General features: G+C 63.5%; 56 protein-coding genes (1 of these 56 cut by a window edge). 38 read left to right on the forward strand and 18 right to left on the reverse strand.

All coding sequences use genetic code 11. The features are described 5' to 3' along the window. Window positions 1-415 precede the first annotated feature (415 nt). On the forward strand, window positions 416-742 hold the full coding sequence (locus PQR32_RS21695; RefSeq protein ID WP_408231449.1) for a DUF1840 domain-containing protein: 327 nt from the start codon (window positions 416-418) through the stop codon (window positions 740-742). Window positions 743-884: 142 nt separating this feature from the next. Here the strand turns inward: PQR32_RS21695 and PQR32_RS21700 are convergent, their stop codons facing one another. From PQR32_RS21700 to PQR32_RS21730, 7 genes are all read right to left on the reverse strand, one after another. After that, entirely contained in the window at window positions 885-1,094 is a 210-nt protein-coding gene (locus PQR32_RS21700; protein ID WP_012431543.1) for a hypothetical protein, read from the reverse strand. 159 nt (window positions 1,095-1,253) lie between these two features. After that, on the reverse strand, window positions 1,254-3,971 hold the full coding sequence (metH, locus tag PQR32_RS21705; protein ID WP_408231452.1) for a methionine synthase: 2,718 nt from the start codon (window positions 3,969-3,971) through the stop codon (window positions 1,254-1,256). 84 nt (window positions 3,972-4,055) lie between these two features. After that, window positions 4,056-5,126, reverse strand: coding sequence for a homocysteine S-methyltransferase family protein (locus tag PQR32_RS21710; protein ID WP_408231455.1), 1,071 nt, complete (start codon window positions 5,124-5,126; stop codon window positions 4,056-4,058). Window positions 5,127-5,411: 285 nt separating this feature from the next. Next, window positions 5,412-5,669, reverse strand: coding sequence for a BTH_I0359 family protein (locus PQR32_RS21715; RefSeq protein WP_007179533.1), 258 nt, complete (start codon window positions 5,667-5,669; stop codon window positions 5,412-5,414). A gap of 117 nt (window positions 5,670-5,786) precedes the next feature. Continuing rightward, entirely contained in the window at window positions 5,787-6,575 is a 789-nt protein-coding gene (locus PQR32_RS21720; RefSeq protein ID WP_408231458.1) for an alpha/beta fold hydrolase, read from the reverse strand. A gap of 185 nt (window positions 6,576-6,760) precedes the next feature. Then, complete coding sequence (locus PQR32_RS21725) at window positions 6,761-8,023, reverse strand: DUF3108 domain-containing protein (RefSeq protein WP_408231461.1); 1,263 nt, start codon at window positions 8,021-8,023, stop codon at window positions 6,761-6,763. A 279-nt stretch (window positions 8,024-8,302) separates the two neighbouring features. Then, entirely contained in the window at window positions 8,303-9,196 is an 894-nt protein-coding gene (locus PQR32_RS21730) for an IclR family transcriptional regulator (protein ID WP_408231464.1), read from the reverse strand. Window positions 9,197-9,324: 128 nt separating this feature from the next. Between PQR32_RS21730 and PQR32_RS21735 the strand changes: the two genes are divergently transcribed. The 7 genes from PQR32_RS21735 to rfaE2 all read left to right on the forward strand — a co-directional run bounded on the left by PQR32_RS21735 (window position 9,325) and on the right by rfaE2 (window position 15,707). Then, window positions 9,325-10,308 carry a fumarylacetoacetate hydrolase family protein gene (locus PQR32_RS21735; protein ID WP_408231467.1) on the forward strand — a complete coding sequence of 328 codons (984 nt, stop codon included), beginning with the start codon at window positions 9,325-9,327 and terminating at the stop codon, window positions 10,306-10,308. Between the two features lie 252 nt (window positions 10,309-10,560). Next, window positions 10,561-11,796: an ABC transporter substrate-binding protein gene (locus PQR32_RS21740; protein WP_408231470.1), complete on the forward strand. Its 1,236-nt coding sequence runs from the start codon at window positions 10,561-10,563 to the stop codon at window positions 11,794-11,796. A 49-nt stretch (window positions 11,797-11,845) separates the two neighbouring features. After that, the gene (locus PQR32_RS21745; protein WP_408231473.1) at window positions 11,846-12,733 is read left to right on the forward strand and encodes an enoyl-CoA hydratase/isomerase family protein; all 888 of its coding nucleotides are present in this window, start codon (window positions 11,846-11,848) and stop codon (window positions 12,731-12,733) included. 82 nt (window positions 12,734-12,815) lie between these two features. Beyond that, window positions 12,816-13,631, forward strand: coding sequence for a PhaM family polyhydroxyalkanoate granule multifunctional regulatory protein (locus tag PQR32_RS21750; protein WP_408231475.1), 816 nt, complete (start codon window positions 12,816-12,818; stop codon window positions 13,629-13,631). Beyond that, on the forward strand, window positions 13,597-14,001 hold the full coding sequence (locus PQR32_RS21755; RefSeq protein WP_408231478.1) for a hypothetical protein: 405 nt from the start codon (window positions 13,597-13,599) through the stop codon (window positions 13,999-14,001). The genes PQR32_RS21750 and PQR32_RS21755 overlap by 35 nt, the downstream gene beginning before the upstream one ends. A 196-nt stretch (window positions 14,002-14,197) precedes the next feature. Next, a complete protein-coding gene (locus PQR32_RS21760; RefSeq protein ID WP_007179525.1) occupies window positions 14,198-15,070 on the forward strand; it encodes a ferritin family protein in 873 nt (290 codons plus the stop codon). A gap of 154 nt (window positions 15,071-15,224) precedes the next feature. Beyond that, complete coding sequence (gene rfaE2 / locus PQR32_RS21765; protein WP_012431554.1) at window positions 15,225-15,707, forward strand: D-glycero-beta-D-manno-heptose 1-phosphate adenylyltransferase; 483 nt, start codon at window positions 15,225-15,227, stop codon at window positions 15,705-15,707. 90 nt (window positions 15,708-15,797) lie between these two features. On the opposite strand, the gene PQR32_RS21770 is transcribed toward rfaE2, so the two are convergent. From PQR32_RS21770 to PQR32_RS21780, 3 genes are read right to left on the reverse strand one after another with little or no spacing between them, the layout of a single operon-like run. Next, complete coding sequence (locus PQR32_RS21770) at window positions 15,798-16,037, reverse strand: hypothetical protein (RefSeq protein WP_408231482.1); 240 nt, start codon at window positions 16,035-16,037, stop codon at window positions 15,798-15,800. A gap of 53 nt (window positions 16,038-16,090) precedes the next feature. Beyond that, window positions 16,091-16,903 carry a type III pantothenate kinase gene (locus PQR32_RS21775; protein WP_408231485.1) on the reverse strand — a complete coding sequence of 271 codons (813 nt, stop codon included), beginning with the start codon at window positions 16,901-16,903 and terminating at the stop codon, window positions 16,091-16,093. Then, window positions 16,900-17,793 carry a biotin--[acetyl-CoA-carboxylase] ligase gene (locus PQR32_RS21780; RefSeq protein ID WP_408231488.1) on the reverse strand — a complete coding sequence of 298 codons (894 nt, stop codon included), beginning with the start codon at window positions 17,791-17,793 and terminating at the stop codon, window positions 16,900-16,902. The genes PQR32_RS21775 and PQR32_RS21780 overlap by 4 nt, the downstream gene beginning before the upstream one ends. A 105-nt stretch (window positions 17,794-17,898) precedes the next feature. Between PQR32_RS21780 and PQR32_RS21785 the strand changes: the two genes are divergently transcribed. The 10 genes from PQR32_RS21785 to PQR32_RS21830 all read left to right on the forward strand — a co-directional run bounded on the left by PQR32_RS21785 (window position 17,899) and on the right by PQR32_RS21830 (window position 26,617). Beyond that, window positions 17,899-19,032 (forward strand): MlaE family ABC transporter permease, encoded by a 1,134-nt coding sequence (locus tag PQR32_RS21785; RefSeq protein WP_408231490.1) that lies wholly within the window; start codon window positions 17,899-17,901, stop codon window positions 19,030-19,032. Next, window positions 19,029-19,907 (forward strand): ABC transporter ATP-binding protein, encoded by an 879-nt coding sequence (locus PQR32_RS21790; RefSeq protein WP_106282272.1) that lies wholly within the window; start codon window positions 19,029-19,031, stop codon window positions 19,905-19,907. The genes PQR32_RS21785 and PQR32_RS21790 overlap by 4 nt, the downstream gene beginning before the upstream one ends. Window positions 19,908-19,923: 16 nt before the next feature. Beyond that, window positions 19,924-20,886, forward strand: a complete 963-nt coding sequence (locus PQR32_RS21795; RefSeq protein ID WP_408231493.1) for an MlaD family protein — start codon at window positions 19,924-19,926, stop codon at window positions 20,884-20,886. Between the two features lie 30 nt (window positions 20,887-20,916). Then, window positions 20,917-21,543 carry an ABC-type transport auxiliary lipoprotein family protein gene (locus PQR32_RS21800; protein WP_408231495.1) on the forward strand — a complete coding sequence of 209 codons (627 nt, stop codon included), beginning with the start codon at window positions 20,917-20,919 and terminating at the stop codon, window positions 21,541-21,543. Window positions 21,544-21,574: 31 nt separating this feature from the next. After that, a complete protein-coding gene (locus tag PQR32_RS21805) occupies window positions 21,575-22,732 on the forward strand; it encodes a VanZ family protein (protein WP_408231498.1) in 1,158 nt (385 codons plus the stop codon). 139 nt (window positions 22,733-22,871) lie between these two features. After that, entirely contained in the window at window positions 22,872-23,195 is a 324-nt protein-coding gene (locus PQR32_RS21810; protein WP_168792385.1) for a (2Fe-2S) ferredoxin domain-containing protein, read from the forward strand. An 8-nt stretch (window positions 23,196-23,203) separates the two neighbouring features. Continuing rightward, on the forward strand, window positions 23,204-23,848 hold the full coding sequence (locus PQR32_RS21815) for an alpha/beta hydrolase (RefSeq protein ID WP_408231501.1): 645 nt from the start codon (window positions 23,204-23,206) through the stop codon (window positions 23,846-23,848). A 319-nt stretch (window positions 23,849-24,167) separates the two neighbouring features. Beyond that, a complete protein-coding gene (locus PQR32_RS21820; protein WP_408231504.1) occupies window positions 24,168-25,397 on the forward strand; it encodes a D-alanyl-D-alanine carboxypeptidase family protein in 1,230 nt (409 codons plus the stop codon). 13 nt (window positions 25,398-25,410) lie between these two features. Further along, window positions 25,411-26,376, forward strand: coding sequence for a D-amino acid aminotransferase (locus PQR32_RS21825; protein ID WP_408231507.1), 966 nt, complete (start codon window positions 25,411-25,413; stop codon window positions 26,374-26,376). Beyond that, on the forward strand, window positions 26,348-26,617 hold the full coding sequence (locus tag PQR32_RS21830; RefSeq protein WP_408231510.1) for a DUF493 family protein: 270 nt from the start codon (window positions 26,348-26,350) through the stop codon (window positions 26,615-26,617). The genes PQR32_RS21825 and PQR32_RS21830 overlap by 29 nt, the downstream gene beginning before the upstream one ends. A gap of 13 nt (window positions 26,618-26,630) precedes the next feature. Here the strand turns inward: PQR32_RS21830 and PQR32_RS21835 are convergent, their stop codons facing one another. After that, entirely contained in the window at window positions 26,631-27,599 is a 969-nt protein-coding gene (locus tag PQR32_RS21835) for a transcriptional regulator GcvA (protein WP_408231513.1), read from the reverse strand. Window positions 27,600-27,697: 98 nt separating this feature from the next. Between PQR32_RS21835 and PQR32_RS21840 the strand changes: the two genes are divergently transcribed. The 3 genes from PQR32_RS21840 to lipA all read left to right on the forward strand — a co-directional run bounded on the left by PQR32_RS21840 (window position 27,698) and on the right by lipA (window position 29,905). Then, on the forward strand, window positions 27,698-28,024 hold the full coding sequence (locus PQR32_RS21840) for a DUF2917 domain-containing protein (protein ID WP_132376228.1): 327 nt from the start codon (window positions 27,698-27,700) through the stop codon (window positions 28,022-28,024). 146 nt (window positions 28,025-28,170) lie between these two features. Beyond that, the gene (lipB, locus tag PQR32_RS21845; protein ID WP_408231516.1) at window positions 28,171-28,884 is read left to right on the forward strand and encodes a lipoyl(octanoyl) transferase LipB; all 714 of its coding nucleotides are present in this window, start codon (window positions 28,171-28,173) and stop codon (window positions 28,882-28,884) included. Between the two features lie 13 nt (window positions 28,885-28,897). After that, entirely contained in the window at window positions 28,898-29,905 is a 1,008-nt protein-coding gene (lipA, locus tag PQR32_RS21850; RefSeq protein WP_408231519.1) for a lipoyl synthase, read from the forward strand. Window positions 29,906-30,021: 116 nt separating this feature from the next. Here the strand turns inward: lipA and PQR32_RS21855 are convergent, their stop codons facing one another. Further along, entirely contained in the window at window positions 30,022-30,156 is a 135-nt protein-coding gene (locus tag PQR32_RS21855; protein WP_408231522.1) for a hypothetical protein, read from the reverse strand. Between the two features lie 57 nt (window positions 30,157-30,213). Next, window positions 30,214-30,660, reverse strand: a complete 447-nt coding sequence (locus PQR32_RS21860; RefSeq protein ID WP_408231525.1) for a hypothetical protein — start codon at window positions 30,658-30,660, stop codon at window positions 30,214-30,216. Window positions 30,661-30,935: 275 nt separating this feature from the next. Here PQR32_RS21860 and tauA point away from each other — a divergent pair, with 275 nt between their 5' ends. The 3 genes from tauA to PQR32_RS21875 are packed head-to-tail and all read left to right on the forward strand — an operon-like array spanning window position 30,936 to window position 33,663. Next, window positions 30,936-31,958: a taurine ABC transporter substrate-binding protein gene (tauA, locus tag PQR32_RS21865; protein ID WP_408231528.1), complete on the forward strand. Its 1,023-nt coding sequence runs from the start codon at window positions 30,936-30,938 to the stop codon at window positions 31,956-31,958. A gap of 41 nt (window positions 31,959-31,999) precedes the next feature. Then, complete coding sequence (locus PQR32_RS21870; RefSeq protein ID WP_408231531.1) at window positions 32,000-32,797, forward strand: taurine ABC transporter ATP-binding protein; 798 nt, start codon at window positions 32,000-32,002, stop codon at window positions 32,795-32,797. Between the two features lie 17 nt (window positions 32,798-32,814). Continuing rightward, window positions 32,815-33,663, forward strand: coding sequence for an ABC transporter permease subunit (locus PQR32_RS21875; RefSeq protein ID WP_408231827.1), 849 nt, complete (start codon window positions 32,815-32,817; stop codon window positions 33,661-33,663). Between the two features lie 39 nt (window positions 33,664-33,702). Here PQR32_RS21875 and PQR32_RS21880 read toward each other — a convergent pair whose 3' ends face one another. Next, window positions 33,703-34,386: a histidinol-phosphatase gene (locus PQR32_RS21880; RefSeq protein WP_408231534.1), complete on the reverse strand. Its 684-nt coding sequence runs from the start codon at window positions 34,384-34,386 to the stop codon at window positions 33,703-33,705. A gap of 220 nt (window positions 34,387-34,606) precedes the next feature. Between PQR32_RS21880 and PQR32_RS21885 the strand changes: the two genes are divergently transcribed. After that, complete coding sequence (locus tag PQR32_RS21885; protein WP_408231537.1) at window positions 34,607-36,274, forward strand: Na/Pi cotransporter family protein; 1,668 nt, start codon at window positions 34,607-34,609, stop codon at window positions 36,272-36,274. A gap of 31 nt (window positions 36,275-36,305) precedes the next feature. On the opposite strand, the gene PQR32_RS21890 is transcribed toward PQR32_RS21885, so the two are convergent. Then, entirely contained in the window at window positions 36,306-37,076 is a 771-nt protein-coding gene (locus PQR32_RS21890; RefSeq protein WP_168792400.1) for a DeoR/GlpR family DNA-binding transcription regulator, read from the reverse strand. A 567-nt stretch (window positions 37,077-37,643) separates the two neighbouring features. Here PQR32_RS21890 and ugpQ point away from each other — a divergent pair. The 8 genes from ugpQ to PQR32_RS21930 all read left to right on the forward strand — a co-directional run bounded on the left by ugpQ (window position 37,644) and on the right by PQR32_RS21930 (window position 47,767). Further along, entirely contained in the window at window positions 37,644-38,432 is a 789-nt protein-coding gene (ugpQ, locus tag PQR32_RS21895) for a glycerophosphodiester phosphodiesterase (RefSeq protein ID WP_408231540.1), read from the forward strand. Window positions 38,433-38,535: 103 nt separating this feature from the next. Then, on the forward strand, window positions 38,536-39,651 hold the full coding sequence (locus tag PQR32_RS21900; RefSeq protein ID WP_408231543.1) for an ABC transporter substrate-binding protein: 1,116 nt from the start codon (window positions 38,536-38,538) through the stop codon (window positions 39,649-39,651). A gap of 149 nt (window positions 39,652-39,800) precedes the next feature. Next, window positions 39,801-40,739, forward strand: a complete 939-nt coding sequence (locus PQR32_RS21905; protein WP_408231546.1) for an ABC transporter permease — start codon at window positions 39,801-39,803, stop codon at window positions 40,737-40,739. Beyond that, the gene (locus PQR32_RS21910; RefSeq protein ID WP_091796880.1) at window positions 40,736-41,527 is read left to right on the forward strand and encodes an ABC transporter permease; all 792 of its coding nucleotides are present in this window, start codon (window positions 40,736-40,738) and stop codon (window positions 41,525-41,527) included. Before PQR32_RS21905 ends, PQR32_RS21910 begins: the two co-directional genes overlap by 4 nt. A 58-nt stretch (window positions 41,528-41,585) precedes the next feature. Further along, a complete protein-coding gene (locus tag PQR32_RS21915; RefSeq protein ID WP_408231549.1) occupies window positions 41,586-42,656 on the forward strand; it encodes an ABC transporter ATP-binding protein in 1,071 nt (356 codons plus the stop codon). 404 nt (window positions 42,657-43,060) lie between these two features. Then, the gene (locus PQR32_RS21920) at window positions 43,061-44,341 is read left to right on the forward strand and encodes a dicarboxylate/amino acid:cation symporter (protein ID WP_408231552.1); all 1,281 of its coding nucleotides are present in this window, start codon (window positions 43,061-43,063) and stop codon (window positions 44,339-44,341) included. 55 nt (window positions 44,342-44,396) lie between these two features. Beyond that, window positions 44,397-46,397: a sensor histidine kinase gene (locus PQR32_RS21925; protein ID WP_408231554.1), complete on the forward strand. Its 2,001-nt coding sequence runs from the start codon at window positions 44,397-44,399 to the stop codon at window positions 46,395-46,397. A 20-nt stretch (window positions 46,398-46,417) separates the two neighbouring features. Then, a complete protein-coding gene (locus PQR32_RS21930; RefSeq protein WP_408231830.1) occupies window positions 46,418-47,767 on the forward strand; it encodes a sigma-54-dependent transcriptional regulator in 1,350 nt (449 codons plus the stop codon). Window positions 47,768-47,845: 78 nt separating this feature from the next. Here the strand turns inward: PQR32_RS21930 and PQR32_RS21935 are convergent, their stop codons facing one another. Further along, window positions 47,846-48,376: a TlpA disulfide reductase family protein gene (locus tag PQR32_RS21935; RefSeq protein ID WP_408231557.1), complete on the reverse strand. Its 531-nt coding sequence runs from the start codon at window positions 48,374-48,376 to the stop codon at window positions 47,846-47,848. Window positions 48,377-48,725: 349 nt separating this feature from the next. Here PQR32_RS21935 and PQR32_RS21940 point away from each other — a divergent pair, with 349 nt between their 5' ends. Continuing rightward, window positions 48,726-49,226, forward strand: a complete 501-nt coding sequence (locus tag PQR32_RS21940; protein ID WP_408231560.1) for a hypothetical protein — start codon at window positions 48,726-48,728, stop codon at window positions 49,224-49,226. Window positions 49,227-49,569: 343 nt separating this feature from the next. On the opposite strand, the gene PQR32_RS21945 is transcribed toward PQR32_RS21940, so the two are convergent. Further along, window positions 49,570-51,171, reverse strand: a complete 1,602-nt coding sequence (locus PQR32_RS21945) for a YifB family Mg chelatase-like AAA ATPase (protein ID WP_408231563.1) — start codon at window positions 51,169-51,171, stop codon at window positions 49,570-49,572. 121 nt (window positions 51,172-51,292) lie between these two features. Then, entirely contained in the window at window positions 51,293-51,547 is a 255-nt protein-coding gene (locus PQR32_RS21950; protein ID WP_012431591.1) for an accessory factor UbiK family protein, read from the reverse strand. A 399-nt stretch (window positions 51,548-51,946) separates the two neighbouring features. Here PQR32_RS21950 and PQR32_RS21955 point away from each other — a divergent pair, with 399 nt between their 5' ends. From PQR32_RS21955 to gshB, 4 genes are all read left to right on the forward strand, one after another. Continuing rightward, window positions 51,947-52,285 (forward strand): P-II family nitrogen regulator, encoded by a 339-nt coding sequence (locus PQR32_RS21955; protein ID WP_006048089.1) that lies wholly within the window; start codon window positions 51,947-51,949, stop codon window positions 52,283-52,285. Window positions 52,286-52,329: 44 nt separating this feature from the next. Further along, window positions 52,330-53,838 carry an ammonium transporter gene (locus PQR32_RS21960; RefSeq protein ID WP_408231566.1) on the forward strand — a complete coding sequence of 503 codons (1,509 nt, stop codon included), beginning with the start codon at window positions 52,330-52,332 and terminating at the stop codon, window positions 53,836-53,838. A 236-nt stretch (window positions 53,839-54,074) separates the two neighbouring features. Then, the gene (gene gshA, locus PQR32_RS21965) at window positions 54,075-55,364 is read left to right on the forward strand and encodes a glutamate--cysteine ligase (protein ID WP_408231569.1); all 1,290 of its coding nucleotides are present in this window, start codon (window positions 54,075-54,077) and stop codon (window positions 55,362-55,364) included. A gap of 102 nt (window positions 55,365-55,466) precedes the next feature. After that, window positions 55,467-55,945: the 5' portion of a glutathione synthase gene (gene gshB, locus PQR32_RS21970; RefSeq protein WP_408231571.1), read on the forward strand. 478 nt of this gene lie beyond the right edge of the window; only the first 479 of its 957 coding nucleotides appear in the window; the start codon lies at window positions 55,467-55,469; the stop codon falls past the right edge of the window.

Below are 55,945 nucleotides of genomic sequence, written 5' to 3' on the forward strand. Positions count from 1 at the left end.
CCCGGCGGGGGGGGCGGGCGCGGCGCCGGCCGCGCGGCCGGCGCGTCCGGTTCGTCAGAAGCGTGGAAAGCGGCATGCATTTGCCGAAGCGCAGCGGTCGCAATGGGTGCGGTATCAGGCACGTTGCCTGCAACGCATCAGGTGCGGTGCGCGGCGGCCTGCCGTGGCGTTGGCTGGCGCGGTATGCAGGTTGCGCCCAACCGGCCGAGCCACGCTACCTGGGCTTCGCCGCGCGCGGCGCATGGCGGCACGCTTTTCCGTCCAGACGGATTTTAGCAGGTGCTAATATGTTCAATGAGATGCCCACCAAGGGCCGTGGCCGCCGGGCCTGATCGGCGAGCCAACGTAACGCGCGCTGGCAGCCGCCTTTGAGCCGCTCGCGCGCCAATCCAACATAACGAAAAAGGGAACAGTCATGTTGATTACTTTCAAATGCCGCGCCAGCCCGGACGTGATGATGCTGGAAAATCTTGCCCAGTACCTCGTCGGCATCGTCGGCAAGCGGCTGGGTGAACGTGGCGTCATCACTCACGACGAACTGGGCCCGGCCATCGATAAACTCGAGGCAGCGATTTCCGTCGACAAGCAGGAACGTGCCGAGCACGACGGCCATTTCCACGAAGGCGAAGACGGCCACGAGCATCACGAGATTCCGCCGGGACTCGCGCAGCGCGCGTATCCGTTCCTCGACATGCTGCGCGCGGCGCGGAAGGAAAACGCGGATATCGTCTGGGGTATCTGATCCGGCGCTGAACCGCTGTGCGCCGCGTTCGAAAGAGCCGCGGCGCCCGGCGGCGCGAACCTTGTGCTCCAATGAAAAGAGCCCGCTCGATGCGGGCTCTTTGTCGTTCAGAGATCCAGACCGACCGGCGCTGCCGTGCTGCTTACTGGCTGGCGGCGTCCGCCGGCGCGGCTGCGGGAGCCGACGCACCCTTCTTCGCTTTCTGTTTCTTCGGTTTCTTGACGTGTTTCACCGTGGGCGGCGAATACGAACTGACCGAGCTGGAACCGCCAGGCGCGGCGGGCTGGGCCAGCGCCGCCGTGGCGCCCAAGGCAAGCGAAACAGCGGTCAACAACAGCGTCAGCTTCTTCATACGATTTTCTCCGTTGACGATTGCAATTAGTAAGCCGACGCGTTTTGGCCGCGTCTGGCGGGGTCAAGCCGCCTCAGTCTACAAAGCCGAAAATTACGTTGCCGCAAATATTCAGTCTTTCAAGGCCGATATAGTGGGTTTCCCGCCACGTCCGACGGCTTACAGCAAAGGCGCCAAGGCCCGTTCCGCATCCGTTTTCGACAGCGACATGCGCTTTGCGTAGTCTTCCAACTGGTCCTGGCCGATCTTGCCGACCGAGAAGTAAGTGCTGTCCGGATGCGCCAGATAGAAACCGGAGACGCTCGCCGCCGGCAGCATGGCCAGCGATTCGGTTACGCTCATGCCGATATCGGTGGCTTGCAGCACGTCGAACATATCGCGCTTCACCAGGTGATCCGGGCAGGCCGGATAGCCGGGCGCTGGACGGATGCCGTGATACTTTTCCGCGATCAGGTCCTCGTTGGAGAGCGTTTCGGCGTTCGCGTAGCCCCACAGGTCGCGCCGCACGCGCGCATGCAGCGCTTCGGCGAAGGCTTCGGCGAAGCGGTCGGCGAGTGCCTTGAGCATGATCGCGCTGTAGTCGTCGTGATCCTTTTCGAACTGCTTTTCTTTCACGTCGACGCCCAGACCTGCCGTCACCGCGAACATGCCGATGTAGTCGGCCACGCCCGAGTCCTTCGGCGCGATGAAGTCGGCAAGCGAGCGGTTCGGCCGCATCACGCCGTCCACCACAGGACGCACGCTTTGCTGGCGCAGATTGCGCCACGTGAGCGCGACTTCGGAGCGCGATTCGTCCGTGTAGATTTCGATGTCGTCGTCGTTCACGGTGTTGGCCGGCAGCAGCGCGATCACGCCGTTCGCTTGCAGCCAGCGGCCCTGGATCAGGCGCGCGAGCATCGACTTGCCGTCCGAAAACACGCGCCGCGCGGATTCGCCGACGATCTCATCGTTCAGAATGGCCGGATACGGGCCAGCCAGGTCCCACGTCTGGAAGAACGGACCCCAGTCGATATAGTTCGCCAGGTCGCTCAGATCGAAATTCTTGAACACGCGGCGGCCGATGAACTTCGGCTTGACCGGCTGATAACCCGCCCAGTCGACCTTGGTCTTGTTGGCGCGGGCTTCGGCCAAAGTGACCATGGGCTGCGCCTTCTTGTTGGCGTGCTGATCGCGGATCCGGTCGTAATCGGACTTGAGTTCGTCGAGGTACTTCGCGGCGCCCTCGTCGGACAGCAGGCTCGACGCCACGGAGACCGAGCGCGACGCGTCCGGTACGTAGACCACGGGCCCTTCGTAATGCGGCGCGATCTTCACGGCGGTGTGCACGCGCGAGGTGGTCGCGCCGCCGATCAGCAGCGGAATCTTCTTGATGCGGAAGTAGTCGTCGCGCTGCATTTCCGAGGCGACATACGCCATCTCTTCGAGGCTCGGCGTGATCAGCCCGGAGAGCCCGATGATGTCCGCGCCTTCGACCTTCGCCTTGGCGAGAATGTCGTTGCAGGAGACCATCACGCCCATGTTGACCACTTCGAAGTTATTGCACTGAAGCACCACCGACACGATGTTCTTGCCGATATCGTGCACGTCGCCCTTCACCGTGGCGATGACGATCTTGCCCTTCGCGCGCACGTCGGCGCCGGCTTCGGCCATCAGCTTCTTTTCTTCTTCGATGTACGGAATCAGATGCGCGACGGCCTGCTTCATCACGCGCGCCGACTTCACCACTTGCGGCAGGAACATCTTGCCCTGACCGAACAGGTCACCGACGATATTCATGCCGTCCATCAGCGGGCCTTCGATCACGTTGATCGGGCGGCCGCCATCCGCGGCGATTTTCGCGCGGACTTCCTCGGTGTCTTCGACGATGAAGTTGGTGATGCCATGCACGAGCGCATGCGACAGACGCTTCTCGACCGGCTGGTTGCGCCACTCGAGGTTCTCTTCCTTCTTCGCAGCGCCGGTCTTGAACTTGTCGGCGATTTCGAGCAGCCGGTCGGTGCCGTCTTCACGACGGTTCAACACGACGTCTTCGACACGCTCGCGCAACTCCGGATCGAGGTCGGCATACACGCCGAGCTGGCCCGCGTTGACGATGCCCATGTCCATCCCCGCCTGGATCGCGTGATAGAGGAACACGGTGTGGATCGCTTCGCGCACAGGATCGTTGCCGCGGAACGAGAACGACACGTTCGACACGCCGCCGCTCACCTTCGCGTACGGCAGATTCTCTTTGATCCAGCGCGTAGCGTTGATGAAGTCGACGGCGTAGTTGTTGTGCTCTTCGATGCCAGTTGCGATCGCGAAGATGTTTGGGTCGAAGACGATGTCTTCCGGCGGGAAGCCGACTTCGTTCACGAGGAAATCATACGAGCGCTTGCAGATCTGCGTCTTGCGTTCGAAGGTATCGGCCTGACCTTTTTCGTCGAAGGCCATCACCACCGCGGCCGCGCCGTAGCGGCGAATCAGGTTCGCGTGGTGGCGGAACGCGTCTTCGCCTTCCTTCAGCGAGATCGAGTTGACGATCGCTTTGCCTTGCACGCATTTCAGGCCCGCTTCGATCACTTCCCACTTCGACGAGTCGATCATGATCGGCACGCGCGCGATATCCGGTTCCGACGCGATCAGATTCATGAAGCGCACCATCGCCGCTTTCGAATCGAGCATCGCCTCGTCCATGTTGACGTCGATGACCTGCGCGCCGTTCTCGACCTGCTGGCGCGCGACCGCGACCGCGTCGTCGAACTGGTCGTTCAGGATCATTCGCGCGAACGCCTTCGAGCCGGTCACGTTGGTGCGTTCACCGACGTTGATGAAAAGCGTCCCGGACGTGACGTTGAACGGCTCGAGGCCGGAAAGGCGCATGGTGTGATCGGTCATGGCGTATGTGCTCGATTGCTGCGATTAAGTGCGTCGTGTTCGATAGCGGAAGTGCGGCGACGGCTCAGTGAGGCGCGGCTGGACTCAAGCTGCGTCGCGGTACTGCGTCGGCCATTGGCGCGGCTTCACTTCAGCCAGCGCCTGCGCAATCGCCGCAATATGCTCCGGCGTCGTGCCACAGCAACCGCCGGCGATATTCACAAGCCCGGCCTGCGCGAATTCCTTCAGTAGACCCGACGTATCCGCGGGCAGCTCGTCGAAGCCCGTATCGCTCATCGGATTCGGCAAGCCAGCGTTCGGATAGCACGATACGTAGGTGTCGCAAAGCTTGGCCAATTCGGCGATATACGGGCGCATCAAAGCCGCGCCCAACGCGCAGTTCAAACCAAACGTGAGCGGCTTCGCATGACGCAGCGAGTTCCAGAACGCTTCAACCGTTTGCCCCGACAGAATGCGGCCCGACGCATCGGTGACCGTGCCCGAGATCATGATCGGCAAACGCTCGCCGGTGTCTTCAAACAGTTCGTCGAGCGCAAACAGCGCAGCCTTCGCATTGAGCGTGTCGAAAATGGTCTCGACGAGAAACAGGTCCGCGCCGCCATCGAGTAAGGCCTTGGCCTGCTCGTAATAGGCCGCGCGCAGTTCGTCGAACGTCACGTTGCGCGCGCCCGGATCGTTCACGTCAGGCGAAATGCTCGCGGTCTTCGGCGTCGGTCCGATCGCGCCGGCTACGAAGCGCGGCTTGTCGGGCGTCGAATACTTGTCGCACGCGGCACGAGCCAGTTTCGCCGACTCGAGATTCATCTCGATCGCGAGCGCTTCCATGCCGTAGTCCGCCTGGGCGACCGTGGTCGCACCGAACGTGTTGGTTTCGATGATGTCCGCGCCCGCCGCCAGATACTGCTCGTGGATCTCGCTGATGATCTGCTGCTGCGTGATCGACAACAGCTCGTTGTTGCCCTTGATGTCGCGCCCGTAGTCCTTGAAGCGCTCGCCGCGGTAGCGGGCTTCGTCGAGCTTGTAGCGCTGGATCATCGTGCCCATTGCGCCGTCCAGGATCAGGATGCGCGACTTGAGCAGCGCGGGCAGCGCCGTGCCGCGCGTGTAGGCGGCGTCGGGACGGACTGGCGTGGCGGTTTGAGCAGGCTGGTTCATGGCGGACGAGGGCTTGCGCCGGCTTTTTCGGGAAACCTGTCATTGTAGCCGCTGCCGGACAGATCCGCCCGGCGCGGGCGAGGCAGCTACACGGGCTGTCGAGGCGCGCTGCATAAAACGCAACGTTGAGGTGGCACGGCAAAGAAAACGGCCCAGCGAGGCAAAAGCCTGCTGGGCCGCTTCATATTTGCCGACCGACTTGTAAAAGCCGCCGGTTTGCCCAGTTACGGGGCCGGACGGCGCGGTCGATATCTGTCGCCAAAAACGTTAAATCGAACCTTGCGGTTAGTGAAGAATCACCGGTTGATGCATCAGGCTGTCGAACTGGCCGAGGAATTCGTCTACTTCGTCCAGCGACGGTTCCTCTTCGATCAGCTTCTGCACGTGCTCGCGAAAACGCGCCGCCATTGCTCCGTCGATATAGATCTCACGCTGCATGTTTTTGTCGACGATCTCGTAGCCGCCGGACTTCATGGCCAGCGGGCCTTCCTGTGGCGGAAACTCGACGACACAATAGTTGGGGCTGTTGTAGATCATTTGCATGGCGACACTCCTTATTTCCGTTGGCTCCTGGCCATTCCTGCGCCATAGGTGGAGCGTATGGTTTGGAATTCAAGGGGTGGGTCCGGATTGACGCTTGTAAAGTCCCGAACCTACCGGTTAGACCGGCCTTTCAAGAAACGTTTCAAGCAGTGCAGCAAAACGGTGAGATTGCTCGATGGGCGCGAGATGAGCGGCATCCAGCAGTTCGAAACGTGCGCCTTCGATGGCGTCTGCTATTGCCTGTGTAGAAGCAGGCGGCGTGCCCGTGTCGTGGCGGCCCGCCACGGTCAATGTTGGGCATCGGATTGCTCCCAGCTTACTGCGTACGTCGAAATCGCGCAGGGCTTCGCACGCCATGGCGTAGCCTTCTGACAACGTGTGGGTCAACACGTCGCGGATCTGCTCGACCGCTTCGGGATGCGCGGCCTGAAAATCGGGCGTCAGCCAGCGGCTCAATGTCGCGGGCACGAGCGGCGTCATACCGTCGCGGCGGGCCGCCGCGGCACGCTGATCCCACGTGGCACGGGCTTCCTGCGGCGTGCCGCCGCTGCTGTCGGCGATCGTCAAGGAGTCGACGCGCGCGGGATGATCGAGTGTGAATTGCTGCGCGATCATGCCGCCCATCGACATGCCGACCAGATGCGTACTGGGTGCGTCGAGTGCATCGAGCAGCGTGGCGAGATCGTGTGACAGATCGGCGATGCTGAAGGGCGCGCCGGATGCGGCGGTCTTGCCATGGCCGCGCACGTCGTAGCGCAGCACGGTGTAGTCGTCGCGGAAATAGCCGGCAAGTTGGTCCCAAACCGACAAATCGCCGCCAAGCTGGTGGATGAACGTCAGCCACGGGCCGCCGCCCTCGTTGCTCAGCACATAGCGCGTCTCTATACCGTTGATGTTCACTTGCATGCGGGCTCCTTTGAAGGGGAACGCAGTGGAAGGATCCATTCGCGCGCGCTGAGTCCCATCTGGTCTGGGCTATACGGCTGATCTATATACGCAGCATAGGCGCGAACAGTTGCAGCAGGTGGTGCGAGTCAGCTGCGTTGCGGAAGTTTCGCCGATCTGATGGAGACCTTGTTCGGGTTCGTCGCTCAGGGTTTGATGATGCCGGGTGTGTTGGCGGGATCGGTCGAATCGACCGGTGGCGAGGGCGTGGCCTCGGGCGTCACTGCCGATGCTGCCGGAGCTGAAGGGCTGGTCGAAATGTCAGGGGAAGCCGTGCTCGCGTCGCCATTGCTGTTGGGCGCGCTGTCGGCCGTGTCGGCATTGAGCTTGCCACGCCACACCAGTTCGAATTGCGTGCCGTTCGGTTCCGTCTGGACGATCCGCGCAGGCAGCCAGCCGAGCGATGGCGCAAGCCACACGTCGATGCGGCGCAAATCACCATCACGGCGGGGCAGGCGCTTGAAATGGCGCGTGTCGAGGAAACCTTGGGCCGTGCGGATGGTTTCGTCGCCAATCGTCTCGACCGGCCAGTTTTCGCCGCTGTCGTTGTCTACCACGAAGAACTGCCGCGTCACGCCCGGCTTGTAGGCGCCCGGGTCGCCGCGCACGAGGCTGGCGAGTTGCATCACCATGCTGAAACGGTCCTGCGCGCCCTCGGGCAACGGCAGCGTGGTCGGGGTGCGCGTAAAAGCGATCTTTTTGTCAGTGCGGTTGAAGATTGCGATGTCCTCCGGCCGGCGGCCGCGCTTTTCGACGTACTGGTCCGGTGCGAGGCCGAATGCGTCGATACGGCCATGGCTCGAATACACGAATGTGCCGACGAAAGGCAGCGGCACGGAGACCACCATTTCGTAGCTTTGCGCGCTGCTGCTCCAGTGGATCGTACCGGGCTGGTTGCGCACGCCGTTATAGAACGTGTCGTACTGCAGTTCGCCCGATGGCGGGACGGAGAACTTCACACCGGGCGACGCTTGCGGCGCGCTCGCTGCGCTGGCGGCGGCATTGACCGCGTTGGGGCCTGCTGCGGCCGGGGCGCTTGCCACGGCGTCAGATACCGCGGCAGGTGCCGCCGGCGCGGCTTGCTTTGCCGGCTGCAGGGCAGTTAGAACATGTTCGCGCGGTTTGCTCGCCGCGGCGTGGCGCGCCGCAGCCGGTTCGGGCGCGGGTGACGCAGCGGTGGCCGGTTTGCGTTCGATACGTTCGGGCGTCAGCAACGCGACTTGCACGGGCACATGCTCATTGTCCGAGGGATTGAGCGTCGCGCGATTGCGCTCGACCCATTGCGCGGCGATCCAGTGCAAAACGGCCACGATCAACAGCACCACGATCCAGCGCCACACGCGCAAACCGGTGCGCGGCCCGCTGGGCGGCGTGCGATCGGAACGGCGGGTGGCGGGGGCAGAGGACATCGGTCAGTGAATGAGTGCGGACGGAAAGCTTCGGGATTGACGCGCAGCGCGCGCGAGCGGCGGTTAATGCGAAAAAGGCGCCAGGCCTGATGCCTGATGCGTACGAGGCCGGCAGTGAACCGATTCGACCGCACAGCCGCGAGCGATGTTCCGCGCGGGTGAAAACACGCGCATGTTCAAGACCCGGAACAGCACATGCAGCGCCGTGCCGCCGTGCCCACCGACTGAGTTCGCTTCAAACCCTGCAACGCGCCAAGCGCACTCCGCGCAACGTCACGCCTATTCGTCGCGTGGCGACGCACTATACCCCAGCTCATACGAGAGCTTTTGCGCGCACTCGCGCAATGCCGTATCGATCTCGCCGCCCCAGCGAATATCAAACGCGCCTTCATGACCGAGCGCGACGAGGCCGAGCGCGAGTTCGCCGGTCGAGTCGAACACCGGCATGCAGAACGCGTGAATGGTCGGCAGCAACATGCCTTCCACGCGCGCCGCCTGATGCTCCCGCACTTGCGCGAGAACCTGTTCGACTTCGTCGCGCGTACGGGGCGCGCCCATATGCGACGAACGGCGCGAATCGGCCAGTTCGCGTTCGAGCATCGCGGCGGTCTTGCTCGACGACAGATACGCGGCGAACAGCAGGCCGGTGGCGGAACTGAGCAGCGGCATCACATCGCCGAGTTTCAGCGACGCCTTCGCCGGATAGCTCGATTCCATCCAATGCACCATGGTCGGCCCCTGATTGCCCCATACCGCGATGCCTACGGTGAGATCGAGCCGGTCGCGCAATTCAGACAGCGCGATGCGCGCGAGCTTGACGCCGTCGACCCGAGCCAGCCGCGCGAGTCCCAATTGCAACGCGAAACCGCCTAGCTCGTAACGGCCCGACAGCGGGTCTTGCGACACCACACCGAGGCGCAGAAAACTCACGAGATAGCGATGCGCTTTCGCCGGGCTCATGCCGGCACGCTGGGCGAGATCGCGCAGCATCATGGCGCGCGGCTCATGGGTCAGCACGTCGAGCAATTTGAAGCCGACTTCGATCGACTGAATGCCCGAGCGCAGCTTTTCCTCGCCGCTCTCGACGCTTTCGTCGTCGGGTTCGGTTGGGTCGGGCGGTTCAGCGGAGTCGGCGTCGGTACGGATCGCGCCGGAGCGGGCAATTGGAGGCATGAGCGAGGCGCACGCGGCGCATTCAAAAAGTGACACACGGATGAGGCAGATCGCGGGCACTTGGGCCGCGCCGATTCACCATCGTAGAATAGATTCCCTCTATCGTCACTAACACGGTTCATTCCTCTATGAAACTTGCCACGCTGAAGGACGGCACGCGCGACGGCCAACTGATCGTCGTGTCCCGCGACCTGCACACCGCGGCTGTCGCCGACGCGATCGCGCCCACGTTGCAACGCGTGCTCGACGACTGGGCCTTCTACGCGCCGCAATTGCACGATCTGTACGACGCGCTCAATCAGGGCCGCGCGCGCAACACCTTCCCGTTCGACGCCAAGGAATGCATGGCGCCGCTGCCGCGCGCGTTTCAATGGGCCGACGGCTCGTCGTATGTGAACCATGTCGAACTGGTGCGGCGCGCGCGTGGCGCGGAAATGCCGCCGGAATTCTGGACCGATCCACTGATGTATCAGGGCGGCAGCGACGACTTCATCGGGCCGAAAGACGACGTGCTGTGCGCGTCCGAAGCATTCGGTATCGACTTCGAGGCGGAAGTCGCCGTGATCACCAGCGATGTGCCGATGGGCGCCACGCCCGACCAGGCGCTCAGAAGCGTGCGTCTGATCACGCTCGTCAACGACGTCTCGCTGCGCAATCTGATTCCCGCCGAACTCGCGAAGGGCTTCGGCTTTTTCCAGAGCAAGCCGGCCACGTCGTTCGCGCCGGTCGCGGTGACGCCCGACGAACTCGGTGAACACTGGCGCGAAGGCCGCGTGCATCGGCCGATGATCGTCCACTGGAACAACAAAAAAGTCGGCCAGCCGGACGCCGGCACCGACATGGTGTTTCACTTCGGCCAGTTGATCGCGCACGCGGCGAAGACGCGCAATCTGCGCGCGGGCGCGATCGTCGGCTCGGGCACGGTGTCGAACAAGGATGCCAAGCGCGGCTATTGCTGTATCGCCGAGAAGCGCTGCCTCGAAACCATCGAGCACGGCGCCCCGCGGACCGAGTTCATGAAGTACGGCGATACGGTGAAGATCGAAATGTTCGACGAAGCGGGCAAGTCAATTTTCGGTTCGATCGATCAGGGTATCGCGCCGCTGGATTGAAGCACCGCTTTTGTGCGGAACGCGTCGTTGCGGCCAAGTCAGCAGCGCGCCGCGCCGGATCCGAAAGGGTTTCGCCCGATGCCGCGGCGAGTGCGCGCGGCTACACTGACTGGCGCGACGGCATGGCCGGGGTGGCTGGCTGCGGGTTCATCGCAGGACCGTCGTGAAGCCGCGTATGAACGGTACATGAACAGGGCATGAGCCGGGACATCGGCGGTACATCAAAACGAAAAACCGACGTGAGGAGACAGCATGCCGCGAATCGAATCTCTTGAGCCTGGAATCCGGCGCGCCCGCGCATCTAACACCCCGCACCTGACGCCCTCGCGCAATCGCGTCGCGCGCCGCGCCGTTGCGTTATGCGCGGCGCTTGCCGGCGTGTTGCCCGGCATCGCGCTCGCGCAAGTGAAAATCGGCCTCGTGTTGTCGCTCACCGGGCCGGCCGCCTCGCTCGGCATTCCCGCGCGCGATACGGTCGCGTTGCTGCCCAAACAGATCGGTGGCCAGAGCGTCGAATACATCGTGCTCGACGACGCGTCCGACACAACCCAGGCCGTACAGGACACCAAGAAGCTGATCTCCGAAAATCACGTCGACGCGATCATCGGCTCGTCGATCACGCCGAATTCGCTGGCGATGATCGACGTGGTCGCCGAAGGTCAAACGCCGATGATTTCGCTGGCGTCGTCGGCGAAGATCATCGAGCCCGTGGATGCGAAGCGCCACTGGGTCTTCAAGACGCCGCAAACCGACGCGATGATGGCGTCGGCGATTGCCGAACATGCCAGCCTGCACGGCGTCAAAACCATCGCGTTCATCGGCCAGGCCGACGCGCTCGGCGAGACCTTCTACACCGAGGTCGCGAAGTTCGCGCAACTGCATCACATCGAGATGGTGGCGAGCGAGCGCTTCAATCGCACCGATCCGAGCGTGACCGGCCAGGTCCTCAAGATTCTCGCGACGCATCCCGACGCCGTCGTGGTCGGCGCGGCCGGCACGCCCGCCGCCTTGCCGCCGAAGACGCTCAGGGAACGCGGCTACAAAGGGATGATCTATCACAATCACGGAGTCGGGAATAACGACTTCCTGCGCGTGTGCGGCGCTGATTGCAACGGCACGTTCCTGCCCGCGAGTCCGGTGCTGGTCGCCGCACAACTGCCGGCGGATCATCCAGCGAAACGGCTCGCGCTCGACTACATCGCGCGCTTCGAAGCGGTGCGCGGCGCGGGCAGTGTCTCGGCCTTCGGCTCGTACACGTGGGACGCGGGCATGCTGCTCGGCAATGCCGTACCGATCGCGCTGAAAAGCGGCGCGCCGGGCACGCCGGAATTTCGCCGCGCGCTGCGCGATGCGCTCGAGGCGACGCGCGGTCTCGCGGACACCAACGGCGTCGTCAACATGAGCGCCACGGATCACCTCGGGCTCGATCAGCGGGCGCGTGTGATGGTCGAAATCAAGAATGCGAAGTGGGTTTATCAGCCGCGTTGAATCAACGCGGCACGGTTCAACCGACACACCGACACACGGATTGCTCATCATGTCTCAGGCACCACACCGTAACGACGCGTTTTACGCGCACTACCAGTCGCTCCAGTTGCATCGCCATCCGCATGGCGTGCTCGAAGTCGTGATGAGCGGCGAGGGCGCCAACAAGAGCGCGCTCGCCACCGCCAACGCGCGCATGCACTTCGAACTCGCGGAGATCTGGCGCGACATCGACCGCGATCCCGACACGCGTGTGGCGATCATTCGCGGCGAAGGCAACGGCTTTTCCGCTGGCGGCGACCTGCAACTCGTCGAAGACATGGCCACCGATTTCGATGTGCGCGCCAGGGTATGGCGCGAGGCGCGCGATCTCGTCTACAACGTGATCAATTGCAGCAAGCCCGTCGTGTCGGCCATGCACGGACCGGCGGTGGGTGCCGGGCTCGTGGCGGGGCTGCTCGCCGACATCTCGATCGCGACGAAGACGGCGCGCATCATCGACGGCCATACGCGTCTGGGCGTAGCCGCGGGCGATCACGCGGCGATCGTCTGGCCGCTGCTGTGCGGCATGGCGAAAGCCAAGTATTACCTGATGCTGTGCGAGCCGGTGAGCGGCGAGGAGGCGGAGCGCATTGGCCTCGTCTCGCTCGCCGTCGACGAAAACGATCTGCTGCCCAAAGCATTCGAGGTTGCGCAGAAGCTCGCCAACGGCTCGCAAACGGCGATTCGCTGGACCAAGTACGCGTTGAACAACTGGCTGCGCTCGGCGGGACCGGCGTTCGATACGTCGCTCGCGCTGGAATTCATGGGCTTTGCCGGGCCGGATGTGCGCGAAGGCGTGAACTCGCTGCGTGAGCGGCGCGCGCCGGATTTCGGCGGCGCCGACCCGTGGCGCGCACCGCCCTCGAACGGCGGCGCAACAGGCGGCGAACGCTCCTGAGGCCGCTTCCCGCACGGTATGATCGAATCAGACGCGCGCGGGACGGCGCCCCTTCCTTACTTGACGTAGCGAGGCGACAACCATGACCGATACTTCTCACTCCACGCCGCCCTTTCCCGGCTTTCCCGGTTTTCCGCCCGCTGAAATGCTCGAACGCATGTGGGGAATGATGCGGCTCTCGCCGTTCGGCTCAGCTTTTTCCGGCGCGCAACCAGGCGGCGGCCTCAGCCCCTCGCTCTCGATGATGTCCGACATGATGGCGCCGCTCACCAACGTCGAGGAACTCGACAAGCGCATCACCGACATGCGCGCGGTCGAGCAATGGCTCAAGCTGAATCTGAGCATGCTGCAGTCCGCGATTCAGGCGCTCGAAGTGCAGCGCGCGACGCTCGCGACACTGCGCGCGTTCGGCGCTTTCGCGCAGTCGTCGATGGCGCAACCCGCAGCGGAGTCGGCCGCGCCGAGTCCCGCGCCGGCCACGGGCTGGCCACATCCGGCGGCGCCTGCCCCGGCGCCAGCGCAAGCTGCTTCGGCGAGCGCCGCTTCGTCGGCTGAGGAGTCGGCCGGCGGGGAAGAGGAGGCGCCCGCCACGCCGCCATTCGACGCATCCGCGTGGTGGAATCTGCTGCAATCCCAGTTCAACCAGATTGCCCAGTTCGCGATGACGCAACCGCCGGCCGCCGGTGCGGGTGCCGAGGCCTCTGATTTTGAGCCCGACGAGGCGGCCGCTTCGGCTGCCGGCGGCGAGCCAGAGTCCAACGCGGCGCAGGCGTCGGCGCGAGACGAGGAAACTGCGGAGTCCGCGGCCAAACGACCGGCGGCGAAGCGGGCGCCGGCCGCCACGAAGCGCACGAGCGGCGCAAGTGCCAGCCCGAAAACCACGAAAAAGTCTATTTAAAGGCAGGAATGAAACGCGCTGGCGCGGCGCGGGTATCGAAGCCGCACAGAAACGCGAGTTCGCCGTCTGTCATGGTTTTGACCCCGATCGTCGGCCACACTCCGCGAATCGCGCGATTTTGTTGCGCAAGGTCAGCCGGGCACCGGAATTGCGGCTGTTACGGCGCGGGTTCGGCCAGGTCAGCGTGCTATCATTGTGTAAGCTTAATTTGGCTTTTGGGCGTGCGCTGAAAACTACCAATCCAGCCGCCCTTGCTCCATTCACCGCCGGCAACACCGGCGCAGGGCTGGACGATGCGGTTTTCATCGCAAACTGGCTCGACCTCAGGCACAGGGTATCCCTCACCCACGGTTGGCCGCGCCGCGCGTAACGTAGGGGTAGTCGCGCAGGCGCAAATGCCTGGACTTCTTTGCCGCCAGGTGCATCTGGGCGGCCGATTACCGCGTAAAATTGAATGCTTGGCCGGCAAACGGTGCACATATGGGTGCGATCCGTTCGTCGTGAGCAAAAGTGCTACACGTAGCAGCAACAGACACACACAGTATGCGCAGAACAGGGGTGGGACTATGAACACCATGCTTTATCCGGAACTTTATAAATCGCTCGAATCCGTTCGATGGGACATGGAGAAAGACATTCCCTGGGACAAGTTCGATGCATCGCTATTGACCGACGAGCAGGCAGCGACGATCAAGATGAACGCGATCACCGAATGGTCGGCGTTGCCCGCCACGGAAATGTTTCTGCGTGACAACCATCACGACAGCGATTTCTCCGCGTTCATGAGCGTGTGGTTCTTCGAAGAACAGAAGCATTCGCTGGTGCTGATGGAATATCTGCGCCGCTTCAAGCCGGAAATGTGTCCGACCGAAGAGGAGCTGCACGCCGTGCGCTTCGAATTCGATCCGGCGCCGCCGCTCGAAACGCTGATGCTCCACTTCTGCGGCGAAATCCGCCTGAATCACTGGTATCGCCGTGCAGCCGAATGGCACACCGAGCCGGTCATCAAGCACATCTACGAAACCATCTCGCGCGACGAAGCGCGTCATGGCGGAGCATATCTGCGCTACATGAAGAAGGCGATGGCGCAAACCGGCGATATCGCGCGTGCCGCGTTCGCGAAGATCGGTGTCCTGATGGCATCGGCTCGCCGCACGGAAAAACCGCTGCACCCGACCAACCTGCACGTGAACCAGGCACTGTTCCCGCGCGACACGATTCAATCGCGTCTGCCGGATCCGGAATGGCTCGAACGCTGGCTCGACGAACAGATCCGTTTCGACGACGGCTGGGAAAAGAAGGTGGTCGAGCGTATTCTGCACAACCTGTCCATTCTGTTTGAGCGCACGTTCAACACGGCGCAGGAACTGAACCGCTACCGCAAGGAAGTGGTCGCGCGTCTGCAGGCCGAGCAGAAGTCGGCTGAACAGCCGGCCTGATGATCGTGAGCATGTGACTCGGGTTCGCGGCGCCGCGCGCTGCGAACTGGTTTGAAAAAGAACGGCCTGGCACGCTTATGTGCGCCAGGCCGTTTTGTTTCATGCGACCCATCGTGTATCGTGACGGCACCTTCCTGTCCTTTCCGATTCCTCCATGGCTGCCATTTTTGAACGCAAGATTCTGACGCGCGATGCACTGGTGACGCTGCGTCCTTCGCTGAACGCGCCGGTGGTGTTTACCAACGGCGTGTTCGATATCCTGCATCGCGGGCATGTGACCTATCTCGCCGATGCGAAGGCTTTGGGCGCTTGCCTGATCGTCGGCGTGAATAGCGATGCGTCAGTGCGCATGCTCGGCAAAGGCGACGACCGGCCCATCAATAACGAGGCTGACCGTATGGCCTTGCTGGCGGCGCTGGAGAGTGTCGACTACGTGGTGTGCTTTGGCGAAAAGACGCCCGTCGAGTTGATTTCGGCGGTGCGGCCGGACGTGCTCGTGAAGGGCGGCGACTACGACATGGACGTGTTGCCCGAGTCGGCCATCGTGCGAAGCTGGGGCGGTAAGGCGTTGGCGATTCCCTTCGAGCACGACCGCTCCACTACCGCACTACTGAAGAAAGTTCGTACGCAGGGCTAAAAAGGCTAACCGCCGCGCGAGCGACGTATCAAGTTCGCGTCTCGTGTCGCCTCCCGCGGAACCAGCGCGCTCGCTGCGTGAGCGCCTGCGTTACTGCGATAGCGCGGACGCCGCGATCGGCGCCACCGGCGCCGGGCCGCCTACAACGGCCTGATCGGCGGCTTCGGACGCCGTGACCGGCTGCACCTTCAACCATTCCTGATGAACCTGGCGGTTCAAATGGTTGGGCTCGCGTCCGCCGGCTGTGGGCGTCGGGCCGAAAACGCCGCGCACCGCGACGAATGCCAGCATGTTGGCAAGAAACAATATGGCGATCAGCCAGCGCAGCATTGTTGGTTTTCCCCGTCCAGAAGTTGAGCCGCCGTTATCCCTATGGCCGCGATTCAGTTGCCGCGTTCCATGACGCGCTCGGCAGCAATCAGCGCAAGACCGGACAGCACGAGCGAATCGTGGCGAGTATGCGGCACTTTCAGCGCGCTCGCCACTTCGTCCACGGCGCCGCCGCTGACCACGAGTCGCACCGGCACGTGCCATTCATCCCGCAGATCGCGCCACATCCGCTCGATCAAGCCCGCTTGCGCCAGCGTGCAACCCGCGGATAGCGAGCGCGGCGTATCCGTCGCGAAGAACGGGCCGCGGCGCGCTGTATCGGGCATGCTGCCGTCGAGCAGACCGCGCGCCGCGTGGGCGTCGAGCGTCGGTAGTTGCGCCGTGTGCTCGCCCAGCGAGCGCATCATCAAGCTCCAGCCCGGCGCAATCAGGCCACCGACAAAGGCGCCGTCCGCACGCAATGCTTCGAGCGTCGTCGCCGTGCCGAACGTCGCAATCAGCAGATGTTCGCCGGGAAACGCCGCGTGCGCGCCGATCATGCCGGCCCAGCGGTCGCTGCCGAGCGCATGCGGCGTGGTGTAGCTGTTGGTCACGCCGCATTGCTGCGCGCAGGCGCGAATCGTCGTGAGCGGCAGTTGCGGCCAGCGGGCGTTGAGCAATGCGGCAATCCGCGCCGCGACGTTTTCGCCCGCGACATTCGACAACCATGCGCCACCGGGCATCGGCAAGTCCGACCAGTCCGGCTGATCCGCGCCGCCGTGCGTCAGGCCGCCGGCCGCGATCTGCGAACCATCCGCCTGCACCAGCGCCCACTTGATGCGGCTATTGCCCGCGTCGATCAACAACCAGGGCGCGCCGCTCGTCATGCGGCACCGTCGGCCAGACGCAGCGAGACGTCGCCGGTCGCGATGGTCTCGCGGCCGGTCGCCGTGTCGAGCAGCAACTGGCCGCGCTCGTCGACGCCCGCCGCCACGCCGCGCATCTGTTCTTCGCCCTGTTCCAGCAACACCACTTCGCGGCCTGCGTAGGCGTGCACCGCGTTCCAGCGCGCCTGGAACGGCGCGAAGCCTTCAGCGCCGAAGCGCTGCAAGGCCGGCTCGAGTGCGTTCAGTTCGGCGGCGAGCGTGTCGGTGAGGTTGGCGTTGGGCAGCGCGCGCTGCAGTGCGGTCGGCGCGGTGCCGCGCGCCTGCGGCGGCACGCCGGCATTCAGCGCGCCGACCTTGGCGGCCAGTTCATCCGCGCCCTTCACATTGGTGCCGATGCCGATCACCACCGCGCTGGCGTCGTCGGTGCTCCACGCGGTCTCGATCAGGATGCCGGCCAGCTTGTCGCCTTCGAGCAGGACGTCGTTCGGCCACTTCAGCGCGATCTGACCGGGGCCGGCGATCGGCAGCGAGCGCAGCCCGTCGACCAGCGCGACGCCCACCGCGAGACTCAGGCCCGCGAGCCCTTCGAGCGGACGCGGCAGCACGCAGGCCACCGAAAACAGCAGCGCATTGCCCGGCTCCGCATACCACGGACGGCCACGGCGGCCACGTCCGGCGGTCTGCAGATACGCGACCCGCACGATCGGCCGCGGCAGCGCGCCGGCCTTGCGCGGCAGCGCTTTGACGCGCGCCATCAGGTCGGCGTTGGTCGAGCCGGTTTCCTCGACGATTTCGATCGGCCAGTCGTGCGCGTGAGGGCCGAACAGGGCGACGGCGCGCTCGCGGTCGATGCGCCAGTCGCCTTGGGAGGGAGTCTTGAAGGTGTTCATGGTTCATATTGTAGCGACAGCGAAGCGCGTGAGCCCGCGTGCACGGTTCCCGCGCCGCGCCTTCGTTACAATGGCCGCTAATCCGATAACCAGATTCAACGATCCTTGAACTACGACACTCCGCCCGGCCTCGAAGTCGCGGCAGGCAGCCAAGGCAAGATCGTCCGGCTCTCGGGCCAGTGGACGGCGCTCGCGCTCGCGCGCGACAAGGCCACCGGGCACGTGATTCCTCTGTTGCGATCGCTGGTCGGCGCCGAAGGCATCGGTCAATGGGACCTGTCGCTTATCGACCGGATGGACCACGTCGGCGGCCAGGCGCTGTGGCGCGTGTGGGGTCACAAGATGCCCCCGGACACCACGCTCACCGACACGCAACGCGACATTTTCGAGCGCATCGCCTTGCTCGACACCGTGCGCGAAACTGCCGAGCCGGTGATCAAGTTCGATCCGTTCACGCGGCTGGGGCTCGCGATCTTCTCGTTCTTCGAGCATCTGTATGGCGGCGTGGCCATGCTGGGGCGCGTTGTGCTCGATCTGCTGGCGATCGCACGCAAACCGAAAATCACGCCGTGGACCGAGATCTCCGCGAACATCTATAACGCCGGCACCAAGGCCATGCCGATCACCGCGCTGGTCGCGTTCCTGATCGGCATCGTGCTCAGCTATCTGTCGGCGCAGCAACTGCGGCTGTTTGGCGCAAACCAGTACATCGTCAATATTCTTGGCCTTTCGGTGATCCGCGAACTCGGGCCCGTGCTCGCGGCGATTCTGGTGGCAGGCCGCTCGGGCTCGGCGATCACCGCGCAGATCGGCGTGATGCGCGTGACCGAGGAACTCGACGCCATGCGCGTGATGGGCATCCCGCACGGCCTGCGGCTGATCCTGCCGCGCGTGGTTGCGCTCGGCGTGGCAATGCCGCTGCTCGTCATGTGGACCAACATCATCGCGCTAACGGGCGGCGCGCTCGCCGCCAAGATCGCGCTCGGCATCGACATGAACTACTTTGCGCGGGCCTTGCCGAGCGTGGTGCCGGTCGCGAATCTGTGGATCGGTCTGGGCAAGGGCGTCGCGTTCGGCATGCTGATCGCGATCGTCGGCTGCCATTTCGGTTTCCGTATCAAGGCCAATTCGCAGAGTCTCGGCGAAGGCACGACGACCTCGGTGGTGACCTCGATTACCATCGTGATTCTCGCGGACGCCGTGTTCGCGATCCTCTTTCAGAACGTGGGGCTCGGATGATCGCGCCACTCACTCAGGCCGTGCGAGGCCAACCCGTACCCTCGATCGCCGAGCCGGTGATCGAAGTGATCGACGTGACCAAGCGCTACGGCCGCAACATCGTGCACCAGCATCTGAACCTGGACGTGCGGCGCGGCGAGATCGTGTCGATCGTCGGCGGCTCGGGTTCCGGCAAGACCACGCTGGTGCGGCAGATTCTCGGTCTCGAACGTCCTTCGTCCGGCACCATCAAGCTGTTCGGCGAGAATCTCGCGACCATTTCGCCGGAAACCGCGCTGCTGATGCGCAGCCGCTCCGGCATGCTGTTTCAGCGCGGCGCGCTGTTCTCGTCGCTGTCGGTGTTCGACAACATCGCGCAGCCGGTGCGCGAGCTCGGCAAGGTGCCCGAAGATCTGTTGCGCGACATCGTGATGCTCAAGCTCGAGATGGTCGGCCTGCCGTGCAAGCACGCGTCGAAAATGCCGTCGGCGTTGTCGGGCGGCATGATCAAACGTGTGGGCATTGCCCGGGCGATCGCGCTCGAGCCCGAGCTGCTGTTTCTCGACGAACCGACCGCCGGGCTCGATCCGCAGGCGTCCGATGAATTCGTCGAGCTGATTTCCGCGCTGCATCGCGCGCTCGGCCTGACGGTGGTGATGGTCACGCACGATCTCGACACGATGATTGCGCTGTCCACCCGCGTCGCCGTGCTGGCGGATCGCAAGGTGCTGGTCGCCGCGCCGGTCGAGGAGGCAGCGGGGGTCGATCATCCTTTCATCCGCGAATATTTCCTCGGCCTGCGCGGACGCCGCGCGTTGCAGGCGCTGCCGCCGGAGCGCCGCGCGAGGCTGCCGCGGGCGGCACTCGAGCCGGCATCGTCTGAATTGCCGCTGTGAACCAGGGAACCTGACAATGGAAAACAAATCACATGCCTTCTGGGCCGGGCTCTTCACGATCGTTTTGCTGGCGGCCATCGCGCTGGCGGCTTTTTTGTTCAACGTCGACCGTGCCGTGCGGGTGCCGTACGATCTGATTGCGCGTACCAACGTGACAGGCCTGTTTACCGACGCGGCGGTGCGTTATCGCGGCCTCGACGTCGGCAAGGTGCAGTCCATCAAATTCGATCCGGCTCATCCGGGGCAAATTCTGATCCGCATCCTCGTCGACACGCACGCGCCGATTACCCATTCGACGTTCGGCAGCCTGGGTTTCCAGGGCGTGACGGGCATTGCCTTCATCCAGCTGGATGACAATGGGCGCGACCCGTCGCCGCTGCCGTCGTCGGCCAAACAGGTGGCGCAGTTGCCGATGCGCCCCGGCTTGCTCGATCAACTGCAGCAACGCGGCGACGTGCTGCTGCGCAAACTCGAAAAAGTCGCGGAGGACGTCGACAATCTGCTGTCGCCGGAAATGGCCGCGCAGCTGCAAGGCACGGCTGCAAGCCTGCAGAAAGCCGCCGACGGCGTGGCCACGCTGACGCAGAAAATAACGCCCGCCGCCGGGATGCTGCCCGGGACGATCAACCAGCTGGATCGCACGCTGGCGTCGACCAATCAGCTGATCACCAGCCTGAACCGGCCGAACGGCCCGTTCGAGACCAACCTGAACAAGGTCGGCACGGCCGCGCAGCAGGCCGGCGACGCGCTGGTGTCAATCAACGGCGCCGTGCAGGAACTGTCGTCGCGAGTCGGCTACGACACCTTGCCGCGCGTCAACTCGCTCGCTGAAGACGTGCGCTCCGCGGCCCGCTCGGTGGACCGCGCCGCCGATACGTTCAGCACCAGCCCGCGCAGCGTGCTGTTCGGCGCGCCGGGTGCGGCGCCCGGCCCCGGTGAAGCAGGCTTCAAGTGGCCCGCCGCCCGCGCTGCAAAATGATTTTGAAGGTTTGAAGAAAGGAAGATTGTCATGTCACGCTCGATTCACCGATTCTTGTCCTCGAATGCCGCGCTCGCGGTGCTGCTCGCATTCGGCGTGCTCGCCGCGGGCTGCGCCGGTACGCCCGCAGCGCTCTCGGACATCCGCTACGACTTCGGGCCGCCGAGTCCGGCGGCGTCCGCAGGCACGTCACCGGCTGTGAAGGTGCTCGATGTGAGCGCGCCTGACGTGCTCGAGTCGGACAAGCTGATTTACCGCCTGAGCTACGCCGACGCGCAGCAGACGGCCGCGTACGCGAACAGCCACTGGACCATGACGCCTTCGCAGTTGCTGACCCAGCGTCTGCGTGGCGCGCTCAGTTCGCGCGGCACCGTGCTGACGGGCGCCGACGGCGTCGCCGCGCCGGTGCTGAAGGTCGATCTGAGCGAGTTCGAACAGGTCTTCGACAGCCAGTCCCACAGTCACGCCGCGGTCACCGCGCGCGCCACCCTCACGCAGAACGGCAAGGTACTCAGCCAGCGCACGTTCATCGCGCGCGCGCCGTCCAGTTCGGCCGACGCCGCCGGCGGCGCGCAGGCGCTCGCCACCGCCAGCGACGATCTGGTCGCGCAAATCGGCGCATGGCTCGGGGTGCAGGCGCTCGTCGCCGCGCAATGACCGGCATGCAGCGCACACACCGGAGCGCTGCGTGAGCGTAAAACCCTGGGCCCGCCGTCCGTCGGTGCTCACCCGGCAGGCGCTGGTGCTGTATACCGCGTTGATCGTCTACGGTTCGTGGTATCCGTTTACGGGCTGGCGTTCGCTCGGCCTCGGTCCGTTTGCCTACCTGTCCGATCCCATGCCGCAGTACCTGACGGCGTTCGACGTCGTCACCAACGTGCTCGGCTATATGCCGTTCGGCGCGCTCGTGGTGCTCGCGGTCTATCCGCGCTGGCGCGGTACGCTGGCGGTCGCGTTCGCCTTCGTGCTCGGCGGGCTGCTGTCCGGCGTGATGGAAGCCGTGCAAACCTATCTCCCGACGCGTGTGGCCTCCAACCTCGATCTCGCCGCGAATGCGCTCGGCGCGCTGCTCGGCGCGGCGATCATGTCGCCGGCAACGGGCGCGTTGCTCGATCGCGGCTTGCTGCGGCGCGTGCGGCTTCTGTGGTTCGAGCGCGATCGGGCCGCGCTCGCGTGTCTGGTCGTAGCGTGGCCGTTCGCGACGATGTACCCGGCGCCCCGTCTGTTCGGTCTCGGCAACTGGCCGCGCGCGCTCTGGTTGCGTTTCGATTCGACGACGCAAGATGCCTTGCTCGCGTGGACGCCGCCGGGCTGGCACGTCGGCACATGGCCGGCGCTCGTGGCCGCCTGGATGCCCGAGGACGTTTGGGAAGCCGTGCTCACCACGCTCAACCTGTTCGCCGCGCTCGCGCTGGCATCGTTGCCGGTGCGCCGCCATGCGCCGCGCGTGCGCCTGCTGCTCCTGTTTATCGTGGTGACCTTGTGCGTGAAGGCAGGCGCGACTTTTCTGCAGTCGCAGTCCGGTCTCGCGTTCGACTGGGCGACGCCCGGCGCGCTGGCGGGCCTTGTGTGCGGCACCGCCGCGGCGCTCTTCACGTTGCGTCTGCGGCGCCGATCGCGCGCGGCGCTGGCGGGCGCCGCGCTGACGGTCGCGCTGGTGTTCGTCAATCTGCTGCCGGTGAATCCGTATTTCGATGCCGTGCTGGCCGACTGGCGGCAGGGGCGTTATCTGCACTTCAACGGTCTGGCGCACTGGCTCGCATGGATCTGGCCGTATGCGGCGCTGGTGTGGCTGGCCTATGTCGTCGAGCAGGCGTGGCTCAAACGGCGCATGAAGCACACGTAAAGCGCGCACTCGGAGCGTGGGTCGAGCGTGGACAGCATCAGCGACCGCCAGCCCCGCTCGTTATAATCGTTCGCACAACAGGCGCGCCGCCGTGCAGCCAGCGCCGTTCCCCACATTGACAGTCTCGCCCCCGGACATCATGGACTCCTTCTACAAGTACCACGTCTTCTTCTGTCTCAATCAGCGCGACCCCGGCGCCGAGCGCCCGAGCTGCGCGAACTGCAATGCGCAGGAGATGCAGGAGTACGCGAAAAAACGCGTGAAGAAACTCGGTCTCGCAGGTCCGGGCCAGGTGCGCATCAACAAGGCTGGTTGCCTCGACCGCTGCGAACTCGGCCCGACGGTCGTCGTGTATCCGGAAGGCATCTGGTACACGTACGTCGACGAGAGCGACATTGACGAAATCGTCGACTCGCACCTCGCGAACGGCAAGATCGTCGAGCGTCTGAAAATCGATCAATAAGCCTCGCCATGAACGTACATACCAAGAAGTATCTGATCGACGGGCCGGTCGGCAAGATCGAGGTCGCGCTGGATCTGCCCGACGAGACGCGCGAGAACGGCGCCGCGCCGCGCGGCATCGCGCTGGTCGCGCATCCGCATCCGCTGTTCGGCGGCACGATGGACAACAAGGTCGCGCAGACGCTCGCACGCACGCTCGTGCAGTTGAACTACGTCACGTATCGCTCGAATTTTCGCGGCGTCGGCGAAACGCAAGGCGAGCATGACGCGGGCATCGGCGAGCGCGACGATCTGCGCGCCGTGCTCGATCACATGCGCGCCGAACCGGGTCAAAGCGATCTGCCCCTCGTGCTGGCGGGTTTTTCGTTCGGCACGTTCGTGCTGTCGCACGTGGCCGCGCGGTTGCGCGAAGAAGGTCAGGAGATCGAGCGAATGGTGCTGGTCGGCACCGCGGCGAGCCGCTGGGACGTCGCGCCCGTGCCGGAAAACACGCTCGTGATACACGGTGAAACCGACGAGACGGTTCCCATTCAATCCGTTTACGACTGGGCGCGGCCGCAGGAATTGCCGGTCGTCGTGATTCCGGGGGCGGAGCATTTTCTGCATCGCAAGCTGCACGTGCTGAAGCGGATCATCGTCGACGCGTGGCGGTAATCGGCAGGCGATGTGTGTTTTCCGGGGTACAGGTACGCAAAAACGCAAATTAATCGCCGACCTTGGAGCAAAGTAACCGGGAGAGCGCGCGTATAATGGCGACTCTTTTTTGGGCGCAGCGCCGCCCATCCGGCAGTTCGCGCGACGCGTAGCGTCTTTTCGCGCGCAGCGGTGCCGGATGCGGGCATGCTGCGCGAACCGATCGCGTGGCCGGAAGTCCAATGGGCGCCGTGCCGTTTTTACGGCCAGACGCTCGCCGACCGGCTCTCCCAAACTCTGCGCCCTGCGCGCGATGTATCTTTCTGCACGAATCGACCCTATGCGTTTTTCCATCTCCGGCCGCACGTCATTCCCTTCAGTTGCTTCCTTCGTTCCCTCTACGCTTAGCCGTGCCGTGACCCTCGGCGTCGTGCTGCCGGCCACGCTCGTCGCCAGCACCGCGTTCGCGCAAGTGCCGCCGCCGGGTGTGAATGCGCGCTCGTGGGTGCTCGTCGACGCCACTAGCAACCAGGTGCTTGCTTCGGGCAATCCCGACGAACGCGTGGAACCGGCGTCGTTGACCAAGCTGATGACGGCGTACCTCGTCTTCGAAGCACTGCAGACGAAGAAGATCAACATGGACCAGACTGTCATGCCGAGCGAAGCGGTGCGCCGCGTACGCACCGACGAATCGCGCATGTTCATCGAAGCGAACAAGCCGGTGACCGTGCACGATCTGGTGTACGGCATGATCGTCCAGTCGGGTAACGACGCGGCGATCGCGCTGGCCGAACTGGTCGGCGGCAGCGAGTCGCAGTTCGTCAACATGATGAACACGGAAGCGCAGCGCCTCGGCATGAAGAACACGCATTTCGCCGATGTGAACGGCATGCCCGATCCGCAGCACTACACCACCGCGGGCGACCTCGCGGTGCTGTCGGCGCGTCTGATTCGCGACTTCCCTGACTACTACAACATCTTCTCGGTCAAGGATTTCACCTACAACAAGATCAAGCAGCCGAACCGCAACCGCCTGCTGTGGATCGACCCGACGGTCGACGGTCTGAAGACCGGTCACACGCAAGGTGCCGGTTACTGCCTGATCGCGAGCGCGAAGCGTTCGCTGCCAGGCACGACCGACGCGTCGCGCCGTCTCGTTTCGGTCATGATGGGCGAGACCAAGGAACACGACCGCGTGCAGGACAGCCTGAAGATGCTGAACTACGGCTATAGCGCGTACGACACGGTGCGTCTGTACAAGGCGAATCAGGTGGTGGGCACGCCGCGCGTCTACAAGGGTGCGCAGGACACCGTGCAGATCGGCGTGAAGAGCGACCAGTACATCACGGTGCCGAAGGGCATGGGCGACAAGGTGAAGCCGCAGATCGAGCAGATCGATCCGCTGATCGCGCCGCTCGCGAACGGTCAGCAGGTCGGCACGGTGAAGCTGGTCGCCGACGGCAAGGTGCTGGCGCAGTTCCCGGTGGTGGCGTTGCAGGCTGTGCCGCAAGCCGGCGTGGTCGGCCGCGTGTGGGACTCGCTGATGCTCATGTTCAACAAGAAGAAGTAAGAGCCTGATTGCGATGACCGCTGTTTCCGATGTTTCGCCCGATCCGATTGTTTACCTGAACGGTGAGTTGGTGCCGTTGTCCGAAGCGCGCGTGCCGGTTCTCGACCGCGGCTTTATTTTCGGCGACGGTATTTACGAAGTCGCGCCGCTGTATGCGCAGCCCGCGCATGCTGGCGGCCGGACGCCGTTTCGATTCCAGCAGCATCTCGCGCGGCTCGCGCGCTCCGTCGACAAAATCGGCATCGTCAATCCGTTCGATGATGCCGGCTGGCGCGCGCTGATCGAGCGCGTGGTCGCGGCGAACGAGGCGGACGGCGCTCTGCGTGCCGATCAGGACGCGATTGCCTATATTCAGGTCACGCGTGGCGTTGCCAAACGCGCTCATGCGTTTCCGGCCGGCATTCAGCCGACCGTGTTCGTGATGGTCACGCCGTTGAATCTGCCGGACGCGGCGCAACGCGCGCAAGGCGTGCGTTGCGTGAGCGCGGAAGACCGTCGCTGGCTCAATTGCGACATCAAGTCGGTCTCGCTGCTCGGCAACGTGCTGATGGCGCAATATGCCGCTGAGAACGGTGCGTTCGAGACGATCCAGTTTCGCGACGGTATGTTGACCGAAGGGTCGTCGTCGAATGTGTGGATGGTGAAGGACGGCGTGTTGTCCGCGCCGCCGCGCAGCCACAAAATTCTCGAAGGGATTCGCTACAGTCTGATCGAGGAACTGACGGGCGAATGCGGCATCCGTTTCGAAGCGCGTGAGATCAACGAAGCCGAACTGCGCGCGGCTGACGAGATCATCGTCAGTTCGGCAACCAAGGAAGTGCTGCCGGTCACGCAACTCGACGGCCAGCCGGTGGGCGAGGGCAAGCCGGGTGCAGTCTTCGCGGCGCTGTACGCGGCCTATCAGCGCGCCAAGACCCAGGAAGCGCGCGAGGCGCAGCAAGGAGTAGAGAATGAGTCCCGTGAACGAGTCACTGTTTGAGTTTCCCTGCGATTTCCCGATCAAGATCATGGGCAAATCGCATCCCGAGTTCGCCGAGACGATCGTCACGGTGGTGCGGCAGTTCGACAACGGAGTCGACGCCTCGCGCATCGAAACGCGGCCGTCCAGCGGCGGCAACTATACGGGCCTGACGGTCACGGTGCGCGCCACGAGCCGTGAGCAACTCGACGATATCTATCGCGCGCTCACCGGCCATCCGATGGTCAAAGTGGTGCTCTAAAGCCACTCTCGTGTTACGGCGTGACGCGCAATGTGTCCACCGACAGATCGGCGCTTGCGGCGGGTCTCGACTCGCAAGCCCGGTCGAAAAGCTGCTTGAAGCGTCCCACCTCCTCGAACACCCAATCGCGAAATGCCCTGACCCGCGCGGTCTCGAGCATCTGCGGCGGGCAGATGAAGTAGTACTGCCACGGGCTCGGCCCATCCACATCGAATAGCCGCACGAGCCGGCCCGCCGCGATTTCGTGCATGGCCAGCGAGCGGCGCGTGAGCGCGACACCCTGGCCGTCGATCGCCGCCTGCAGCAGATTCGACGCATCCTGATACAGCACGCCGCGCTTCGGCTCGGGCCAGTCGGTGAGGCCGGCGGCGTCGAACCAGGGGCGCCACAGTTCGTCGTCGGAACGCAGCAGCGGGACCTTGGCCAGATCGGCCGGCGTTTGCGGCAGCTTGCCGCCGTTGAAATCCGGCGCGCAGGCGGGAAAGAAAATCTCCTCCAGCAGCAACTCCGAATGCAGACCCGAATATTTGCCGAAGCCGAAACGGATTGCCACGTCGACGTCGTCGCGCGCAAAGTCCGTGAGCGCGTTGGTGGACAGCAGTTCGAGGTCCCACTGCGGATGCGCCTCGATAAAGCTGCCGACGCGCGGCGTCACCCAGCGCGCCGCAAACGACGTCAGCATGGACACCACGAGCCGCCGCTCGCGGTCGCCGGCGCGGATTTCGCGGGTGGCGTCGGCGAGCGCCATGAGCGCCGAGCGCACGTGTGTGGCGTAGCGCCGGCCGGTCTCGGTGAGCCGCACGCGCTTGCCGTCGCGCGCGAACAGCGAGACGCCCAGTTCGGCCTCGAGCGCGCGAATCTGGTGGCTGACGGCGCCGTGGGTGACGAAGAGTTCGTCGGCGGCGCGCGAAAAGCTTTCGTGCCGGGCGGCCGCTTCGAATGCCTTGATCGCGTTCAGTGCCGGTAATTGCCTAAGGTCCATGGCAATATTTCTCACATAGAGGTGAAAATAGATCGTTTTGCGTAAACCCTTGCTACGCCTAGGATTGTAGTCACGAAACGATTTTTGGCGAGGGCATCATGCGAGAAATTTCCTCTAGCATCGCGTTTGAAATCCGTAGTGGCGAAACAGTTCCCCTGAAGGTGGCGCGCAGCACCAAGCTGGTCGTTCGTGGCGGTGCAGTGTGGGTCACGCGCAGCGACGATACGGAAGACTACTGGCTGCAACCTGGCCATACGCTGAGACTGCGGCGCGGCGAACGGCTGTGGCTGAGCGCCGAGGGTAACGGGCAGGCGAGAGTGGCGTTTTCCGTGCCGACGCGCTGTGACGAGCGTGCGCTGAACTGGTTTGCGCGCATCGGCGAACGGTTGGCGGCGCGTATGCGGGGCGGCTGGCGTACGGTTTGATGCAAGGACGCGGTGCGCCGGTTCGGCCAAACCGGCGCGTCGTACAGCTGATATTGGCTGCGAACCGGCCACGTCGCAGCGGTTTGACACTCCTGATGTGGCCGCCTCCGGCGGGAACTCCCAGATTTCGGTAAACTGCCGGGATCATGTGCGCCACCCCGGTTTCCCCGACTCCCTTGCCGTCCACGGCGCCGCTCACGCTGCGCTGGCGTGGCAGCGAACCCTACGAAGCCAGTTTCGAAGCCATGCGCGCGTTCACCGACGGGCGCACGGCCGACACCCCCGACGAAATCTGGCTGGTCGAACACCCACCCGTCTTCACGCTAGGCCAGGCGGGCGATCCCGCGCATCTGCTGGCCGCCGACAGCGGCATTCCTTTGGTGAAAGTCGACCGGGGTGGGCAGATCACTTATCACGGGCCCGGCCAGGTGGTCGCCTACCTGCTGCTCGATTTGCGCCGCCGCAAGTTGATGGTGCGCGAGCTGGTCACGCGGATCGAGCAGGCCGTGATCGACACCCTTGCGGCGTATAATCTCGCCGGAGAACGCAAGGCGGGCGCCCCCGGTATCTACGTGGCGCCCGGGCTGCACGCCGGCGCCAAGATTGCGGCGCTGGGTTTGAAGATCCGCAACGGCTGCAGCTATCACGGCGTGAGCCTGAATGTGAACATGGATTTGCGGCCGTTTCTGGCCATCAATCCATGTGGCTATGCGGGGCTCGAAACAGTCGATATGGCAACGCTTGGCGTGGCCGCCGGCTGGGGCGAAGTGGCCCGTACCTTTGCAGAACGCCTCACCGCAAACCTCGACGGCAGTCCCGCGGCCGTCGCCCAACCACAGGCCGGTGCACTCACCGCCTGACTGGACCGAACGAATGACTGACGTTACCGCGAACCTCGCAGCTTCCTCCACACCTGACGCCGTGCCGGCTTCGGCCGCTGCCTACGACGCCACCGCGAAGCAGAAGGCGCAAGCCAAGACCGCCCGTATTCCGATCAAGATTGTCCCGATCGAAAAGCTGAAGAAACCCGACTGGATCCGCGTCAAAGCGGCAACCGGCAATTCGCGCTTCTACGAAATCAAGCAGATTCTGCGCGAGCACAATCTTCATACGGTGTGTGAAGAAGCGAGTTGCCCGAACATTGGCGAATGCTTCGGCAAGGGCACGGCGACCTTCATGATCATGGGCGACAAGTGCACGCGCCGCTGCCCGTTCTGCGACGTCGGCCACGGCCGCCCGGATCCGCTCGATGTGGACGAACCGGGTAATCTCGCGCGTACCATCGCCGCGCTGAAGCTGAAGTACGTGGTGATCACCAGCGTCGACCGCGACGATTTGCGTGACGGCGGTGCCGCCCACTTCGTGGAATGTATCCGCCAGACGCGCGAGCTATCGCCGGAGACGCGCATCGAAATTCTGACGCCGGACTTCCGCGGCCGTCTGGATCGCGCGCTCGGCATTCTGAATGCCGCTCCGCCCGATGTGATGAATCACAACCTGGAAACGGTGCCGCGTCTGTACAAGGAAGCGCGCCCGGGATCGGACTATGCGCATTCGCTGAAGCTGCTGAAGGACTTCAAGGCGCTGCACCCTGACGTCGCCACCAAGTCCGGTCTGATGGTCGGCCTTGGCGAGACTGAAGAAGAGATTCTGCAAGTGATGCGCGACCTGCGTGAACACAACGTGGACATGCTGACGATCGGCCAGTATCTGCAACCGTCTGAACACCATCTGCCGGTGCGCTCGTACGTCCATCCGGACACGTTCAAGATGTACGAGGAAGAAGCGTACAAGATGGGTTTCACGCACGCAGCCGTGGGCGCGATGGTTCGTTCAAGCTATCACGCCGATTTGCAGGCGCATGGAGCCGGCGTGGTCTGAGTGCCTTAGCTAGCTGTCAGTTTGAGAAAAGCCTGCGCGTGTTGCAGGCTTTTTTCTTTTGGGCGGTCGGATTTTGATTACCGACACTGCGCATCTTCGCGCTTCTCTGCGAAGAGTTACCGGTAGTACCGTGCGAGCAGCATGCAGATCGAGGCGATCGTGCTACCGATGATTGAAAAGGGGATGGCTAGTTCGATCAGGCGATAGCGCAGTTCGCGATTCTCCATGATGTAGTCGATCAGATTGGGCATGTTGAGTTCTCCCTGTTGGACGTGCAGAAAAGTATAGCTCAGACAATAGCCAATTAGTTAGTTTAACGAATAATGAGACAGCGCGAATGAGGCGGCTACCGCTGCGGTCATGATGGCTGATGTCCACATCAATCTTAGTTCGGGTGCCTCGCCATCGGGATGGTAGGCAGGGTGCGGCGTCGAGTCAGCCGCGCCGAACGTTACGAGGACGGACGCCACGACGAGAAACAGAACATGCCAGAGCAATCCTGCCAACATGAAAGCCAGCGTGCTATTTGTCGATGCATCGCCCAACGCGCTCCCGATCTCGTAGCACGCGCTCGCGCACATCGAAATGACAACCCAGAGAAGTTGTCCGTTCTGCACGGAGCGTATCGCGACACCCTTCGACGACTCCCGATAGAAGCGCGAGAAGCTCAACAGAGGCAGCAGCGCAAAGGGCGCGCACACGGGCACGCCGACGTTGAAAAGCAACCAGCTAGGGCGCCCAATAAAGTCGATCATAGGAATGCGAAGTTTTGACAACACAAAGATGATCCCGCCGTCGTCAATTGCAGGTCAATCTGCCGAACGGCCAGCTTGCGCACAGGCCCCGCGATCCGCCATCATTCGCTGCAACCGCCCGACTGCCCGCAACAGCAGTCGCCGCTAACCAACCGAACGTGAAAAGCAATGCTCGAACAGCGTGATTAGCAATCGCGGATTAATTAGAACCAGCCGCGAACAAACTGCCTATAGTCGAAGGCCTCCCGCACAACACCTGCTCAAGGGGCTTCCCGATGAATCGCTTCCTCCGTCCGCTTGCCGCGTTCGCCGCGCTGCTCGCACTGTCCGCGCCGTTTGCTTCCGTGGCGCACGCCGACACCAAAGAAGTCGTGATCGCATATCAGGACATGGTGGTGCCCTGGCGTTACGCGCAGGCCACCGGCGAAGTGGAGAAGGCCACCGGCTACAAGGTCACCTACCGCAAACTCGGCAGCGGTGCCGACGTTATCCGCGCGCTGGCCTCCGGCTCGGTGCAACTCGGTGAAGCCGGCTCGAGTCCGATCGCCGCTGGGCTATCGCAAGGCGTGGATATTTCGCTGTTCTGGATTCTCGACAATATCAACGACGCCGAAGCACTGGTCGCCCGCGACGGCTCCAATGTAACGAGCGTCGCCGGTCTCAAAGGCAAGAAGATCGGGGTGCCGTTCGTGTCGACGTCGCACTTTCATACGCTGGTCGCGCTACAGAGCGCCGGCGTGAATCCGTCCGACGTCAAGATCGTCAACCTGCGCCCGCCTGAAGTCGCGGCGGCGTGGGAGCGCGGCGACATCGACGCGACGTATATCTGGGACCCCGTGCTGGCCAAGGTCAAGAAGAACGGCAAGGTGCTTATCACCTCGGGGCAGGTCGCGCAGCAGACCGGCAAGGCAACCTTTGACGGCTTCGTCGTCGATCGCAAGTTCGCCAGTCAGAACGCCGAGTTCGTCGCGCGCTTCGTGAAGGTGCTGGCCGCGACCGATGCGAATTACCGCGACCACACGTCCGCGTGGACGGCGGCGTCGCCACAGGTCGAAGCAGTCGCCAAGGAGTCCGGCGCCAACGCGCAGGAAGTGCCGGCGAGCCTCGCGTTGTACGCGTTCCCGACGCCGGCCCAGCAGGCTTCGAATGCATGGCTTGGCGGCGGCGCGCAATCGGGCGCGGCGAAGTCGCTGGCCGCCACCGCGGCGTTTCTGAAGACTCAAGGGACGATTCAGAACGTGCTGGCCGACTATTCGACTGGCGTCGATCCGCAGTTCGTGCAGCGCGCGGCGCACTGATCGTCGCGCGCTGTCTCTTATCGACATCATGAGGTCCGGCGATGAGCGGTCTTGAAATTCGGCAACTTCACGTCGCCTACGAAGGCGCGCGCGGTGCGGCGCCGCATGTCGCGCTGGCCGATGTCGATCTGCGGATCGAACCCGGCGAGTTCGTGGTCGCGCTGGGCGCGTCGGGCTGCGGCAAGACGACCTTGCTCAACTGCATTGCCGGCTTCATCCCGCCGACGGAAGGCGAGGTGCGGCTGAACGGCGAGCCCGTGCTCGGGCCGGGCGCGGACCGCGGCGTCGTGTTCCAGAAGTACGCGTTGATGCCGTGGCTCGACGTGCTCGACAACGTCGCGCTCGGTTTGCGCTTTCAGCGCGTGCCGAAGGCTGAGCGCGAGCGCATTGCGCTCGAGATGCTGAAGCTCGTCGGACTCGAGAAGCATGCGCGCTCGCGGGTCTATGCGTTGTCGGGCGGCATGCAGCAGCGCGTGGGTATCGCCCGCGCACTCGCAAGCGATCCGCAAGTGCTGCTGATGGACGAACCGATGGGCGCGCTCGACGCCATGACGCGCGAGTCGATGCAGGAACTCGTACTCGACGTCTGGGGCCGCACGCGCAAGACGGTGTTCTTCATCACGCATAGCGTCGAGGAAGCGCTCTTTCTCGCGACCCGTCTCGTCGTCATGACACCGGGGCCGGGCCGCATCGCCGATAGCTACGACTTGCCGTTCGCGCGGCGTTTTCTACAGACACGTGATGCGCGCGCGGTGAAGTCGTCGGCGGATTTCATCGAATGGCGCGAGCGGCTGGTGCATCGGCTGCATGAGCGCAATCAGGAAGAGGTGGCGTCGTGACGGCTTCGCGTGAATCATTGCGCAACGTGCCGCTCGCCCAGACCGGCAAGCGGCCGCGGCAAACCGCGCGGCCCGTGCGCGGCTGGCGTTTGCCGGGCGAAGGTCCGACCGCGGCGCTCAGCACGTTCTCAGTTGCGACGCTCGCTGCGATGTGGTGGCTAGCCACGCATTTGCATTGGCTGCCGCCGCTATTTCTGCCGACACCCGAAGCGGTATGGACCGCATTTCTCGACGCGTGGCACGGCCGCATCCAAGGCGGCTTGCCGCTCTCCGAGCATCTCGCATGGAGCGCGTTGCGTGTGTTCGGCGCGTTTGCGCTGGCCGCGATCACGGCCGTGCCGGTCGGCATTCTGATGGGAGTGAGCCGGGTCGCGCGCGGCCTTCTCGATCCGCCGCTCGAGTTCTATCGACCGCTGCCGCCGCTCGCGTATCTGCCGCTCGTGGTGATCTGGTTCGGCATCGACGAAACGGCGAAGATCGTCGTGATCTATCTGGCCTGCTTCGCACCGATTGCCATGGCCGCGCGCGCTGGTGTGCGCAGCGCGACCATCGAGCAGATTCATGCGGCCTATTCGCTCGGCGGCCGCTTCTCGCAGATCGTGCGTCACGTGGTTTTACCGGCGGCGTTGCCGGAGATTCTGACCGGCCTGCGCATCGCGATCGGCTTCGGCTGGACCACACTGGTCGCCGCCGAAATGGTTGCGGCCACGGCAGGCCTGGGTCAGATGGTGCTCAACGCGTCGAGCTTTTTACGTACCGACGTGGTGGTGATGGGCATCGTGCTGATCGGATTGATCGCGTGGCTGTTCGATCTGGGCATGCGTGCGCTGGAACGGCGGCTCGTGCCGTGGAAAGGGCGCGTATAACGCAGCGCTTGCCGCTCAGTTTGAGCCGCAAGCTCAGCTTCAGGCAAACAGTTCAATCACCGGCCAGCCGCGTTCCGTGGCGACGGCACGCAAGCGCTTATCAGGATTGGTCGCGACCGGATTCGTAACGCGCTCCAGCAAGGGGACGTCGTTGATTGAATCGCTATAGAACCAGCTCTGCGGGAAATCCTGCAGACGATGCCCGAGCGAGGCCAGCCAGCTCTCGGTGCGCGTGATCTTGCCTTCGCGGAAGGTCGGTGTGCCGGCAGCCATTCCCGTAAAGCGCGCCGACGGATCGCCGCCTTCGGTGCCAAGCTCGATTCCCAGCAGATGCTCGAAGCCGAGCGCCTTGCCGATCGGCTCCGTGATGAACACGTTGGTGGCGGTGACGATGCAGCACAGGTCGCCCGCATCTAAATGGCGTTGCACGAGCGCACGCGCTGCCGGCAGGATGGCCGGCGCAATCACCTGCTGCATGAACTGCGCATGCCACGTGTCGAGTTGCTCGCGCGAGTGGCGGGCAAGCGGCGCCAGCGTGTAGTTCAGGTAAGCCGCCATGTCGAGCGTGCCGGCCACATACTGCTGGTAGTAATCGTCGATTTCCTGCGCGTGCCGCGCGGCGCCTTCTACACCCAATCCGGCAATGAAGTGAGCCCACGCCTGATCGCTATCCAGCGGCAGCAACGTGTGATCCAGGTCGAACAGCGCAAGGTTGCGGCTCATTCAGAGTCCTCGTGATTAAGTGGTCGAGTGATTGAACTCACCGCATGACTGACCATGAGCCGGCACACAGCCATCCACAGCTTGACACGAGCCTATATTTAAAAGCACAAAATTACAATAAGGCAAAAATGTGCAACACTACTGTCATATACGCCCCGGGTGCCGGTTCGCGCGGCATGCGGTTCGGGTCATGGCAGCAGGAACGGATGCGCAGTGCCTTATGTTGATTCTCCTAAACCTTCTGGCGGGTGTGGCGCTCCTCGTGTGGGGCTCGCACATTGTGCGCACCGGCATCCTGCGGGTTCTCGGCGCCGATCTGCGCAGCGTGCTGGGGCGCAGCACCAGTAGCCGCTGGCGGGCTTTCCTCTCGGGTGTCGGCGTCACGAGTCTCGTGCAGAGCAGTAATGCCACCGCGGTAATCGTCACGTCATTCGCGGCGCAAGGACTGTTGCCACTCACCAGTGGTCTCGCGATCATGCTCGGCGCCGACGTCGGCACCGCGTTGATGGCGCGGATCCTCACACTCGATCTGTCCTGGTTGTCGCCGATCCTGATTCTGCTCGGCGTGCCGCTATTCCTGTCGCGCAAGCAAACCCGCCTCGGTCAGGCCGGCCGCACGTTGATCGGTCTCGGTTTGATTCTGCTGGCGCTGCGTCTGATTGTCGAAGCCGCCCAGCCGATGATGCAAGGCGCCGGCGTGCGCGTGATGTTCGGTGCATTGACCGGCGACACCATGCTCGACGCACTGGTCGGCGCCGCGTTCGCCATGCTGTCCTATTCGAGCCTCGCCGCCGTCCTGTTGACCGCGACGCTCGCTTCGTCCGGCGTGATTTCGCTGAAGGTCGCGCTGTGCCTCGTGATCGGCGCGAATCTCGGCAGCGGCTTGCTCGCGCTCCTCGGCACCGTCGCGCAAAATGCGGCCGCGCGGCGCCTCGCGTTGGGCAGCTTTGCGTTCAAGCTGGCCGGCGCGCTGCTGATCCTGCCGTTCACTTCGCTGCTCGCGCGCGGTCTGCCGGTGCTGATCGCAAATCCGCGTGAAGCCACGGTTGGCTTCCATCTGATCTACAACACGCTGCGTTGCTGCGCGTGCCTGTCGCTGATCGACCCGGTGGCGCGTATCTGCGTGCGCGTGTTGCCGAACCGGCCGGTGCCGGGCGGTGAACTGCGGCCGCTCCATCTGGATGCCACCGCGCTGTCCACGCCGACGCTCGCGCTCGCGCATGCCTCACGCGAGGTGCTGCGGATCGGCGACATCGTGCGCACCATGCTCGACAATGTAGCGGACCTGATCCATCACAACAATCTGGACAAGGCGCGCGAAACGGTACGAATGGACGACGACGTGGACGAGCTCTACGCCGCCGTCAAAACCTATCTGACGCTGATCTCGCGCGAGCAGCTCGACGAAGCCGACAGCCGCCGCTGGACCGACATCATTTCATTGACCATCAACCTGGAGCATGCGGGCGACATCATCGAACGGATCGTGCGCGACATCGAGGAAAAGAAGATTGCTCATCGCCTGTCGTTTTCGGAGGAAGGGCTCGGTGAACTGGACGATTTGCAGACACGGCTCGTCAGCAATTTGCAGCTTGGCCTGTCGGTGTTTCTGAACAACGATTTGCGTTGCGCCGAGCGCCTGCTCGCGGAGAAGGAGCGCTTTCGCGATCTGGAGCGCGCGTATTCATACCGTCATCTGGACCGGCTCACCGGACAGACTTTGCGAAGCATCGAAACCAGTGCGCTGCATCTCGATCTGATCAGCGATATGAAGCGGCTCAATTCACTGTTCTGCGCGACCGCCTATCCGGTACTCGACGCAGCCGGCGCATTGCACGACACCCGCTTGCGCAAGCGTTCGCTCGACACGATGCATGTGAAGGAATAGACCTCGCGTCTCCTGACCTAAGACCCAAGCCCTAAGCAAGCACGATCTCTTCGAGCTTCTTTTTCAGCGATGCAAAATCGGCGGCCTCGGCCGCCTTTTTGTTGGTGACCAGCACGTCGATCCGATCGACCGGGCAGTACGAAATACGGCTGCGCTGGCCGATCTTGCTGTAGTCGGCGAGGATCACCACGCGGTCCGCATTGGCGACCATGGCGCGCGCCACCTCGGTTTCGGCGTGATCGTAGTTGGTCGCGCCATGCCGGTGATCGATGCCGACCGGCGACAGCAGCGCGAGGTCCGCGCGATAGCGCTGGATGTCGAGCACGGTGGTGGCGCCGGTGGTCGCCATGGCGCGGTCGCTGATCGAGCCGCCGAGCAGGATGACTTCGTTGGCGGCTTCGGTTTGATCGACCGCGCCGCGCATCTTCAATGCGACATCGATCGAATTGGTGACGACGGTGAGGTTCGCGAGTTTCGCCAGCTCTTCGGCTAGCGCGGCGGTGGTGGTGCCGGCGTCGATGAACAGCGTCTGGCCGCTCGCGATCAAACCAGTGGCTGCTTTCGCAATCGCCGTTTTGGATTTGACGCGCATGTGGGCGCGCTCGGCAATCGGCGCTTCGTCGGCGGGCTTGATCGCGCCGCCGTGCACGCGCCGCAGTTCACCGAGCGCTTCGAGATCGAGCAGGTCGCGCCGCACGGTTTCGCGTGACACCCCGAGATCCGCCATGATCCGTTCCGTGGACACACGTTGTAGCGTGGACAGCAACGCGCGAATTCTTTGATGCCGGTCTTCCTGCCACATGCATTTTTTCCCTGGATGCGTACGCGCGTTGATTCAGCTTGTATTTAACTGTGACATCGTGGTCACGAATGTGTGTCCGGACGATGTCAAGCCTACTACTTTAGACGAATTGTGTTGTATTTTTTTGGCAGCTTGCAAGTTTGTGTATTTCAACTTAGCCTTCGCAGATCGAAGCGCCGACTCTATTTCGAACATCAAATGTTCGAAAAGGAATTGAAATGTCCGGTTCCGAGCATTTCGCGGCGTTTTTGGCAATTTGATTGACCCATGTCGTCGCCATAATGGATCTTGGGGTTTGCCGTCGGGCCGATAGGCCGGTGATGTTTCGCGCTGTGGGATGACGGCACGCTTCGTCATCCTGACAATGACATTGCAGCGTGCGGCCCGGTGAAAGCATGGAGCGTACGCCCGGGTATCGCCGCGCTTGCCTTAGCGCGATACTACGCACGGGCTCGCGCGTGGAGACAGCATGAGGCAGCGCATGCCTCATGATGGCCGAGGCGGCGGTGACGGCCGGGAACGTGTCGAGAGCATAGTCAACCCGCTCTATCTGAAAGGTAACGAGACGTGGGAAACGGGATTAATCGCACCTTATCCGCAGACTGGCCTTATCCGCGACTAGCCGCCCATCGCTGCGGCGGCACGCTGGCGCCGGAAAACACGCTGGCCGGTTTCGACGCCTGCGTGCGCTATGGCTATCGCATGGTCGAATTCGACGCCAAGCTATCCGCCGACAACCAGCTCTTCCTGCTGCACGACGACACACTCGAGCGCACCACCAACGGCCATGGTGCCGCCGCCGAACACACATGGCAGCAACTGGTAACGCTCGACGCCGGCGCATGGTACGGACCGCAATTCGCCGGCACGCGTTTGCCGACGCTCGCCGAGGCGGCCGAGCGCTGCGCACGCGACGGCATTGCCGCCAACATCGAAATCAAGCCGTGCCCGGGCCGCGACGAGATCACCGGCACACTGGTGGCAAGCGGCGCGCTGACCTTGTGGCAAGGACAAAAGACGCCGCCGTTGCTGTCGTCGTTTTCGTTCGAGGCGCTCGCCGCGGCGCGCGACGCGGCGCCGTCGGTGCAACGCGGCATGCTGTTCGACGAAGTGCCTGACGACTGGCTGCGCATCGTGCGTGAACTGGACTGCGTGTCCTTTCACGCGAACCAACGCTATCTCACGGAGCGGCTGGTCGCGGAGATTCACTGCGCCGGCCTGCGCGTGCTCGCCTACACGGTCAACGACACGGCGCGCGCACAGCTGCTCGCGCAATGGGGCGTCGACATGATTTGTACAGATCGCATCGATACACTGCAACACGACATGTTCTCGGCGCCGTCCGACCCGGCCTGAACATGGTGCGGGCGCGCAAGTGCAGGAGTGCACGGACGCGCCCCGAAGCTCGAACTAGAAATTTTCCAAACGTAGCAATTTCGGCAGAGGATGGGGAACGACTATGAACCGCACCGCGTTAGCTCGCATACTTTCGATGTCGGCCGTTGCGGGCGTCACCGCCGCCGGCGTCAGCAGCAGTGCTTCGGCCGCGCCGCTCGACGCATTGATCGCCGCAGCCAAGCAGGAAGGCCAACTCACCGTGATCGCGCTGCCGCACGACTGGTGCAACTACGGTGAACTGGTCGCCGGCTTTCAGAAGAAGTACGGCATCAAGATCAACGAACTGAATCCGGACGCGGGTTCGGGCGACGAAATCGAAGCCATCAAGGCGAACAAGGGCAACAAGGGTCCGCAGGCCCCCGACGTGATCGACGTGGGCCTGTCGTTCGGTCCGTCGGCGAAGGCTGAAGGACTGCTGCAGCCATACAAGGTCGCCACGTGGAACTCGATTCCGAAAGAGTCGAAGGATGCCGACGGCTATTGGTATGGCGATTACTATGGTGTGCTCGCGTTCGAAGTCAACGCCGACATGATCGACAAGGCGCCGTCCGACTGGAGCGACCTGCTCAAGCCGGACTACAAGAACGCCGTCTCGCTGGCCGGCGACCCGCGCTCGGCCAACCAGGCGATCCAGGCCGTGTACGCCGCCGGTCTGTCGCAAAGCAAGGGCGATGTCAGCAAGGCCGGACAGGCCGGCCTCACGTATTTCGCCAACCTGAACAAGAGCGGCAACTTCGTGCCGGTGATCGGCAAGGCCGCATCGCTCGCGCAAGGCACCACGCCGATCGTCGTGCGTTGGGACTACAACGCGCTGGCCGACCGCGACACGCTGAAGGGCAACCCGAAGGTGGAAGTGGTGGTGCCGAAAACAGGCGTGGTCGCCGGTGTGTACGTTCAGGCGATCAGCGCCTACGCGCCGCATCCGAACGCAGCCAAGCTGTGGATGGAATACCTGTACTCCGACGAAGGCCAGATCGGCTGGCTGAAGGGCTATTGCCATCCGATGCGCTACAACGAACTGGTGACCGGCAAGAAAGTGCCGCAAGCGCTGCTCGACAAGCTGCCGCCGCCGTCGGCTTACAAGAACGTGGTGTTCCCGACGCTCTCGCAACAGGACGCGTACAAGGACACCATCACGAAGCACTGGGACGAAGCGGTCGGCGCGAACGTCAAGTAAGCGGCGTAGCGACAGTCGCCGCGGCAGCGGAACACGCCCGCCGCGGCGCCGAAATAACCGTAGCGTGAAGTTTTACCGCCCCGGCGCGCCGCCGCTTGTGATGAGCGTAGCGCGCCCGGTGCGTTTGCCAGATTGCCCAAGGGTGAGCTATGAGCGCTTCATCGGATGCTGGATCAGTGCAGCCGGAATTGCTGGTTCCGCCTGTGCCCACCCCAACGCCTCGCGTCGACGGTCCGGGCCGTGCGTCGCAGTTACTCGCCTGGATCGGTGTGGTGCCGTTCTTTACGTTCGCGCTGCTGTTCCTGATTCTGCCGACCGGGTTCCTGATGGTGGGCGCATTCCAGGATTCGCAAGGCCACTTCACGCTCACCAATTTCCGCGACCTGCTCCAGCCGACCGTGATGGACGCGTACTGGATCAGCTTCAAGGTGAGCGCCGCCTCCTCGATCGGCGGCGCGGTGATCGGCTCGCTGCTCGCATGGGCGGCGGTGCAAGGCAAACTGCCCGGCTGGATTCGTCCGACCTTGATGACGTTTTCGGGCGTCGCGTCGAACTTTGCCGGCGTGCCGCTCGCGTTCGCTTTCATCTGCACTTTGGGGCGCGTCGGACTCGTCACGGTGTTGTTGAAGAAATACCTCGGCTTCAATCTGTACTCGACCGGTTTCAGCATCCTGAGCTTTTCCGGTCTGACGCTGACCTATCTGTATTTCCAGATTCCCCTGATGGTGCTGATCGTCACGCCCGCGCTCGACGGCCTGAAGCGCGAATGGCGCGAGGCCTGCGATTGTCTGGGCGGCTCCGCTTATCAATACTGGCGCTACGTTGCGTTGCCGGTGCTGTGGCCGAGCGTGCTCGGCGCAGCGTTGCTGCTGTTCGCCAATTCGTTCGGCGCGGTCGCCACGGCCTACGCGCTGACCGGCAGTTCGCTGAACATCGTCACGATCTTGCTGTACGCGCAGATTCGCGGCGACGTGATGCACAACCAGAATCTCGGCTATGCGCTCGCGCTCGGCATGGTGCTCGTCACCGGCCTCTCGAATGGCGGCTACATCTGGCTGCGCTCGCGCGCTGAAAGGGGGCGTCGATGAAAAGCCAATCGCGTGTGGGCGCGTGGACCGCGATGATCGTCGGTTCGCTGTACTTTCTGATTCCGTTGATCGCGACGTTCGAGTTCAGCCTGCGCATGAAGCGCGGCACCTATAGCTTCGAAGCGTACAGCGTCGTGCTCGGCGATCCGCGCTTTCAGGCCTCGTTCGGCTACTCGATTCTGATGGCGCTGCTGACGATCGTGGTCGGCGTGCTGCTGGTGGTGCCGACCGCTTACTGGGTGCAGTTGCGTTTGCCGAAGCTGCGGCCGGTGGTTGAATTCATCACGCTGTTGCCGCTGGTGGTGCCGGCCATCGTGATCGTGTTCGGCTATCTGCGCATCTATAACAGCAGTTCGATCTTGCCGCTCACCGGCAACGAGCGCGCCACCGACCTGCTGCTGGTGTTCGGCTACGTGACGCTTTCGCTGCCGTATATGTACCGCGCCGTGGATGCCGGCCTGCGCGCGGTAGACGTGCGCTCGCTCACCGAAGCGGCCGAGTGTCTCGGCGCGAACTGGCCGACGATTCTCTTCAAGGTCATCTTCCCGAACATCCGCTCGGGCATTCTGTCCGGCGCGTTTCTCACCTTTGCGGTGGTGATCGGCGAGTTCACGCTGGCGAGTCTGCTCGACCGTCCCGCGTTCGGTCCGTATCTGCAATTGATCGGCGCAAACCGCGCGTACGAGCCGTCGGCGCTCGCGATCATCGCGTTCGTGATCACGTGGGCGTCGATGGGTTTGATTCAGGTATTCGGCTCGGCCCGCGCAATGAGCGGCCAGAAAGTGTGACCAAAGATTTGACCAATGAGTTTGATCCAATGAGTTTGACGGACTGAGGCAGCGAATCATGGCATTCCTTGAGATCGAAAATCTGCATAAGTCCTTCGGGGCGAACATTGCGCTGCATCACTTCGACATGCAGATCGAACGCGGCGAATTCATTACTTTCCTCGGACCATCCGGCTGCGGCAAGACAACGGTCTTGCGCATGATCGCCGGCTTCGAAACGCCGACGCGCGGCATCATCCGGCTCGACAACAAGGACGTCACGCACCTTCGCACGCGGCAACGCAAGGTCGGCATGGTGTTCCAGTCGTATGCGCTGTTTCCGAACATGACGGTGGCCGAGAACATCGGCTTCGGGCTGAAGATCACGCATCGGCCGCAGGCGGAGATCAACCAACGCGTCGAGGAGATGCTGCAACTGATCAAGCTGCCGCATCTGGGCGGGCGTTATCCGTGGCAATTGTCGGGTGGCCAGCAGCAGCGCGTCGCGCTTGCACGGGCGCTCGCCGGCAAGCCGCAAGTGTTGCTGCTCGACGAGCCACTCTCCGCGCTCGACGCCAAGATCCGTATCTCGTTGCGTCAGGACATCCGCGCGTTGCAGCGCGAACTCGGCATCACGTCGATTTTCGTCACGCACGATCAGGAAGAGGCGCTGTCGATTTCCGACCGCATCGTTGTGATCAACGAGGGCCGCGTCGAACAGATCGGTTCGCCCTCGGAGATCTACAACTTTCCGCGCACGCGCTTTGTCGCTTCGTTCGTCGGCACGCTGAATATTCTGGCCGGCCATGTGGTCGATCCGGCGACCGGCAAGATGATCGTGGACGGTCAGGAGCTGACCACGACGCAGGAACTGCCGTCGAACGATGCGGGCAAGAAGCGCCTGCTCGCACTGCGGCCCGAAGCGATCGTGCTGGAGCCGGCCGCGCCTGGCCGTAACACGCTGAACGCTACGGTCGAAGAAGTGAATTTCCTCGGCGCGGTGGTGCGCATCAGAACCCGCGTGAAAGACGCCGTGATTTCGCTCGACGTGTTCAACGACCCGAATCGCGGTTTGCCCGAACGCGGGCAGCCGGTGTCGCTCGGTTTCTCGCACGAGAATTTGCTGGTGCTGGAAGAGGGCGGCGTTTAGAGGCCGCAGGTTGGACGGCGTGCTTGCTCCGGGCAAGGCACGCCGTAGAAAGCCCTACGGGTTATCCCGGGGCTACCGTTCGGATGGATTCCGGATTCCCCGACAGCCCCTGTCTGGATTTCCGGAATCCCGGACGGTGTGCGCGGTGAAGCGCCAGAAAACCCATAAAAATCAAGGCGCCGAGCACGGCATCAAGCTGGCATCGACCTTGCGAAATAGAGATCGCGGCCGCAACGGTCCGACAACTAAAGCAAGGAGACAACGATGTCCGATTTCCCTTCCCGGTATTTCTGAATTCGTCGTCTTGTCGCGGCCTAATGCCGTGCACAGGCGTGACGACTATTCGTTCGCATGATGCGCAGCGTGGCAGGCCATTGAGCTCATCCACATCGCAGGGAACCATCGTGAAGAAACCTATCCACAAAGTGCTGTACGTCCAGGTGATCGTGGCGATCCTTATAGGTATCGCGCTCGGACATTTCTACCCGGATTTCGCCGTCGACATGAAGCCGCTCGGCGACGGCTTCATCAAGCTGATCAAGATGGTGATCGGGCCGATCATCTTCTGTACGGTGGTGACGGGTATCGCCGGCATGGAAGACATGAAGAAGGTTGGTCGCGTCGGCGGCAAGGCGCTGCTGTACTTCGAGATCGTCTCGAGCTTCGCGCTGGTGCTTGGCCTGATCGCCACGCACGTGCTGAAGCCGGGCGTCGGCTTCAACATCGACCCGGCCACGCTCGACGGCAAGGCGGTCGCGTCGTACGCCGCCAAGGCGCACGGCCAGACCACGGTCGACTTCCTGATGCACATCATTCCGGACACGCTCTCGTCGGCATTCGCGCAGGGTGAAATCCTGCAGATCCTGCTGATCGCGCTGCTGTTCGGCGCGGTGCTCGCCACAGCCGGTGAGAAGGGCAAGGTCGTGACGAACTTCATCGACGGGCTCTCGCATATCCTGTTCGGCATCGTGCGCATCATCACGAAGCTGGCGCCGATCGGCGCATTCGGCGCGATGGCCTTCACGATCGGCAAGTACGGTATCGGCTCGTTGCTGCCGATGCTGAAACTGATCGGCACGTTCTATCTGACTTCGATCGTGTTCGTGGTGGTGGTGCTCGGCATCATCGCGCGTGCGGTGGGCTTCAACATCCTGCGCTTCGTTGCGTACATCAAGGAAGAGATGCTGATCGTGCTCGGCACGAGCTCGTCCGAAGCCGCGCTGCCGCAATTGATGCTGAAGCTCGAAAAGCTCGGCTGCTCGCGTTCGGTGGTGGGCCTCGTGGTGCCGACCGGTTATTCGTTCAACCTCGACGGCACCAACATCTACATGACGATGGCCGTGCTGTTCATCGCTCAGGCCACCAACACCGACCTCACGTGGACGCAACAGCTCACGCTGCTGGCGGTGACGATGCTGACCTCGAAGGGCGCGAGCGGTGTGACGGGCGCGGGCTTCATCACGCTGGCCGCGACGCTGGCCGTGGTGCCGACCATTCCGCTGTCGGGCATGGTGCTGATTCTCGGGATCGACCGCTTCATGAGCGAATGCCGTGCGCTGACGAACATCGTCGGCAACGGTGTGGCGACGGTGGTGGTGTCGGCATGGGAAAAGGAACTGGACCGCAACAAGCTGAACGCTGCGTTGCGTGGCGACGTGGCCGTCAAAGAGCCGGCCGGCGTTTAAGCCGCGCATCGGCAACGTCCTTTAACGCAACGCTCACGGCCGCGGACGCCAGCATATGAAACCGGCGTCCGCGCGCCAAACCCCCGCGCCGTCGGCCGACGAGGCTTACGCCGACGACGCGTCGCCTTATGCCACAATAAACGATCCTCTCAGATCGGATATTGCCAACGTGACGCGACGCCTGCTGATCCTCTTCGCGCTCGTCGCCGGGCTCGTGGTGGCGTGCGGGCTCACGTACAGCATCGCGTGGCAAAGCGGCATCGACCATTTGCGGCGCAACGCCGCGGTGCGCGTCGACCGTACGACCAGCGCGCTGAAGAGCACGCTCGAACGCTACGAATCGCTGCCTTATCTGCTGGCGGAGCATCCCATCGTGCAGGACGTGCTGGTCAATCCCACTCCGGCCAACGTCGAGCGCGCCAATCTTTATCTCGAAGACCTGAACCGTCACGCGCGCGCGACGGTCACCTACATCATTCCGCTCGACGGTTTCTGCGTCGCGGCGAGCAACTGGCGCGGGCCGGGCAGCTTCATCGGCGCGGGCTACCAATTCCGGCCGTATTTTCTCGATGCGGTCAAAGGCGGCGTGGGCCGCTTCTTCGGCATCGGTACGATCTCGCAGGCGCCGGGCTATTACATCTCGCAGCCGGTGCGGCGCGAGGGCAAGATCGTCGGCGTGGCGGTCGTCAAGCTCGATCTCGAATGGTTTCAGGGCGTGGATGCATCCGAACCGCTCGTCGTGACCGACGACCACGGCGTGGTTTTTCTCTCGTCGGTGCCGGCGTGGAAATACCACACGATCCGGCCGCTCTCGGGACCGGTCGCCGATTCGATCTACCAGGCGCGTCAATACGCACAGCAGCCGATCGCGCCGCTACCGGTGTCGATCGAACGCACGCTCGAAGGCAACGCGCAGATCGTGCGCATCGGCGGCGGTCGCTATGCGCCGCGTTATCTCGCGTCGCGGCGCGGCATGGGCGAGCCGGACTGGCATCTGATCACCATGTCGCCCGTCGATCCGGTCGACGCCGACGCGCGCAAGGCGACCATCGTCACGGGCTTCGGCTACGTATCGCTCGTGTTGCTCGCGTTCTACTGGAGAATGCGCCGAGCCCGCGTGCGTGAAGTGATGCGCAGCCGCGCGCTGCTGCAAAAGGCCTACGCGGAACTGAACCGGCGGGTCGCCGAGCGCACCGCGGATCTCTCGCAGGCAAACGAACAGTTGCAGAAGGAAGTGGCTGAACGCACGCGCGCCGAGCAGGAATTGCGCGCCGCGCACGACGAACTGATCCAGGCGAGCAAGCTCGCCGCCCTCGGTCAGATGGCCGCCGGCATCACGCATGAATTGAATCAGCCGCTCGCCGCGTTGCGCGGTTTCTCGGACAACACGCGCGTGCTGCTCGAACGCGGCGACCAGGCGTCGGCGCGCGAAAATCTCGAGGCCATCGCCGCGCTCACGGAGCGCATGGGCAAGATCACCAATCAATTGAAACTGTTCGTCGGACGCGCGCGGCCACGCAGCGCACGCGCACCGATCGTGCGGGCCTTGCGCAACGTCGTCGCGCTGTTGCAAAAGCGCTTGCAGGGCGTTGCGGTCGAATTCGCTTTACTCGATATGGAAAGCGGCACGCGCACGCCGCTGAGTCTCGCCGACGACCATCCCGAACTGATCGCGCATTGCGACGATCTGCGGCTCGAACAGGTGCTGATCAACCTGCTTGGCAACGCGCTCGATGCGACCGCCGATGTCCATCCGCCGTGCATTTCGATCGAGATCGAAGTCGCCGATGCGAATCTGTCGTTCGTCGTGAGCGATAACGGCCCCGGCATTCCCGACGATGTCCTGCCGCGTCTGTTCGAGCCGTTCTTCACCACCAAGGAAATGGGCCAGGGGCTGGGGCTTGGACTCGCGATATCGTCGTCGATCGCGCGTGATTGCGGCGGCTCGCTGGTGGCGCGCAACGCCCCAGACGGCGGTGCATTATTCGTGTTGACGCTGCGCCGCGCGCGCGTGCAGACGAGCCACACATCGGACCCGCTGACCACGGGCTCCTGAATCACACGGGAAACGCCATGCTGAACCACGGCCTGCAAGTGCTGTATATCGAAGACGACGAACTGGTGCGCCGCGCCAGTGTGCAGAGTCTGCAACTGGCGGGTTTCGACGTGATCGGCCATGCGTCGGTGGAGTCGGCGGCGAAGACGATCAGCGCGGACTTCTCCGGTGTGATCGTCAGCGACATTCGCTTGCCGGGCGCGAGCGGCCTGGAGTTGCTGGCCCAATGCCACGAGCGCGCGCCCGACGTGCCGGTGATTCTGGTCACGGGCCACGGCGATATTTCAATGGCCGTTCAGGCGATGCGCGATGGCGCCTACGACTTCATCGAAAAGCCTTTTGCATCCGAGCGTCTGATCGAAACCGTGCGGCGCGCGTTGGAGCGCCGCAAGCTGGTGCTGGAGAACCTCGCGCTGCGCCGTGAGTTGGCAGAGCAGAATTCGGTGGCGCCGCGGATCATTGGCAGGAGTCCGGCCATCGAACAGGTGCGGCGGCTAATCGCCAATGTCGCGCCCACCGACGCTTCCGTGCTGATCAACGGCGACACCGGCGCGGGCAAGGAGTTGATCGCTCGCAGTCTTCATGAACTCTCGCCGCGGCGTGACAAGCCGTTTATCGCGGTGAACTGCGGCGCGTTGCCGGAGCCGATGTTCGAGTCGGAAATGTTCGGCTACGAGCCAGGCGCCTTCACCGGCGCGGCGAAACGCCGTATCGGCAAGCTGGAACATGCGTCGGGCGGGACGCTGTTTCTGGATGAAATCGAGAGCATGCCCCTCGCGTTGCAGGTCAAGCTGCTGCGGGTGCTACAGGACGGCGTGCTGGAGCGGCTCGGCTCGAATCAGCCGATTCGCGTGAATTGCCGCGTGGTCGCCGCGGCCAAGGGCGACATGGCCGAGCACGTCGCGGACGGCTCGTTCCGGCGCGATCTGCTGTACCGGCTGAACGTGGTGACGATCGCGTTGCCGCCGTTGGGCGAGCGTCGCGAGGACATCGTGCCGCTCTTCGAACACTTTCTGCTGGACGCGGCCGTCCGCTATCAACGCCCTGCGCCGATCCTCACCGATCGTCAGCGCGCGGGCCTGATGCAGCGTGACTGGCCGGGCAACGTGCGGGAGCTGCGCAACGCCGCCGACCGCTTCGTACTCGGCGTCGCCGAGGATCCGGTCATGTCTTTCGGCGACGACGGCGCGGCCACACAACCCTTGAAGGAACGCGTCGAGCAATTCGAGCGGGCGGTGATCGCGGAAGCGTTGGAGCAGACCGGCGGCGTGGTCGCGGTCGCGGCAGACAAGCTGCAGCTCGGCAAGGCGACGCTCTACGAGAAGATCAAGCGATATGGCCTCGCGGCCAAAGGGGAAGGGGAACGGTAAAGATATGAAAACGCCGGCGTCGAGGTGCGAGGCCGGCGTGTTTGATTCAGTTGAAGCGGGTCAGGCTGCGCTGCGCGGTTAGGCCGGTTTCAGCGCCTTTTCCAGTAGTTGGTCGAGTTCCGCGAATTGCGGCTCGCCGACATAGCGCTTGAGAATCTTGCCGTCCTTGTCGATCAGGAACGTGGTCGGCGTGAGCTGGACGTTGCCGAACTGCTTGGCGGCCGAGCCGTCGTCCATCGCAACCTTGAACGGCAACTGGCGAGTTTGCGTGTAGTTGGCTACGTACATGGGCGCGTCGTAGTTCATGGCCACGGCGACGAATTCGAGACCCTGACCCTTGAAGCGGTTATAGGTCTGGACCATCTGCGGCATTTCCTTCATGCAGGTATCGCAGCTCGTCGCCCAGAAGTTGACGAGATACACCTTGCCTTTCAGGTCGGCGGTCGAGACCTTCTGGCCGGACAGCAGCGTGAAGGTCGCATCTGGCACGCGTTGCTGGCCGGCAAATGCGAAATAACCGGCGATGGCGATCGCAACGGCCACGGCGGCGATCACGATGTAGCGAAGCGGACTCGCGCGCCGGGCGGCGGTGGACGGGGTGGAGCTCATGAACGGAACCTCGAGAGTCGCGCGGAACGCGCGGAACAGTGCGTCGGTCTGGGCTTTCGGCCCGGTGCTGAACAGCGTCGCTATTGTAGCCCCATTCCGGCGGAGCGGCAGGACGTCGGCCGGGAGCGGATAATAGGGCTTTACGTTCCGGTCAGTCCGATCTTCTGTCCCCATGTTCCGAACTGTTTTGCGCGTCAGTCGCGTTAGTCGCTTTCTCGCTCGAATTCCGTCTTGTCTTACTTCTGCCAGCCGCTCGCCGGGGCGCTTTCCACGCCGGGTGGCGGCCGGCCCCGCGTCATGGCTGTCGAGCGCGCGTGCAGTCCTCGGCACGCTGGCTTGCACCTTGGCGATGGGCGCCGCGCTGAGCGCCTGCTCGCCGACCTTCGACTGGCGGACCATCATGAACAACGACAACGGCTACACCATCGACCTGCCGGCCAAGCCGGGCAACGATCAGCGGGCCGTGCAGATCAACGGCACGCCGATGCAGATGGTGATGCAGACCGCCGAAGCCGGGGACGCCGTCTTCGCGGTCGGCACCGTGATGCTGCCGAACGACGACGAAGCCACCCAACGCGCTGCGCTCGATTTCCTGCGCACCGGCCTTGCCCGTAACGTGGGCGCCGCGCCCGATGCGCGCGCCGTGCAGATCCCGCTTGCTGCCGGCGGCCAGGTGCTCGGCCTGGAAATGAAGCTGAGCGGCGAGGCGGGCTCGCAGCACGAAGCGCGCACCGTCTACGCCCGGCTCGTGGCGCGCGGCCGGCATGTCTATCAGGCGGCCATTATTGCGTCCGGGCCAATGCAGCAGGAACAGGTCGACCAATTTTTTTCGTCGTTCCAACTGTATTGAGAGCGGTATTTTTGCCCGATTCGGCGTGTGATGTGGCTCAACTGAGGTGCTGCGCACAGTGAAAGTTCCTTGGCAGCATCTCGCGCTAATTCTCAGTTTACGTTGAAGTTTTCCTGTTACTCACAAGTCCTGTGGATAACTCTGTTGAGAACTCGGGCAAATAGGCCGGAGATGCCCATTCTGTGGGCACCCTGTCAGATTCGACTCGCTCGATGTCGTTAAAAAAAGTCAATCAAATCAATGCCTTTTGGATGCGACCCGCAACGTACCTTTCAGTTGTTTCAAAATCTATCTGGAACGTGTGCGTGTGCATAAGTCAAGTCTTGACAGCATGTTTTTCGCCTCATAGGGAGCCAAAAGCCCGGCGATACTGGATCGCTTCACCGATCTGCGCGGCGCTCGGCATGGGCGCCCCGGCGAGGTCGGCGATGGTACGCGCCACCTTCAGAACCCGGTAGTAAGCACGCGCCGACCAGCCGAAGCGCTCGCCTGCTTCGCGCAGCAAGGCTTCCCCCGCTGAGTCGGGGCGGCAGACTTCGTCCACTTCCCGTCCTCCCAGTTCACGATTGGTTTTGCCCTGACGGCTCAATTGCCGCTCGCGGGCGAGGCTGACGCGTGCCGCAATGGCCGCGCTTGTCTCGCCGGCCGCCGTCGAACGGGCGGACAGTTCCGCCGGCGTGAGCGCCGGAATCTCGAGCTGGATGTCGATCCGGTCGAGCAAGGGACCGGAAAGCTTGCGCAAATAGCGCGCAGCGATCTCGGATGTGCAGCGGCAGCGGCCGTTGGGATCGCCGCGCCAGCCGCATGGACAGGGATTCATGGCGGCGATCAACTGGCAGGCGGCCGGGAAATCCGCTTGCAGGGCGGCGCGTGAAATCGTGATGCGGCCGGCTTCGAGCGGTTCACGCAGCGTTTCGAGCACATGACGATCGAACTCGGGAATTTCGTCCAAAAAAAGTACGCCCAGGTGCGCCAGCGTAATTTCACCGGGCTGCGGGGGATTGCGCCCGCCGACCAGCGCCGCGGCGCTCGACGAATGATGCGGCGCGCGAAACGGCCGCCGACGCCATTGCGCAGGCGCGAAACCGGCCCGGCTGGCGGACAGCAACGCAGCGGAGGCGAGCGCTTCGTCGTCGGTCATGGGCGGTAGCAGGCCCGGCAGGCGGGCGGCGAGCATCGATTTGCCCGCGCCGGGCGGCCCGACCAGCAAGACGTGATGGCCGCCGGCCGCGGCAACTTCAAGCGCCCGGCGCGCGCCGCGTTGACCAATGACATCGCCCATATCCGGTACGACGGCGGTTGGGCTTTCCGCGAGGTCCGGCACGGCGACTGGATAGAGCCGCGCGTCCGGCGCTCCCGCGAGGTGAGCGCACAACGACGGCAGATCGGCGGCGCCGTAGACATCGACGCCGGGTACGAGCGCCGCTTCCGCCGCGCTCGCGGCGGGCAGATAGAGCTGAGGCGTGGAATGCGCGCGTGCCTCGCATGCAATAAGCTCGCTCGCAATCCCGGCGGATTGCGGCGCACCGCCTCCAACTTGAGCTACGGCGTTGCGCGCCGTTCCGCATGCCATAGCGAAAGCGCCGCGCATCGGCCTGAGCGCGCCGGTCAACGACAGTTCGCCCGCGAATTCACGATGCAGCAAAGACTCGGCGGGAATCTGGCCGCTCGCCGCGAGAATGCCCAACGCGATTGGCAGATCGAAGCGGCCGGATTCCTTCGGCAGATCGGCCGGCGCGAGATTGACGGTGATGCGTCGGACGGGGAAGTCGAAATTGCAGTTCTGCAGCGCCGCGCGTACGCGCTCGCGGCTTTCGCGCACTTCCAGATCAGGCAGGCCGACGATCGAAAAAGAGGGTAATCCGTTTGCGAGGTGGACCTCGACGGTTACTTCGGGCGCGCGGCCAGAGGCCGGCGCGCGACTGCGCACCACGGCAAGCGACATGTTTTCTCCCGTCGGACGGCGCGCCGATGGCGCGCGCAAGTCCCCTAAAACGCTGATGACGTCACGGCTCGCTTGCCTGTGATGTGCAGCACTGCGCGGCGATCACGCCGCGAGCAAAGCGTTACGGCGTTTGCGTGACCGGCAGCTTCTGTTCGAGTTCGGCGACGCGGCGCTCCAGCTCTTCCAGGCGAGCGCGCGTGCGCACCAGCACTTGGGTCTGGGTATCGAATTCCTCACGTGTGACCAGATCGAGCTTCGAGAAACCCTGCGACAGCATGGCTTTGACGTTGCGTTCGACATCTTTGGCCGGCGAGTTCTTGAACAGCTCGCTCATGCGGGCCTGAAAGTCGTTAAAAACATCGTTTGGTTGTTTCATGGTGTTCCCCTTGGTGCACAAAAAATGTGCATGTTTCGTTAGGCCTGTGCTTTGTGACAGCAAATGGGCGGTGTTGGTGCATGTCCCGTTGCGTGCCGTTGCCGCATGAGCCCCTTTGGTGCGCGCCCGTGCGTTCAAGACCTTCGAACACTCTAGCAACGATCCATACGCCGCGCCAGCGTGCCCCCGCCGACGTTGGCCGTCTGGCCAGGGCGGCTTGCGCCCCTTTTGCGACGTCCACAGAGCGGAGTCTGACACAACATGGCATGCGAGTTGCTGTTACTGCCCCGCGCGCACTGCCGGCGCCATTTACCGGCAGCGGAACGAGACCACGCGAACGGTTTACGGGTACGCAACGAGAGTTACGCAAACGGGTTACGCAACTAAGCGAGGGATTTCATGAAACTCATTACCGCAATCATCAAGCCGTTCAAGCTCGATGAGGCGCGCGAAGCCTTGTCGGCCATCGGCGTCTCGGGCATCACGGTGACGGAAGTCAAAGGCTTCGGTCGCCAGAAGGGCCACACGGAGCTGTATCGCGGCGCTGAATACGTCGTCGATTTCCTGCCGAAGGTGAAGATCGAGGCGGCTGTCTCGGACGACATCGTCGACCAGGCAATCGAGGCGCTCGAGCGCGCGGCACGCACCGGCAAGATCGGCGACGGCAAGATCTTCGTCACGCCGATCGAGCAGGTGATTCGGATCCGTACCGGGGAGACCGGCGCGGACGCTCTGTAATACCAAAAGATAGCGACACAGATAGCGACAAGAGGAAACGAAAGATGCGCAAATTAATGATGTCCTTGCTGATGGCCGGTTCGCTGCTCGCGGGCGGTATCGGCGCCGCCCTCGCGGACGACGCTTCCGCCCCCGCAGCCGCTTCGGCCGCTGCTTCCGATACGACGGCGAGCGCGCCGGCACCGGACGCAACGGCCGCACCCGCTGCCGCCGCGGCTTCGGCACCGGCCGCTGACGCGTCCGCCGCACCGGCTGCCAGCGCGGCCGCCGCCGCACCCGCAGCATCGGACGCTGCGCCGGCTGCCCCGACCGCGCCGTTCTCGGTCGATTCGTCGAAGATCAATTCGGGCGACACTGCCTGGATGCTGACCTCCACCGCGCTCGTGCTGTTCATGACGATCCCGGGTCTGGCGCTGTTCTACGGCGGCATGGTCCGCAAGAAGAGCGTGCTCGCGATCCTGATGCAAAGCTTCGCGATTACCTGCCTTGTGTCGATCATCTGGGTCGTGGTGGGCTACAGCCTCGCCTTCACGCCGGGCAACTCGTTCATTGGCGGCTTCTCGCGCTTCTTCATGGCGGGCATGAACTACATCAAGGGCGACAAGGCCACGACGCTGACCGTCAGCCACCTCGCACCGACGATCCCGGAAACGGTCTACGTCGTCTATCAGATGACGTTCGCGATCATTACCCCGGCGCTGATCACGGGCGCGTTTGCCGACCGCATGAAGTTCTCGGCGATGCTGGTGTTCATGACGCTGTGGTCGATCATCGTCTACTCGCCGATCGCGCACATGGTCTGGGAACCGACCGGCTGGCTGGCTAGCGCGGGCATCCTCGACTTCGCGGGCGGCACGGTCGTTCACATCAACGCTGGTATCGCGGCGCTGGTCTGCGCGCTGGTGCTCGGCAAGCGTGTCGGCTACGGCAAGGAAGCGATGGCGCCGCACAACCTGACGCTCACGCTGATCGGTGGCGCCATGTTGTGGGTGGGCTGGTTTGGCTTCAACGCGGGTTCGGCAGTGGCGGCTGATGGCCGTGCCGGTTTCGCGATGTTCGCAACGCAAGTGGCAACGGCGGCAGCAGCACTCGCATGGATGTTCGCCGAATGGGCAGCCAAGGGTAAGCCGTCGGTGCTCGGTATCGTGTCGGGCGCGGTGGCAGGTCTGGTGGCGATTACGCCGGCTTCGGGCTTCGTGGGTATGGCAGGGTCGCTGGTGATCGGTATCGTGGCAGGCGTGGTGTGCTTCTGGTCGGCAACGTGGCTCAAGCACAAGTTCGGTTACGACGACTCGCTCGACGCGTTCGGCGTGCACTGCATCGGCGGTATCGTGGGTGCGCTCCTGACCGGCGTGTTCGCGGTCAAGGACATCGGCGGCGCGGACGGCAGCGTGATCCTGCAAGCCAAGGGCGTGCTGACGACGCTGATCTACAGCGGCGTGGTGAGCTTCATCCTGCTGAAGATCATCGACATGGTGATGGGCCTGCGTGTGACCGAAGAACAGGAACGCGAAGGTCTGGACGTGACGCTCCACGGCGAACACGTCGAATAAGCAACACACCGCGAGCCCGCGCTCCCGGACTCGCTGGATCACGACTAAGCGCAGCGATTTTGGCCCGCCTTCATGGCGGGCTTTTTTCTTGCGGGCTATCTTGTAAACGGTAGTTTTCCCCGCCTATGATGGCGATAGCGAGAATGCATTCGCGTCCGCTTGCGAATGGAGAAACCGTCCCCAAATGGACAAAGCATTTGCTCTACAATCTTTTTTCTCCAGTCTGCGAGTGATCAATGGTTCCGCACCTAGTTACGGCGTTAAACGGCCCGCTGCTCGATCTTGAGCGGAAGATCCTCGACGCTACTCCCGCCATCGAACGCTGGTTCCGGCTCGAATGGCAGGAGCACACGCCACCGTTCTACTGTTCCGTCGATCTGCGCAACGCGGGTTTCAAGCTCGCGCCGGTCGACACCAATCTGTTTCCTGGCGCATTCAACAATCTGCCACAGGAAGTGTTGCCGCTCGCCGTGCAGGCTGCGATGGCATCGATCGAGAAGATCTGCCCGGACGCCAAGAACCTGCTGGTGATTCCCGAACGCCACACGCGCAACGCGTTTTATCTCGAGAATGTCGCCCGTCTGGCCGCGATCATGCGCCAGGCCGGCTTGAACGTGCGTTTCGGCACGCTCGACGAAACCATCAACGGGCCGGTCACGATCGCGCTCTCCGACGGCCAGAAACTCGTGCGCGAACCGCTCGAGCGCTCGCAGCGGCGCCTCGGCCTGAAGAATTTCGACCCGTGCTCGATTCTGCTGAATAACGACCTGTCGGGCGGCATTCCGCCCGTGCTGGAAAATCTGCACGAGCAGTATTTGCTGCCGCCGCTGCATGCGGGCTGGGCCGTTCGCCGTAAATCGACGCATTTTTCCTGCTATGACGACGTCGCGAAGAAGTTCGCGAAGATGGTCGAGATCGATCCGTGGATGATCAATCCGTACTTCGCGCACGTGGAAGGCGTCGACTTCCAGGAACGCACCGGCGAGGAAGCGCTGACGGACGCGATCGACGGCGTGTTGAAGAAGATCGCCAAGAAGTATCGCGAGTACGGCATCTCCGAAAAACCGTATGTCGTCATCAAGTCGGATGCGGGTACGTACGGCATGGGTGTGATGACCGTGCACGACGCGTCGGAAGTCGCCGCGCTCACCAAGCGTGAACGCGCCAAGATGGCCGCGACCAAAGACGGCCTGGAAGTGCATGACGTGATCGTGCAGGAAGGCGTGTACACCTTCGAGCGCATCGGCGAAGAAGTGGCCGAGCCGGTTGTGTACATGATCGACCGCTACGTGGTGGGCGGCTTCTACCGCGTGCACGGCAGTCGCGAGCGCGATCAGAATCTGAACGCGCCGGGCATGCACTTCGTGCCGCTCGGCTTCGAGCACACGGCGCTGCCCGATGCGCACGCCAAGCCGGGCGCGGCGCCGCCGAACCGCTTCTATATGTACGGCGTGGTGGCGCGGCTCGGGCTGCTGGCCGCCTCGGTGGAACTGGAAAAGACCGATCCGGAAGCGATTCAGGTCTAAGCCACCGCGGGTGGTCGATGGCGGCATGCGTGCCGCCATCGCCATTTTCAACGACTATATTTACGATCAATGCCAAGCCCGTCAGGGCGCACCGGGACCTCCATGGACATTCTTTTCATCGCCGATCCGCTCACGCAATTCAAGATCTACAAAGACTCGACCTACGCGATGATGGCCGAAGCGGCCCGCCGCGGTCACGTGGTGTACACGTGCGAGCCGAAGCATCTGGCGTGGACGGGCGGCGAGGTCGAGGCGAACGTGCAGCGCTTTGCGATTGTCGGCGACGTCACCGATCTGCATCGCGAAGTCTGGTACGACGCCGAACCGGCCGCACCGCGCTCGCTCAACAGCTTCAGCGCCGTGGTGATGCGCAAAGACCCGCCGTTCGACATGGAATACGTCACATCGACGTGGCTGCTCGAAATGGCCGAACGCGGCGGCGCGCGCATCTTCAACAAACCGCAGGCGATTCGCGATCACTCGGAAAAGCTCGCGATCGGCGAGTTCGCGCAGTTCGTCACGCCCACACTGGTTACGCGCGACGCGAGCCGTTTGCGTGCCTTCCATGAAGAACACGGCGA

Origin of the sequence: Paraburkholderia dipogonis (genome assembly GCF_046027395.1) — a bacterium.
GTDB classification, from domain to species: domain Bacteria; phylum Pseudomonadota; class Gammaproteobacteria; order Burkholderiales; family Burkholderiaceae; genus Paraburkholderia; species Paraburkholderia dipogonis_A.

Excerpts from the sequence above, each read along its gene's own strand:
- PQR32_RS21810 (WP_168792385.1), top strand. The coding sequence starts at position 22,872 with ATGGACTCCTTCTACAAGTACCACGTCTTCTTCTGTCTCAATCAGCGC.
- PQR32_RS21780 (WP_408231488.1), bottom strand. The coding sequence starts at position 17,793 with ATGAACACCTTCAAGACTCCCTCCCAAGGCGACTGGCGCATCGACCGC.
- PQR32_RS21695 (WP_408231449.1), top strand. The coding sequence starts at position 416 with ATGTTGATTACTTTCAAATGCCGCGCCAGCCCGGACGTGATGATGCTG.
- gshA (WP_408231569.1), top strand. The coding sequence starts at position 54,075 with ATGGTTCCGCACCTAGTTACGGCGTTAAACGGCCCGCTGCTCGATCTT.
- PQR32_RS21825 (WP_408231507.1), top strand. The coding sequence starts at position 25,411 with ATGACCGCTGTTTCCGATGTTTCGCCCGATCCGATTGTTTACCTGAAC.
- PQR32_RS21790 (WP_106282272.1), top strand. The coding sequence starts at position 19,029 with ATGATCGCGCCACTCACTCAGGCCGTGCGAGGCCAACCCGTACCCTCG.
- PQR32_RS21715 (WP_007179533.1), bottom strand. The coding sequence starts at position 5,669 with ATGCAAATGATCTACAACAGCCCCAACTATTGTGTCGTCGAGTTTCCG.
- PQR32_RS21960 (WP_408231566.1), top strand. The coding sequence starts at position 52,330 with ATGCGCAAATTAATGATGTCCTTGCTGATGGCCGGTTCGCTGCTCGCG.
- PQR32_RS21795 (WP_408231493.1), top strand. The coding sequence starts at position 19,924 with ATGGAAAACAAATCACATGCCTTCTGGGCCGGGCTCTTCACGATCGTT.
- lipA (WP_408231519.1), top strand. The coding sequence starts at position 28,898 with ATGACTGACGTTACCGCGAACCTCGCAGCTTCCTCCACACCTGACGCC.
- PQR32_RS21725 (WP_408231461.1), bottom strand. The coding sequence starts at position 8,023 with ATGTCCTCTGCCCCCGCCACCCGCCGTTCCGATCGCACGCCGCCCAGC.
- PQR32_RS21745 (WP_408231473.1), top strand. The coding sequence starts at position 11,846 with ATGTCTCAGGCACCACACCGTAACGACGCGTTTTACGCGCACTACCAG.
- PQR32_RS21735 (WP_408231467.1), top strand. The coding sequence starts at position 9,325 with ATGAAACTTGCCACGCTGAAGGACGGCACGCGCGACGGCCAACTGATC.
- PQR32_RS21860 (WP_408231525.1), bottom strand. The coding sequence starts at position 30,660 with ATGATCGACTTTATTGGGCGCCCTAGCTGGTTGCTTTTCAACGTCGGC.
- PQR32_RS21940 (WP_408231560.1), top strand. The coding sequence starts at position 48,726 with ATGGGCGCCGCGCTGAGCGCCTGCTCGCCGACCTTCGACTGGCGGACC.
- rfaE2 (WP_012431554.1), top strand. The coding sequence starts at position 15,225 with ATGGCTGCCATTTTTGAACGCAAGATTCTGACGCGCGATGCACTGGTG.
- PQR32_RS21740 (WP_408231470.1), top strand. The coding sequence starts at position 10,561 with ATGCCGCGAATCGAATCTCTTGAGCCTGGAATCCGGCGCGCCCGCGCA.
- PQR32_RS21820 (WP_408231504.1), top strand. The coding sequence starts at position 24,168 with ATGCGTTTTTCCATCTCCGGCCGCACGTCATTCCCTTCAGTTGCTTCC.
- PQR32_RS21840 (WP_132376228.1), top strand. The coding sequence starts at position 27,698 with ATGCGAGAAATTTCCTCTAGCATCGCGTTTGAAATCCGTAGTGGCGAA.
- PQR32_RS21730 (WP_408231464.1), bottom strand. The coding sequence starts at position 9,196 with ATGCCTCCAATTGCCCGCTCCGGCGCGATCCGTACCGACGCCGACTCC.
- PQR32_RS21950 (WP_012431591.1), bottom strand. The coding sequence starts at position 51,547 with ATGAAACAACCAAACGATGTTTTTAACGACTTTCAGGCCCGCATGAGC.
- PQR32_RS21835 (WP_408231513.1), bottom strand. The coding sequence starts at position 27,599 with ATGGACCTTAGGCAATTACCGGCACTGAACGCGATCAAGGCATTCGAA.
- PQR32_RS21915 (WP_408231549.1), top strand. The coding sequence starts at position 41,586 with ATGGCATTCCTTGAGATCGAAAATCTGCATAAGTCCTTCGGGGCGAAC.
- PQR32_RS21815 (WP_408231501.1), top strand. The coding sequence starts at position 23,204 with ATGAACGTACATACCAAGAAGTATCTGATCGACGGGCCGGTCGGCAAG.
- PQR32_RS21855 (WP_408231522.1), bottom strand. The coding sequence starts at position 30,156 with ATGCCCAATCTGATCGACTACATCATGGAGAATCGCGAACTGCGCTAT.
- PQR32_RS21945 (WP_408231563.1), bottom strand. The coding sequence starts at position 51,171 with ATGTCGCTTGCCGTGGTGCGCAGTCGCGCGCCGGCCTCTGGCCGCGCG.
- PQR32_RS21890 (WP_168792400.1), bottom strand. The coding sequence starts at position 37,076 with ATGTGGCAGGAAGACCGGCATCAAAGAATTCGCGCGTTGCTGTCCACG.
- PQR32_RS21910 (WP_091796880.1), top strand. The coding sequence starts at position 40,736 with ATGAAAAGCCAATCGCGTGTGGGCGCGTGGACCGCGATGATCGTCGGT.
- PQR32_RS21880 (WP_408231534.1), bottom strand. The coding sequence starts at position 34,386 with ATGAGCCGCAACCTTGCGCTGTTCGACCTGGATCACACGTTGCTGCCG.
- PQR32_RS21800 (WP_408231495.1), top strand. The coding sequence starts at position 20,917 with ATGTCACGCTCGATTCACCGATTCTTGTCCTCGAATGCCGCGCTCGCG.
- PQR32_RS21750 (WP_408231475.1), top strand. The coding sequence starts at position 12,816 with ATGACCGATACTTCTCACTCCACGCCGCCCTTTCCCGGCTTTCCCGGT.
- PQR32_RS21775 (WP_408231485.1), bottom strand. The coding sequence starts at position 16,903 with ATGACGAGCGGCGCGCCCTGGTTGTTGATCGACGCGGGCAATAGCCGC.
- PQR32_RS21935 (WP_408231557.1), bottom strand. The coding sequence starts at position 48,376 with ATGAGCTCCACCCCGTCCACCGCCGCCCGGCGCGCGAGTCCGCTTCGC.
- PQR32_RS21925 (WP_408231554.1), top strand. The coding sequence starts at position 44,397 with ATGAAACCGGCGTCCGCGCGCCAAACCCCCGCGCCGTCGGCCGACGAG.
- tauA (WP_408231528.1), top strand. The coding sequence starts at position 30,936 with ATGAATCGCTTCCTCCGTCCGCTTGCCGCGTTCGCCGCGCTGCTCGCA.
- PQR32_RS21710 (WP_408231455.1), bottom strand. The coding sequence starts at position 5,126 with ATGAACCAGCCTGCTCAAACCGCCACGCCAGTCCGTCCCGACGCCGCC.
- PQR32_RS21905 (WP_408231546.1), top strand. The coding sequence starts at position 39,801 with ATGAGCGCTTCATCGGATGCTGGATCAGTGCAGCCGGAATTGCTGGTT.
- PQR32_RS21955 (WP_006048089.1), top strand. The coding sequence starts at position 51,947 with ATGAAACTCATTACCGCAATCATCAAGCCGTTCAAGCTCGATGAGGCG.
- PQR32_RS21900 (WP_408231543.1), top strand. The coding sequence starts at position 38,536 with ATGAACCGCACCGCGTTAGCTCGCATACTTTCGATGTCGGCCGTTGCG.
- PQR32_RS21760 (WP_007179525.1), top strand. The coding sequence starts at position 14,198 with ATGAACACCATGCTTTATCCGGAACTTTATAAATCGCTCGAATCCGTT.
- PQR32_RS21770 (WP_408231482.1), bottom strand. The coding sequence starts at position 16,037 with ATGCTGCGCTGGCTGATCGCCATATTGTTTCTTGCCAACATGCTGGCA.
- metH (WP_408231452.1), bottom strand. The coding sequence starts at position 3,971 with ATGACCGATCACACCATGCGCCTTTCCGGCCTCGAGCCGTTCAACGTC.
- PQR32_RS21870 (WP_408231531.1), top strand. The coding sequence starts at position 32,000 with ATGAGCGGTCTTGAAATTCGGCAACTTCACGTCGCCTACGAAGGCGCG.
- lipB (WP_408231516.1), top strand. The coding sequence starts at position 28,171 with ATGTGCGCCACCCCGGTTTCCCCGACTCCCTTGCCGTCCACGGCGCCG.
- PQR32_RS21700 (WP_012431543.1), bottom strand. The coding sequence starts at position 1,094 with ATGAAGAAGCTGACGCTGTTGTTGACCGCTGTTTCGCTTGCCTTGGGC.
- PQR32_RS21830 (WP_408231510.1), top strand. The coding sequence starts at position 26,348 with ATGAGTCCCGTGAACGAGTCACTGTTTGAGTTTCCCTGCGATTTCCCG.
- PQR32_RS21720 (WP_408231458.1), bottom strand. The coding sequence starts at position 6,575 with ATGCAAGTGAACATCAACGGTATAGAGACGCGCTATGTGCTGAGCAAC.
- PQR32_RS21885 (WP_408231537.1), top strand. The coding sequence starts at position 34,607 with ATGTTGATTCTCCTAAACCTTCTGGCGGGTGTGGCGCTCCTCGTGTGG.